Below are 51280 nucleotides of genomic sequence, written 5' to 3'. Positions count from 1 at the left end.
GTCGGGGACCACCATGGCACTGCCCACCAGTGCGGCACCGCAGGCGACGGTATCAAGCCCCGCCATGAACGTTTCCGGCCTGTCGGGGACCACCATGGCACTGCCAACCAGTGCGGCACCGCAGGCGACGGTATCAAGCCCCGCCATGAACGTTTCCGGCCTGTCGGGGACCACCATGGCACTGCCCACCAGTGCGGCACCGCAGGCGACGGTATCAAGCCCCGCCATGAACGTTTCCGGCCTGTCGGGGACCACCATGGCACTGCCAACCAGTGCGGCACCGCAGGCGACGGTATCAAGCCCCGCCATGAACTTTTCCGGCCTGTCGGGGACCACCATGGCACTGCCCATCAGTGCGGCACCGCTGGCGGCTACCCTGAATTCCGGCGCAATAGCCGGCATCGCCCTGGGGGCTGCAGCCTTTGTGGTGGCAGGTGTGGCAGGGGGGTACATCTATCGTCATTATCACCGCAGGTCAGCCCCCGTCGATGCGGATGACCTGCTGGAATTGGTGACAATCAATAATACTGCGGTACAGGAGGTGGTTGATAAACCGATGATAAAAGCCTTCAGGGGAGAGGCAAGAGGGGAACCTGCCGGTGAACAACGATCCAGAAGACCTCCTCCAGAGCCGCTCGGACTGAAGAAACCACTACTACCGGAAAAACCACCCATACGGACAAGGGACCCGTTCTATGGGGAGTTCCGGGAACAGGTGATTCCCTGGCATGAACACAAAAATGAAGATGTTGGCGAATATGAAGATGTTGACACTTGCAATCCCCGCAGAATGAGTACTGCTATATAGCCTGATGAGTAATGCAGTCAGGACAAGTGCGTTAACACAAGTGTTTGTAGCAACAAATCACTTTCTATTCCAGCAGCCCGTTTTTTCCGGGCTTTTTTGTCAGCGGGTGGACTCGTTCCCACGGTGACCCGTGGGAATGCATACCGAATCTCTCCACAAATCAGAACCCCCATTAAACTTTCATAATTCCGGGGAGAAACAGTTTGTTCCACATCCTGCAGGCTCCGGTATGCATTCCCGGAGCATGGGAACGAGGGGGAGTATGGATATTAGCGGGCTGATTGTGTCATGGATATCAGAGAACAATTACTGTAAATCCAATACTCGTTGGTGTACACCAGGAAGCCCGCCAACTGATTCATTACACAGTTCAGGATTATCTCCCGGGTTTTTCCTGTTTTATAAGATTTTTGCGCATTGTTCATTGCGCATAATTCAAACGGTTCCTTTCACCGCCTGAGTCTTGTCTATCCTTGCCTCGTTTTGCGAGGTAATCACTATGATATCCCAACCTGCTGTTCACTCCACAGGCGCACCCATGGCTTCTGGCTCCGTACCCGATCAGCCAACGGAAAATGACGGGCTATTTGCCGGGTTTTTAAAGGTCGTCGTCTGGGGCGGTCCGATCCTGTTTTTGCGGTCGCTTCATCCCGGTTATATTCCTCCCGGGACGGAGCCGTCGGCACAATCGGATGAAGGTCCGGCCTTCACTTTTGGCAGCCCCGATGGGCAGGACAGCAGCTTTTTCCAGGGGGTTGAGCTGGCGGCCCGGCTGGTGTCGCCTCATACAGTGCTGCCAGCGGAGATCCGCACGATGCTGGAGGGCATTGTCACCTTTTCCGCAGCGACCCGTTTCAGAGATCTTTTGGGCGCTTTTGGGGCGACTAAAGGTTCTCCTCCAACGGAAAGTCAGGCAGACATTTCGGTGGACAGCTCCCCAACAAACGACAAAGGCAGGAAAAAAAGGAAACCGCAGCAAACACGACAACGAACCAGTCCTCCAGCCAACGCCTCCATCGGCACTGTCCAGTTAACGAAAACCGCCGTGGCACTGGGTACCCTGTCCAGCCTGACCGCAGCGGCGGCTGCATCCCCGTCCAGCAGTAAAACAGAAGAGCCGATTGATGTACCGGATGCCGACACCCTGAACAAGATTGGTCGTGATCGGGCCCACCCACTGAATGGTACTTACCGGCAGACTGCGGATATTCATGTTACCGGCTCGTTCCGCTCCATCGGCGGTAAAACAGGTTCATTTACCGGTGATTACAATGGTGATAAATATGAAATTTCTGGTCTGAAACGCTGCCTTGTGCAAAATCTGGAGGGTAAAGTTCGTCGCCTGAACTTTAAAGATGCATATATATCGACAAAATATGAGACAGCTTCGACCGGGGTGGCCGCTTGTAAAATGTCAGGCAAAGCCGAGATCAGAAACATTAAGGTTAAAAGTTCTGTCCTTACTACCAGCGGTGATCAGGCAAGCGCAGGTATTGCCGTGGGCGAAGTAGATGGAGGAAAGGTTATAGGCACAACCGCAGAAAACTGCAACGTGACAACTTCCGGTTCATCTGCGTATGCCGGTATTGGCGCGGGATATGTGTATAAAAAAGATGGAGAGGTTAAAAACACGATTAGAAACACGATTGCAAAAAACTGCAATGTGACTACTAGCTCCAGTGATGCCGGTATCGGGGCGGGGCGTGTTAAAAAGGGAGACGTTTTCGAAACCACGGCAACGGACTGCAAGGTGGAAACGTCCGGAGGTAATGCCGGTATCGGGGCGGGGCGTGTTGATGTTAAGGAAAAAGTCGATCGGACCACTGCAGTCAAATGCAATGTGAAAAACTCCGGTTCTTCCGGTAATGCCGGTATCGGGGTGGGGTTTGGTAAAGCTACCGACACCAAAGCAATGAACTGCGGTATAACAACCACCGGTAATGAAAATAATGCCGGTATCGGGGTGGGGGATGGTGAAGCTACCAATACTCTGGCAATAGAATGCAAGGTGGAAAACAACGGTACCAATGGGAATATCGGCATTGGGGTGGGTAAAGGATACGCTAAAGACACCACAGCAATGAACTGTGAGGTGAAAAACTCCGGTCCCGGCCTTTCAACAGCCGGTATTGGAGCGGGGATGGGGGCTGCTGACAACACCATAGCGATAAACTGCACAGTGGAAACCTCCGGTGGTTCCGGTTTTAGCGGTATCGGGGCGGGGAGGGTTGCTTCTCATAAAACCCATTATTCAACCGTTGCTAACACCAAGTCATTCAACAGCACGGTTAAATCCAGTGCTTCTGGTTTTGCCGGTTTCGGGGTCGGACTTGGCAGTAGCCATGTTTTCAACACTATGGCGGTATACAGCACCGTCGAAGGTAAAAGACCACTTAATAATATCGGAGCAGGGTCTAACCCCACTTTCTGTTATGTCACCGTTAACCACAAACAGCCAGAAAACAAAAGAGCCAGATGGGCCAAGGATTGCCCTTGGCAGCTGGATAATTTCTGTGAAGATATTGAGCCCTCCTTTGTGAAGCCGAATTGCCAGCCCACACACTGTTATTCTTCGGCATTATCAAGTGACACTGTCTCCGGTGCCTTTATTGAGTATTGTCCTGAACCGAAAACTAACCCAACCACAACTTCTACACACATTCCAACTACCCGCCCAACGCCACCAACAGTAGTACCAGCCACGCCAGCACCGGTAGCGACGGCATCGAACACCACCATGAACTGTTCCGATCTGCCGGCGACCACCACGGCACTGACGCCAGCACCGGTAGCGACGGCATCGAACACCACCATAAACGTTTCCGGCCTGCCGGGGACCACCATGGCTCTGCCCACCAGTGCGGCACCGCTGGCGGCAACCCTGAGTACCGGCGCAATAGCCGGTATCGCCCTGGGGGCTTCGGCCTTAGTGGCGGCAGGGGTGTGCATCTATCGTCATTGTCAGCGCAGTTCATCTCCCGCCGCTGCTGATGATGATGGCCTGCTGGAGTTGGTGACAGTCGATACTGCGGGGCAGGCAGAGGAGTTGGGGGCTCAACCGACGATAAAAACCTACAGGAAAGAGGCAAGGGAGGAGCCTGTCGGAGAACAACGCTCCAGCATACAGTCGCCAAAGCCGCCCAGACTGAAACAACGGGCACTACCGGCAACACCCATATTGGCAGGGAAGCCGTTCCCTGAGAAACTCGGGGAGCAGGTGATTCCCCAGCATGAAAGCTTATATGGAAACGTGTATGAGGATATAGATACTTGCAATCCCCGCAGAATGAGAACGGCTGTAGAGCCTGATTATTAATGCAGCCAGGAGGCTGACCGAGAATAGACTGCCCTACACGGCAACTGCTCCTGCGTTACTCTAGCTCCTGCATCCATGCAGTCGTGCGGCGTTACAACTCCGGTCACATGGCTAAGGAATTGTCCTGAAATAATTTCCACATTTCCAATGTTGCCCGGTAAAGAGAAAAACCTTGCCACGGAGACACGGAGGCACGGAGAAAAGAAAAAATCTTTTCCTCTGTGACTCCGTGTCTCCGTGGCAAAAAGAGGAAGTTATTTCGCGACAAATCCTAAGGCTATGCTCCCTTCGTTGTGCCTTGCATAGTAACTGCCCACTTAGCCAGAAATATACGATTCCATTTGGCCAACTACTTAGCCTGATTATTAATGCAGCCAGGACAAATGCGATAACTCAAGCTGTTGTAGCAACAAATCACTTCCTACCCCGGCAACCCGATTTTTCCGGGCTTTTTTGTCTCAGCGGGTTATATTTGCATAACTGATTGTATGACCAATTGAAAATGACTGGGGCAGGCCTGCTTTGTCCGGATGATTTTCAAACGGAAAGTAGGCTTTTGGATAGTTATGGTTGAGTTATCAGGTAAAACCGTGTTAAGCGTTTAAGGGTTTCAGCCGTTACTGATTACCATGTAAATATGCAGGTTCGCATAGCTGGTTTGCAGACAAGAGAGATGGGTAAGTCAGGCAGCCTGATTTTGTTACAGGTGTTTGAATGCTGATTTGCCCGACGGAAATGTGGCCAGAATATTCAAGTCGGATAGTGGCTTTAAAGTGCTGGAAATAAGGCTCTGTACCGGATCATACAGGAAAATAACCCACTCCTTTACGGGAACGAGGTTGATGGTTTTCCTTGACCGATTATTGACTTCGCCTTATATATTGAAGCAATTTCTATCCCGGCTTTTCTTGTTCTGGAGAGTAGGCTCTATTTCAGCAGGTCTGATTATTGAGTATGATGGGCGATTTATCTGCTCACAGATCTGACCAGCCAGAACATTGGAACAGATGACAGGACGTGTAAGGCAGCATGGGTAAATCGCTAGTTATTGTGGAGTCGCCTGCCAAGGCGAAAACGATCAACAAATATTTGGGCAAAAACTTTGTTGTCAAATCCAGTGTGGGTCACATTCGGGATTTGCCAACAGCGGGTGGGCCGAAGAAAACCGTGGATGCCAAGGCCAGGGCCAGGGCAGCTGCCGAGACTAAAAAGCTCTCTCCTGAGGAGCGTGAGCGCCGCAAGAAAATCAAGGCCCGTGAGCAGCTGATCGATCGTATGGGGATCAACCCCGATAATGGCTGGGAAGCGCATTACCAGATTTTGCCGGGCAAGGAAAAAGTCGTTGACGAACTTGCCCGTCTGGCAGAAAACGCTGACACCATTTATCTGGCAACGGATTTGGACCGTGAGGGAGAAGCCATTGCCTGGCATTTGCAGCAGGCCATCGGCGGCAGCCCGGATCGATATCGCCGTGTTGTCTTTAACGAAATTACCAAAAAAGCCATCCAGTCTGCGTTCGAATCCCCCGGGCAGTTAAATCAGGATCGGGTTGACGCTCAACAGGCCCGCCGGTTTCTGGATCGGGTGGTTGGTTATATGGTTTCCCCGCTGCTTTGGGCAAAAATTGCCCGTGGGCTCTCTGCAGGGCGGGTGCAATCCGTTGCTGTCAAGCTGGTGGTTGAGCGTGAGCGGGAAATTCGCAGTTTTATTCCTGAAGAATACTGGGAAGTCTATGCTGATCTCCTGGCTGCCGGGAGTGATGCCGTCCGTTTTCAGGTGGTTAAAGAGAACGGGGTAAATTTCAGGCCGACAGGCAAGGCGGAAGCAGATAAAGCCCTGGCTCAGTTACAGCAGGGTCAATACGCCCTGACCAGTCGTGAAGATAAGCCAACCCAGAGCAAGCCTTCGGCACCTTTTATCACATCAACACTGCAGCAGTCGGCCAGCACGCGCCTGGGTTTCAGTGTCAAGAAAACCATGATGTTGGCGCAGCGCCTGTATGAGGCGGGTTACATCACCTACATGCGAACCGACTCCACCAATCTGAGCCAGGATGCGGTTGCCAGTGCCCGGTCATTTATTGCCAAACAGTATGGTGATCAATACTGTCCGGAGCAGCCAAATCTGTACAGCAGCAAGCAAGGCGCCCAGGAAGCTCACGAAGCGATTCGGCCATCCAGTGTTACGTTAAAGCCTGATGATCTGTCTGGCATGGAACGTGATGCGGAGCGTCTGTACGATTTGATCTGGCGTCAGTTCGTTGCCTGTCAGATGACGCCTGCCGAGTATCTCAGTACGTCTCTGGTCGTTGACGTTAACGGCTATCAACTCAAAGCCAGGGGACGGACATTGAAGTTTGATGGCTATACCCGGGTGCAAAAGCCTCTGGCCAGAAAAGGTGAAGATGTGATTCTGCCTGATCTGCAAAAAGGGGTAGAGCTGACCCTGGAAAAACTGGACCCTAAACAGCTGTTCACCCGCCCACCGGCCCGTTTCAGCGAAGCGGCACTGGTCAAGGAATTGGAGAAACAGGGTATTGGTCGGCCATCAACCTATGCGTCGATTATTTCCACCATTCAGGACCGTGGTTATGTTTCAGTGAAGAATCGCCGCTTTTATGCGGAAAAAATGGGCGATATTGTGACTGATCGTCTGAATGAGTCGTTTAATGAGCTCATGGACTTTCACTTCACGGCACGAATGGAAGAGAAGCTCGATGATATTGCTGAAGGTGAAAAAAACTGGAAGCAGGTTCTTGATGATTTTTATGCCGACTTTACCCTTCAGTTAACCCAGGCTGAACAGAGTGACGGAGGGATGCGCGCAAATGAACCCTCCCTGACCGATATTGAGTGTCCTACCTGCCATCGACCCATGATGATTCGCACTGCATCGACCGGGGTGTTTCTCGGTTGTTCCGGTTATTCACTGTCACCGAAGGAACGCTGTAAAACGACGATTAACCTGGTTCCCGGTGAGGAGGTGGAAGAAGCCGATGATGAATACGCCGAGGTTAACGCCCTGCGTGCCATGCGTCGTTGTCCCAAGTGCTCTACCGCGATGGAAAGCTATCTGATTGATGAGCAAAGAAAGTTACACGTCTGTGGCAATAACCCTGATTGTTCCGGCTTTGAGGTGGAGAAGGGGAGTTACAAATTAAAAGGTTATGATGGCCCCGTACTTGACTGCGATAAGTGCGGCAGTGAAATGCAGTTGAAAACCGGGCGCTTCGGCAAGTATTTTGGTTGTACTAACAGTGAATGCAAGAACACCAGAAAGTTGCTGAAAAGTGGTGAGCCTGCTCCACCCAAAATGGAGCCAGTGCCCATGCCTGAGTTAAAGTGCGTCAAAGTTGATGATCATTATGTGCTCAGGGATGGCGCGTCCGGATTGTTCCTTGCGGCCAGTCAATTTCCCAAGAACAGAGAGACCCGTGCTCCCCTGGTGGCGGAGCTATTGCCCCATCAGGCAATGATTGACCCCAAGTACGGTTATCTGATGGATGCTCCCCGTCAGGACCCTGATGGCAACCCGGCAATTATTCGATACAGCCGCAAGACCAAGCAGCAGTATGTTATGTCCGAGCTTGATGGTAAGGCAACGGGTTGGAGTGCAGTATTTGATGATGGTCGCTGGCATGAAAAGCAGACTAAAAAGCGCCAGTCCGGTTAGATTTATTTCAGCCTCCCGGGTTCATGAGACAGGGCTATTATGCCCTGTTGTATTATGGCAGTTAGTAACTTTTAGGAACTGTCCCGAGATAACTTCCACATTTCGGATATTATCCAGCAAAGAAAAAACTTGCCACAGAGACACGGAGGCACGGAGAAAAGAAAAAAATCTTTTCCTCTGTGACTCTGTGCCTCCGTGGCAAAATGAGGAAGTTTTTAAGCGACAACTCCTTAGCTCGACAAAACACGAGTTGTTCCCGAAAGATTGATGGAGTTGGTTATGACAAACAATTGGCAGGGATATACCAATAAAATGCTCTTTCACGCCCGTTTATTGCTGGATGCCTGGGAAGATGCAGATGATCTTGCCAAGCCGGCATTTCGTGAGGCCTGTCTGAATGCAATGGTTCAGGCTTACCGCTCGTTACTGGCGGAAATTATGACGAATTACCGTTTGCCGGTAAATCAACTACCCTCTCTTGATGAGGCAATGAACAGTGTTCATCATAAGGGAGAGGTGTCTACTGAGTTGCAGTACATTGAACGTCTTGAGCAACATGATTCATGGTTGTCGGCGTTATTAAAAAGTCATCAGGACTGTGCCATGCCTATACAGCGCAAAAGTGTTGAACTGAATGAAATTCCTCTGTTTAATGCCAATAGTGTGCGGTTTGATCAGTCAGAAGGCTTTCTTGCTGTGCTTGAGTCGCTGAAGGAGCTGGTCACTTACAGCCGGAACTTCAGCCTGGAATGGTAGGTTTCTGATGTTTTCAGGTTTGTTCATTGCCAGCCGTATTCAGCTATTGTTGATGGCTGATATCTTGAAAGCCTCTGCTGGCTAATGCACAATGCTTAACCGCTAACCCTAAAATCCCGGTGTCACTATTTATGTCAGCGTCGTTTCTTGAAATTGTTGAACTGCCTTCCGGCGAAATCGTTTTGCGTCGCAGTGATGAGGAGAACGCTGAGCCTCTGGTTACCATGTCATTCTCCCGGGAGTTGCTTGACTTTCTCCAGGGAGATCAGGTGGAGGTAGCCAAGGCTATGCTGGATGCCTGCATAGAAGAGGTCGGGCGTAAAACAGAAGCTGACGTTGGAGAATACATCCCTGAAAACCGGGTTCTTCATTAACCGTCATACAAACCCTCCAGTTATCCTCTGTTCCTGATTGCCAGTCCCTGACATCGACCTGAGCGAGCGGCGGTCTCGAGTTCAGAGAGTGTGATGCTATCGATCTGCTCGATCCAGCTGACCACGGTGTGGCTGGTGCCTGAGGCCAGTGCCTTGCGAGTGAGTTTCAGTGGGTCTGCCTCAGCAGATGGGTTGAGAACCTGAAGGCGCTGTCTGCTGATTCCCGATGACTTCAGCCAGTTTATGGTGCTTTTTGCCTGTTCACTGGACAGTATCAGGGTAAGCCAGCGTTGATCCTGGTCGTTAGCCAACTCATACAGAACAGTCTTCAGAAAGCGTCCTGATTGCCAGGGCGGGCCTGAGAGAATCAGTTCATCAATAAAGCTGACAGGTTCACTGTCAATGCAGGGAGCGTTGCTGTTCTGACTGGATGATGGTGTTAATGCTTGCATGTCAGGTCCTCTACATCAGAGATTTTCTCAGGGTCGGGGAGGCTGTCCGAGAATAGCCTCCTAGTTCCTGATAACCCCCACACTCAGTCCTTCGATAGCAAAGGTATCAACGCTGAGGTCTACTTCGATTGTCTTGAATTCTTTGTTTTCCGGGTGCAGGTAAATTCTGTTTTTAACCTGTTCAAAACGTTTGACCGTTACTTCGTCGTCAATTCTGGCAACGACAATCTGGCCATTGGCTGCCGTTGATGTTTTATGGACCGCCAGAAGATCCCCGTCAAGAATACCGATATCCTTCATGCTCATTCCTTTTACCCGAAGCATGAAGTCTGCTTTGGGGGAAAAGAAATCAGGGTTGATGGACAGGTGGTCCTCAATATGTTCCTGGGCAAGAATGGGGCTTCCTGCAGCAACCTGTCCTACAATAGGCAGGCCGGAAGATTCGGTGCCGGGGATTCGGATACCCCTTGAGGTGCCGGGGGTGATCTCGATAGCTCCCTTGCGGGCAAGGGCTCTGAGGTGTTCTTCTGCTGCATTGGGTGATCGGAAACCGAAGGTCTGTGCGATTTCTGCACGGGTGGGGGGGAAACCGGTCTCTTCTATATGAGATTTGATCAGTTCAAGGATCTCTGTCTGGCGCTTGGTCAATTTATACATGATTAAATCTGTTTTTTTATACAGTATATGTAATTATATACAGTATTTTGCTGTCTGCAACCACCCCTGCCTTATTAATCTAGCTTGATGTTTCAGTTGGCAAACGTTAGTTTTAAACAAATGTTTACATTGGAGGTTTTACAGGCATGTCACAGTCAGCGACAGTAGACAGGATTCTGGACGCTGCAGAGAAGTTATTTGCTGAGCATGGGTTCGCAGAGACCTCGCTGCGTTCAATTACCAGTCAGGCGGGTGTTAACCTGGCCGCTGTTAATTATCACTTCGGCTCCAAAAAATCCCTGATCCAGGCGGTCTTTTCCCGTTTCCTTGACCCTTTTGTCAGCAATCTTTCCGGGGCTCTTGTGCGATATCAGGATAATAATGACGTTATTGATCTGGAAGAAATACTTCATTTACTGGTGGATCAGATCATGGCGGTTAAACCCCGCAGCCCTGAAGATCTCTCTGTTTGTATGAAGATGATTGGCCTGGCCTACACACAGGGCCAGGGGCATCTGAAGAAATATTTGCGCGACGTCTATGGGGAAGTATTCCAGGCTTATCTGGAGTTGCTGGTAAAAGCGTGTCCTGAGTTGCCATTGAATGACCTGTTCTGGCGAGTCTATTTTATTCTGGGTTCCGCTGTGTTTACCCTTTCAGGAGCAGATGCGCTGAGGGCTATTGCGGAAAGCGATTATGGGGTCAGGACTGAACTGGAAGATATCATGAGAAAGATGGTGCCTTTCATGGCGGCAGGTCTCAGATCGCACACCTGACGGATCATTTAACCATACAGAGTTTGATTTACCGATGCATCTTACTGTTCATATTGCCAGTCAGGCGATGGTGCTGCACGAGAAGGACGGCAAGCGCCGTGTTTATTCTGTGTCTACTGCCAGCAAGGGAACCGGGCAGCAGGAAGGGAGCTGGCAAACACCTCTTGGGCAGCATGTTATCCGGGCGAAAATTGGTGCCGGTCTGCCGGCTAATTCAGTATTTGTCGGACGTCGCTTTACCGGTGAGATTTATTCCCCCGGGCTTTGTCAGCAGTACCCTGAAAGAAAGGACTGGATATTAACCAGAATTTTATGGCTCAGTGGCCTGGAGCCCGGATATAACCGGCTGGGTAATGTTGATACCATGCGTCGCTATATCTATATCCACGGTTCGCCGGATACGGCGGTGATGGGAGAACCCGGCTCGCGGGGATGTATCCGAATGCACGGGGAAGATATTATCGATCTGTTTGACCGTGTAGATACCGGTACCAGGATCGATATACTGCTTAGCTGATACCGTTTTTTTTAGAGGATATAGTTGTGCCAACAGGCCTGAACCGTGGTGTTCTTTTGATTGATCTTGAGGGAACGCAGCTGACCGCCGAAGAACACCAGCTGCTTTCCCTGCCCGGTGTTGCGGGTATTGTCCTTTTTTCCAGGAACTATCAGAGTCGGGAACAGTTAATTGCCCTGGTTCGTTCTGTCCGGAATGTTCGCGGGGATCTGTTAATTTGTGTGGATCAGGAAGGTGGGCGTGTGCAACGCTTCAAGGACGGGTTTACCCGTCTGCCCCCGGCGCAGGCTTATGGGGCATTTGACCCGGATCAACAGTATCAGATGGCTTATGAGTCAGGCTGGCTGATGGCCTCTGAGTTGCTGGCCTGTGGGATAGATCTTTGCCTGGGGCCGGTGTTGGATATTGATCATGGTAAAACGCCGATTGTGGGGGACCGGGCTTTTGGGCGTTCGATTGAGCAGGTGAATCACCTGGCCTCATTGTGGATTGATGGGGTTCATGAAGCGGGAATGTCCGTGGTTATCAAGCACTTTCCCGGCCATGGGAATGTAGATTCTGATTCCCATGTGAGCCTTCCCCTGGATGATCGTACTTTTGATGAGATCTGTCAGTCGGACCTGGAGCCTTTCCGGGTAATGATTCAAAAGGGGGTTGAGGCATTAATGCCGGCCCATATCCTGTTTCCCGCTATTGACCGGCATCCGGTGGGTTACTCTTCAGAGTGGCTGAAAGGGGTGTTACGCAACCAGCTGTTATTTGAGGGGCTGGTTATCAGCGATTGCCTGTCGATGGAGGGAGCGGCGAAAACCGGCAGTTATCCTGCCAGGGCCAGGGCAGCCCTGGATGCTGGTTGTGATCTCCTTATAATCTGTAACCGTCAGGGGGTTCGGGAGGTACTGGCTGAGATAGACGGCTCGGGTTTGCAGGGTGTCGGTCCGGATGGTTTGATGCCTGACTCATACACTGACCGGGAGTCTCTTGAACAGTCAGAGCGCTACAGGAAAGCGCGTAAAATGCTGACAGAGGCTTTTGGAACAGACTGATTTTAATGGTGCCATGGCCATCACTGTCCGGTAATTCAGGGTAACTTTCCTTCTAAGCTGTCGTACTGGTTTATAGTTATAAATCCGGTGCGACTATTACGCTTTCTCTTCAGTCCGTATTAATACCAATGCCACCTTCTAAATATCCGACTGGGCAAGTCATTTTGAACAGCTGGGTAAGGCGGAATTGGTATAACCTGGTTTGGTTAAGCATTGTGGTATAACCATGGACTTTTTATCCTCTACTTCAGCCAATATTCCTGATTGGCTGCCCCTGGCAGTGATAGCTACCTGTCTGACAGCTTTTACCCGATATCTTGTCGGCAAACTCTTCGGCAAGCTCACGACGAAAGTAAAAGCTACCCAGAATTTCTGGGATAACGCTCTGCTTGCGGCGAGCCAGAAGCCGGTTTATCTGTTTATCTGGGTTGCCGGGTTAAGCTGGACAGCAGAAGAAATATGGGAAGGAACCGGAAACACTCTGTTTCAGCGCCTTCTCAGTTTCCGGGATCTACTGGTTATTGTGCTTTTCTGCTGGGTTTTTGTCTCCTTTATCAACGCATTGGAACATCGCTACCTACAGGTTGAGCGCAAGAAGAAACTGGATCAGACCTCAGTTATTGCCCTGGGCCGCCTGATAAGAATTGCCATCATCATTACCGGGATTCTGGTTGCCATGCAGGCCTTGGGGTACAGCCTTTCCGGTATCCTTGCCTTTGGTGGGTTGGGTGGACTGGCTGTGGGTTTTGCCGCCAAAGACATGCTGGCTAATTTCTTTGGGGGCTGGATGATCTATGTGGATAAACCTTTTCGTGTGGGAGACTGGATTAGCTCTCCGGATAAAAAAATAGAAGGCACTGTAGAGTATATTGGCTGGAGACAGACTCGTATTATGACCTTTGCAAAACACCCTCTCTATGTTCCGAACTCTACATTTATGAATATTTCGGTCGAAAATCCCTCCCGGATGCAAAATCGACGTATCAAACAGGTCTTTGGATTAAGGTATCGTGACAGCGATAAAGTCAATGTGATTCTTGAGGATGTTCGCAGTTACCTGAGGCATCATGACGCTATTGATCAGGATAAGATTATCATTGTGAATTTTATTCGCTTCGGTGCATCAAGCCTTGATTGTCAGGTTTACTGTTTTACCAAAACCACTGACTGGGCGGCCTATCTGCAGATTCAGGAGAACGTGCTGCTTGAGATCATCAGCATTATACACAGTCATGAGGCGGATATTGCCTTCCCGACCCGTACGCTGGAATTATCTGATCAGGGAGTAAGTGATATTCAGCAGCGTGCCGGTTCACCGTCCCTTGAGGCTGTGAAAATTTAGTGGTTTCAAATGGTTGGTCAGAGGTGTTGCTGCGGTTTGTGAAGATTGTGGGAATGCTTGAAAGAGAGTAGTAAACAAACTGGCTACAATTTATAAAAATAACCAACTGAAATCCCTGAATGATCCCGATTATGAACCCCGAATTTATATCGTTCTATTCTCATTTGATTATTGCCTTTTTGCTGTCTGGTACCTCATTTTATGGCATAAAGTGGTTGGCCCATTGCGAGCAAAAGGGGCCGGAACGGGTATTCTGGGGCCTGGCTATCAACATATTGCACAGACCCTTGCTGACGCTGCCCTGGGTATTGTTCATTCTCTATTCGGCGCATTACTGGCCGGGGCTTGAGCGGTCGGGTGTCAATGAAACCCTGCCACTGATTCAAAAACTCATTCTGATCATCTATCCGGCCTGGTTCATCTGGGAAATCAGCCTGAATATGGCAGAGGTACTGGATTCCATGGGAGAGCGGTGGCGCGAGCGCTTATCGCCCTCAGTGATTGCCCGTTCAGTGCAGCTGATTATCGTTATCTCCACACTGTTGAGCCTTGCCCAGGCCTTCGGGTATAGCCTGTCAACCCTTCTGGCCTTTGGTGGTATTGGCGGTATTATTCTGGGTCTTGCTGCCAAGGACTGGCTGGCCAATTTTTTTGGTGGATTAATGCTGATGTTGGATCGTCCTTTTACCGAGGGTGACTGGATTCGCTCTCCGGACCGATCCATTGAAGGGCATATCGAAAAGGTTGGCTGGCGTCTGACCAAAATAAGAACCTTTGATAGACGGCCTATTTATGTTCCAAACTCACTCTTTACCGGCATAGTGGTGGAGAATGCCACTCGAATGAAAAACCGCCGGATGATTGAAAATTTTGCTCTTCGTTATGAGGATATTGAAAAAATACCCCGTATTCTCAGTCGCATAGATGATCTTGTTCAACAGGTTCCCGAGGTTGACAGTCGTGAGCCTCATTATGCCGTTTTCATCCGTTATGATGATTCTGCCCTTTTATGTCAGGTTCGGGTGCATATCACAAGAACGGATCGTGTTGGTTTTTTAAAGGCTCAGGAATCTATTTTGCTTCTGATTGCAGCCGTTGTTAACGAGGAAGGGGCGTTGTTCGCTTATCCGACCCGAAGGATTCTTTCCGATGGGTCGATAACACAGTAGTTATATTCAATACGATGAAAATTGATAACAAGGCTAATGGATATACTGATTGTTGAAGATGCCCGTGACCAGAGAATGATTCTGTCTGTGGTTCTGAAAAAGCAGGGGCATCGTGTTTTTGAGGCATCAGATGGCTATGAAGCACTGAATGTTCTGGAAAGCCATCCGGATATCCGGATTGTCATCAGCGACTGGATGATGCCCAATATGGATGGTATAGAGCTTTGTGAAGCGATCCGTAACAGTGATTTTGGGTACTATATCTATTTCATGCTGCTAACGGGTAACTCGGATCGTGAGGCCGTGGTGGAAGGGATTAACCGTGGTGCTGATGATTTTATCAATAAGCCAGTGGATTTTGATGAGCTTGGTGCGCGCCTTAATGCCGGCATTCGAATTATCGAATTAAAAGCGGCGCTTGAACATAAAATACATACCATAGAAAAAGACCTGGAGTCGGCGGCAGAAACACAGGCCCGTCTGCTATCTGAGCCTGCGAAAATTCAGAGTGTGGATTTTAACTGGTATTTCAAACCAAGCCGCATTCTTGGCGGCGATATGTTTGGTTATCAGGCGCTTGATGGAGAGACACTGGGCTTCTATCAACTGGATGTGGCCGGACATGGTATTCCTTCAGCACTGTTTTCTTTTTCATTGAACAATACCCTTCGTGAGGACGGGAGTGGATCACTGGTTAAGGAGTCATTCAGCGAGCCACCTTTTTATCGGATAAAAGAACCCAATGAAGTGCTGGTGAGTCTGAATGAGCAGTTTCAGGCAAAACCTGAGTCGATGCTCTACTTCACCATTGCCTATGGGATAATCAACAGTCGCACCGGTTCTGTTACGTTGTCGCAGGCTGGCCATCCATCATCACTGTGGCTGAAAAGCGGTTCAAAATCTGTCGAAAAAATTACCTGTGGTGGCGTACCGATAGGTATGATGCCAGGCATGACCTATAAAAATGTCACTATTCAGCTTCAACCTGGTGACCGACTTTTTCTCTACTCCGATGGGGTGACGGAGTGTGAAAACAATACTGGTGAGATGTTTGGTGAAGATCGGCTGGTGGCTTCTCTGGAAGATGTTTTTGATCACACCATTGAAGCCATGATCAGCCGGGTTGAGCAGGACATTACTAACTGGACCGGAGCTGATGTTTTTGAGGATGATGTAACTTATCTGGTATTGGAGTGGCAGCCGTAACCAGGCTTATGCTGCCTTATTAATTATGCAACGTTTATGACGCAAGGAGAGCGACATGCCATTTGACTCTAAAAATGATGCCGGGCATACCATCGTATCGATCGACGAAACCCGGCTTGATGCATCTCTATCAGAGCCTCTGAGGATTTATCTGTTTGACCAGATCGACAATGGCTCCGATAACCTGGTGATTGATTTATCCCAGGTGCGCTTTATGGACAGCAGTGGTTTGGGGGCATTGGTGGCAGGTCTGAAGAAAATGGGGGGAGCCGGTTCCATGAAGCTGGCCAGTGCCCAGCCTGCCGTTATGGATCTTTTCAGTCTTACCTCTATGGACAAGCTGTTTACCATTCTCCCTACAGTGACCGAGGCCATTAAGGAGAAGTAATCATGACCGACGAAAAGGGGCAGGCTGTCAGGCTTGAGATTGACAGTGAGCTGGCGAATACCACCCTGATTGCCATGGCTGTCCGGGGCCTTTGTGCCATGACAACACTGTCCCCGGTTGAGGTGAATCGTGTGGAGCTGTGTGTGGTTGAGATTGTGAATAATGCCATCGAGCACGCCTATGGTAATGAAAAGGGGCATAAGGTTGAGGTTGGGGTCAGTCTTTTGCAGGCTTGCTTAATGCTGACCATCAGCGATTGGGGTAAGCCAATGGAGCAGGGTAAACTGGGGAGCAGGGATATGTCAGTGGATCCTGACAATCCTGCGGCGTGGCTATGCAGCGGTAGAGGGTTGCCAATCGTCCAGAGTTTGATGGATAGCGTTGAGTATCAGACTGTTGGGGATAAAAACAGTTTTATCATGAGTAAGCAGATCAGGAGTTAGTCTGCTTACTCATTTTTACCAATATCAGCTGCTTTTTTCTGAAATGATCATTCCCGTTTCCACCAGCGCGTCAGGGCGGTCATAAGGCGTAAGTTTGAATAGGACGCCAATCTCCGGACTGTCTATGTATTGAAGTTCCTTTACATTCCGGACTCTTCTTCGCTGCTTTATTTGAAAGTTATCGGTTATGCGCAAAGGCGGAGAGCCATCATCCAGCCTCACCAGATTGTCAGATCCTATATCAGAAGCAGCAAGAACGTCGGATGTCTTTTGTTCGTAATTGTTCCCGGACAGTGTGGAGTACAGTGATTCCGGACTTAATTTATTCAGCCACAGATCAATATCAACATGCAGAAAGCGCTCCTCACTGACGCTGACTGTACCATTCAGCAACAGGTTGTTCTGCCCACTGACAGCAGCCCGGATTTCAATCGGTCGCTTACCTGATTCAGCGCTGACAGGCATTCGCCAGGCTTTATGGGTAATCACCTGATAGTTGCGATTTCTCTCAAGTGCAGTAACCTGGCTGTTCAGAATCCTTTCATTGGCTGGCAGATCAATGTAGGCATCACGCATAACATCAGGATGGATTTGCTTTACAGGCTCAATGATGTCAAACAGAGGACTGCTATCATCAGGGTCGGCAGAGTGAGTTTTCAGTTTGATTACATTGACAGGCGCTCGGTAACCGGCAACGGGAGGCCAGGCTTCGCCACTGTCATTTTTAAGGTAACGAAAAACCACAAGATCCACCTGATACCATGGGGTATCAGGTCCTCCATCACTCGCCTTCTGTGCAGCAGAAAGCGGTACATTAACAAGTAGTGCTATCGACAATGCGATAAGCTGAAGTTTTTTCATACAGAATTTCCTTGGATCACCCAATCCGGAATCAGGGGGGCTTTTTTGCAGCAGCTCCTGACTGTCTGAAAACCAGCCAGGTGTAGCTATTGGTAGAGATAAGCTGTTAACCAGCAAGCCTGCCCAGCAACGTTTCTGTTGCCTTAAATCTCTGTTCCGGAGTTTCCATTGCGTCAATGTACTTTAAGATGCTGCTGCCTTCCAGCCTGAACTGCTGAGGGCTCGACTGGATAAGGTTAATAATCAGCATAGGGTCGACACTGGGCTGCTCTTCAAACTCGACTCTTGCTTCTTTGCTGCTGGCATCCAGCTTCTTGATGCCCAGTTTCTGGGCACAGAGTTTTAACTTCATCTGACGGAACAGGTTTTTGGCCGGGTCGGGCAAGAGGCCAAACCGGTCGATCAGCTCAACCTGAAGGTTCTTTAACTTTTCCTCATTATCAGCGGCGGCAATTCTCTTATAGAGAATCAAGCGGCTATGGACATCGTGAATATAATCTTCAGGCAACAGGGCCGGAAGCCGTAAGTTTACTTCTGTGCCATGGTTCAAAGGCTGATCCGGATTGGGCGTTTCGCCGTTGCGGATGGCGTTAACGGCACGTTCAAGCATCTCGGTGTAGAGTGTAAAGCCAACACTCTGTATCTGGCCACTCTGACCTTCACCCAACAGTTCACCCGCGCCCCTGATCTCCAGGTCGTTCGAGGCCAGCATAAACCCGGCACCAAGGGTTTGTGCTTCCGATATGGCTTCAAGACGTTTCGCGGCATCAGCAGTCATCGATTTCGGGGCCGGTGTTAACAGATAAGCGTAGGCCTGGTGGTGTGAACGACCAACCCTGCCTCTAAGCTGATGCAGTTGGGCCAGACCAAACTTGTCTGCCCTGTTGATGATGATGGTATTGGCATTAGGGATATCGATACCGGTTTCAATAATGGTTGTGCATACCAGAACGTTGTAGCGCTTATGGTAAAAATCGGACATCACCTGTTCAAGCTGACGCTCACGCATCTGGCCATGACCGGTGATGACCCGTGCTTCAGGAATCAGTTCCTGAAGGTCGCTGGCTACTTTTTCGATGGATTCCACCTGATTGTGAAGATAGTACACCTGCCCGCCACGAAGCAGCTCCCTGAGGATCGCTTCTTTCACCAGGGGTTGATCATATTGCCGGACAAAGGTTTTAACCGAGAGTCTCCGTGCCGGTGGTGTCGCGATAATGGACAGGTCGCGAATACCCGACATGGCCATATTGAGTGTTCTGGGAATGGGCGTTGCGGTCAGGGTCAGGATATCAACCTCGGACCTCAATGACTTGAGCTTTTCCTTGTGGCGAACCCCAAAGCGGTGCTCTTCATCAATAATAAGCAGGCCAAGGTCTTTAAAGGTCAGGTCGCCCTGGAGAATCTTGTGGGTACCAATAATGATATCCAGTTTGCCCTCAGTGAGCCGCTCTTTTACCTGATCCACGGCTTTTTGCGACTTGAATCGTGAAATAACATCAATTTCTACGGGCCAGTCCGCAAATCGATCACGAAAACTTTCGTAGTGTTGTTGCGCCAGCAGCGTCGTGGGAACCAGAATGGCCACCTGTTTACCGCTATGGGCCGCAAGGAAAGCGGCACGCATGGCAACTTCTGTTTTACCAAAGCCCACATCACCACAGACCAGACGATCCATGGGTTTAGGTGCGCACATATCACCAATAACGGCGGCAATGGTCTGTTGCTGATCCGGCGTTTCTTCAAACGGAAAGGCTGCAGCAAAAGCCAGATAATTCTGCTCCGGCTCAGTGAAAGGAAACCCTTTTCGTGCTTCTCTGCGGGCATAAATATCCAGCAGTTCAACGGCCACGTCCCTGGCTTTTTCAGCGGCCTTACGCCGCACCTTGCTCCATTGTTCACTGCCCAGTCGGTGCAGCGGGGCAAGTTCATCATCGGCGCCGGTGTATCGGGAAATCAGGTGGAGAGAAGCGACAGGTACATAGAGTTTGGCTTCGTTGGCATATTCCAGGGTCAGAAACTCCGTGGTCTGGCCATCCACTGCCAGTGTTTCCAGCCCTCGGTATCTGCCAACTCCGTGGTCAATATGAACCACAGGGGCACCGATTCTTAACTCGGTCAGGTTGCGAATAACCTGGTCAGCACTTTGTTCGTCTTCCGTCTTCCGCCGTCTGGTCTGTTGTACTCTCTGGCCAAGCAAAAGTGCTTCCGGGATAACAGCGATTTGCTCTTCCGGTAGATACAGTCCGTTGTCCAGTAGCCCGGTACTGACAGCCAAAGCGGGCTTTTCTTTAAGAAATGCGGACCAGCCATCACACAGGTCAGGGGTTATATTATTCTGGCTCAGCAGCTCCAGCAGTACTTCCCGCCGCCCGGCACTTTCGGCGACCAGCAGAACATGATTTATGCCATTTATAAAGGTTTTGAGGTGTGCCAGTGGCTGCTCAAGCCGGGCATTAATGGTCAGTTCCGGCAATTCCTCACGGCTTAAATTAAATCGACCGGCTTTGGGTGCAACAGGCTGTTCAAACAGTGTGACTCTGGGGAAGTCGTTCAGTCTGCTGTAAAACTCCTCCGAGGGCATCAGAACCCGGGATGGCGGAAGTATTGGCCTTTGCGGATCAACACGGCGGTTGTCATAACGTGCATGAACATCTGAATAAAAATGATCTAACGATGAACCCACGGTGTCGTAGATCAATATTCGGGTGTTTTGTGGCATGTAGTCGAAAAGCGTTGACGTCTCCTCAAAGAAGAGAGGCAGATAGTATTCAATGCCCGGGCTGGCAATTCCTTTGTTGATATCCTGGTAAATTGGGCATTCACGATGGTTAACGTCAAAAGTTTCCTGAAAATTACTGCGAAATAACGCTATCCCTTGCTTATCCAGGGGGAACTCATGCCCTGGTAGCAGTTGTATCTCCTCAACCGTTTCAATGGAGCGTTGCGTTTCAGGATCAAACGTTCTCAGCGACTCTATCTCATCATCAAACAGATCAACCCGATAGGGTGTGTCAGCCCCCATGGGGAAAATATCAACAATAGAGCCACGGATAGCGAACTCGCCATGCTCCATCACTGAGTCAACACAGCGATATCCGGCCTGTTCAAACTGGCCTCGGCGTTCATCAATGATAAACCGGGTGCCCGGTTGCAAGGACAGGCAGCTGCCCAGCAGATAGTTCTTCGGACACAGGCGGTGTAACAGCGTAGTCACGGGCACAATCAGAATTTTTTTTCGGCCACGGTTGTCGGTCAGGGGAAGGTGATAGAGCGTTGACAGTCGCTGGGAAATAATATCCTGATGGGGTGAGAAGGTATCGTAGGGCAGTATTTCCCAGTCCGGCATTTGCTGAACATTGATGTTAGCTTCTTCAGCAAGGAAGAAGGCCAGCTCTTCTTCCAGCCGATTTGCTGATGAACTGTCCGGCGTAATAATCATCAGCGGCTGGTTGTCCGATACCGCAGCACAGGAAATGGTCAGGGCAGGCCCGGCTTTCGCGAGATTTCCCCACTGAAGCTTGTCGCCGGGGTGGGTTGGCAGAGGAATAGTGTGTTGAAACATGAAAATCCTGAAGGCTCTCCTGATTACCCCAAATACAGATATAAGTGGTGGATTGTAGCGTTTGTGATCCTGTTCTCCCAGTATTGCCAGCGGGAAATGGCGGAAATAAGGAGGAAAATCAAAGGCAGGAAGATCATCAATGTTAATGTTTGATAATCTTTGTTGCCTCAAACACCATCAACAAGGATAATACCTACGGAACATAAGTCCCAAATAAGGGATTGTATTTAAAACAGAAATAATAAACGGGAATTTATCGTGGTAGCAGACCGTTTTCAGGACTGGAAAGAGCGTGAAGCACTGGCTGAGTCAATGATCCCACTGATCGGCAAGCTGTATAGGAATCACCATGTTGTCACGTCTGTATTTGGGCATCCCGTCATTAACCGCTCTGTAATTAGCCTGTTAAAAGCGCACAAGTTTGTCCGTCAGATTGAGGACAATGGTCTTTCTGTCCGTGAGACTTACCCTGTGCTGGAAATTCTGACCGGTCTTGATCTGGGGCCATCCCGTATTGATATTGGCAAGCTGGCCGTTGGCTATCGGGCGGAAGCTGAAGACCGGTCTTTGAAAGAGTATGTGACCGGAAAAGTAGCGTCAGTGACTAATGGCCATAAACAGACTTTGGGCCCAGGTCAGGATGTCGTATTGTATGGCTTTGGACGGATTGGCCGTTTGATGGCCAGAATCCTGATTGAGCGTGCGGGCAGTGGCTCTGGTCTTAACCTGAGGGCCCTGGTTGTCAGACCCGGCGGTGCAGGTAATGATCTTCAGAAACGGGCAAGCCTTTTGCGTCGTGACTCGGTCCATGGCTCTTTCAAGGGCACTATTTCTGTTGATGAAGAGAATAAGGTTATCTACGCCAATGGTGTGGCTATTCAGGTTATTTATTCCAATAGCCCGGATTCCATCGATTACACCCGGTATGGCATTAACAATGCCGTGGTTGTCGACAACACCGGCAAATGGCGTGATAAAGAGGGACTCGGCCTTCATTTGCAATCAAAGGGAGTATCCAGGGTCTTGCTGACAGCACCGGGTAAAGGGGATATCAAGAATATTGTTTATGGGGTAAATCATAACGATATTGAGCCGGACGATCAGATTCTTTCCGCCGCCTCCTGTACCACTAACGCGATCACGCCGGTGCTGAAGGCCATTAATGATGAGTTTGGTGTTGAACACGGTCATGTTGAAACGGTTCACTCCTACACCAATGATCAGAATCTGATTGATAATTACCACAAAGGTGAGCGTCGGGGACGCAGTGCTGCCCTGAATATGGTCATTACCGAAACCGGAGCAGCGAAAGCCGTTGCCAAGGCGTTGCCTGAACTTGAGGGCAAATTGACGGGTAATGCTATTCGGGTGCCGACCCCTAATGTTTCACTGGCCATCCTTAACCTTTCCCTGGCCAAGGCAACCACCGTTGAAGAGCTTAATCGCTTTATCCGGGAGACCTCACTGTATTCCAGCCTTCAGAAACAGGTGGATTACGTCACCTCTGTTGAAGCGGTTTCCAGTGATTTTGTGGGTAGCCGTCGAGCTGGCGTTGTGGATGGGCAAGCCACTATCGTTGACGGAAAACGCTGTGTGCTTTATGTCTGGTATGACAATGAGTTCGGTTACAGCTGCCAGGTCAACCGGATACTTCAGTTTATGTCTGGTGCGATGTACCCGTCGGTTCCATAAAACGATCGCTTGTCAGTAACGATCACTTCAAAGAATGACTGATTGGTTATCCTGCTAATCAGTCGGTCTAAACCGCCTGTCTTTTCAATTCTTATCAATCTGATATCCGATTCACATTCATATACGTATAGCTGACTGGTATTGACCTAAGTCAATTATTGAGGTGGGTTATTGAATTTCTAAATTGTAACCATTCTCATTTGCGTATATATTCGTTTCAATTGAAATTTTGTCAGGCACCAGCGATTTCATACTAAAAACCCCACAAAAATCAGGCTTTTGTTCCTGGCATCTGATTTAAGTAAAAAATGTTTTGGTCGCTGTTTGAAAGTTTTCACCTGCTGTGAGGAACAGGAACTACCAGGACCGACTTATGATGTCTTTGGAGAGCAGTACATGAATGTGACATTGGGTGAACTGAAAACCGGCGAATGTGGCCGGGTAATAGCTTTTCTGGATGCTGGCAGTGCCTACCGGCGGAAATTGCTGGCAATGGGACTGACGCCCGGAACCCGGTTCACAGTTTGTCGTGTTGCTCCCCTGGGGGACCCAATCCAGTTGGAAGTCAGGGGCTTCCAATTATCTATCCGTAAGGATGAAGCCGCTGTTGTAGAGGTTTCCAGAACATGAAAAAACACGTTGTTGCAATTGTAGGGAACCCTAACTGTGGTAAGACAACGCTGTTCAATGCGTTAACCGGTGCCCGTCAGCGGGTTGGTAACTGGCCTGGCGTTACTGTGGAAAAACGCAGTGGTTTTTATACCTTTGCAGGTAACGCCATAGAAGTCGTTGATCTGCCCGGAACCTACTGTCTTGATGTCGTTGACAGCGATGTCTCTCTTGATGAAAAGGTGGCGCGGGATTATATCCTGAAGCGTGAAGCTGATTTAATTATCAATATTCTTGATGCTTCGAACATCGAAAGAAATTTGTACCTGACCACTCAATTGCTGGACATGGGGGCTCCGGTCATCGTTGTACTCAATATGATGGACGTTGCCAGAGAAAAGGGCATGGACATTGATATTGACAAGCTGGCTGAGGAACTCGGCTGCCCGGTGCTGCCCCTGGTTGCCAGCAAGGCAGGCAATATCAAAGCCTTTTTACAGGATATTAATGATTTTCTGAATAATGGTATTTCCGTAGCCCCACCATTGAACCTTGGTGAACAACTGGAACAGGCCATTGCTGTTATTGAATCGACCCTTGAAGCGTCCGTTCATCTTGATAGTCCGCTGTCCCGCCGCTGGTATGCATTGAAGTTACTGGAAGGTGACACTGTTCCTCTTCCGGAACTGACCTGGCACGTGGTTAATGAGGCTACCCGGCAGCGTCATATCATTGAGGCTGCCCTTGAGGAAGACCTGGATATTATTCTGGCCAGTCGACGTTACGATGTGGTTGGTCAGCTTATGGAGTCAGTGATTCGTGAGCGAGGCGTTGTCAGTCACCGGCTGACGGAATCCATTGATCGTGTCGTACTGAACCGGGTGCTTGGGTTCCCCATTTTTCTGGGTGTCATGTATCTGATGTTCATGTTCACCATTAACTTCGGCAGTGCCTTTATCGACTTTTTCGATATCTTTACCGGGACTCTGCTGGTGGACGGGCTGGGCCATTGGCTGAACTCGGTAGGTGCTCCCGCCTGGGCAGTGACGTTACTGGCGGATGGTGTGGGTGGTGGTATCCAGACAGTGTCGACATTTATCCCGGTGATTGCTTTCCTGTTTCTGTTTCTTTCCATCCTGGAAGATTCGGGATACATGGCCAGGGCTGCTTTTGTCATTGACCGGCTCATGCGCTTTCTGGGGCTTCCGGGCAAAGCCTTTGTTCCCATGCTGGTGGGCTTTGGCTGCAACGTACCTGCGATTATGGCAGCACGGACACTGGACAATGAAAAGGACCGGCTGTTGACCATCTCCATGGCTCCCTTTATGTCCTGCGGTGCCCGATTGCCGGTGTACGCACTGTTTGCCGCTGCCTTTTTCCCGGAGTCCGGCCAGAATGTGGTGTTTATTTTGTATCTGGTGGGTATCCTGGCGGCCATATTTACCGGGTTGATTCTCAAGCAGAGCATCCTTAGCGGCGACAGTTCGCCATTTATTATGGAGTTGCCCAATTACCATTTGCCATCGGTGACTCAGGTCATGTTACGCACCTGGGATCGTCTCAAGGCTTTTATCCTGCGTGCTGGCAAAGCGATTGTGATGGTGGTGGTCGTGCTGAACACACTGAATGCTATTGGTACCGATGGCTCTTTCGGTCATCAGAACACTCAGAACTCCATGCTCAGCAAGATTGGCCAAACCATTACCCCGGTATTTGCCCCCATGGGCATGACGGAAGAAAACTGGCCAGCGGCTGTGGGACTGTTTACAGGTATTCTGGCGAAAGAAGCCGTTGTGGGTACCCTTGACTCAATGTACGGTGCCATTGCCGCGTCTGAAAACGCTGACACCGAGGGTGAAACGTCGTTTGATCTGCTGGCAGGCTTGCAGGAAGCCATTGCCACTATTGGGGCCAATCTGAGTGGTTTAAGTGGCACACTGGCAGACCCTCTGGGCGTCGAAGTTGGCGATCTGACCGATCTGGATGCGGTTGCCGAAGAGCAGGCAGTCAAGGTCAGCACGTTCTCTGTTATGGCAGGCTTGTTCCCCAGTCATGCTGCGGTCATTGCCTACTTATTGATGATCCTTCTTTATACTCCCTGCGTAGCAGCATTGGGTGCTATTTACCGGGAAACCACCCTGGGCTGGACGCTGTTCATTTCCGGATGGACTTTCTTCCTTGGCTATGCGGTTGCCACTATTTATTACCAGCTGTCACTGATATCTGTGCAGCCTGGCGAAACGCTACTTTGGGTGGTATCGATAATGCTGATGATGTTTATTGTGGTTACCTTGATGAAACGCATGGGAGCCTCAGTACTGCAAGGGCGGATGGATGTCAGTCCGCAATGATATCGTAGACGCAAAGCGTGACCAAAAGCACTGTCAGTGCTTTTGGTCATCAACCGGAACCTGAAGTGACAGGCGCTGACCATGCTGATCAAAATCCGCGATTATTTGAAACAGCAGAAAGTTTGCTCTCTGGCTGACCTCAGTGTGAAATTCAACACCACACCTGAGGCCATGAGAGGGATGCTCTCACACTGGCTAAGGAAAGGTCAGTTGAGCTGTGAACAGCCGGGTTGCTTCGTGGCCTGCAAAAAGGGGTGTGTTTCCTGTGACCCTGCGGAGTTGGAGATCTATCGCTGGCAGGGGAAGTCTCAACATATTCCATTGAGTCTTATCGGCTGACTGACTTTCACAGCATATTTGCTGCATAAAAATCTCCGTACCCCTGAGATCCTTTACCATTACATCATCATGATATAGTTGGCGTTTTTTACACAACGCTTGCCTGCTTCTTCGCCATTTTAATAATCAAACAGATTTTTAATTATTATCACCCGGTAACATGATGGAACTTTCGAAACAAACGATAGTCCAAAAAATAAAACCCACAGATTTTTCAGTTCTCTGAAAAGTTTCTTATGGAGTAGGAGATAGACTATGAATATTGACGGTACTACAGGTATTACAGGTACTAAATACAAATTCCCCCTGTGTCATTTTGACGAGACGTCTGGGCGTGCATTTGGAATGAAAGTTGAAGAGCAGGATGGAGATGAGGATAAACTTGCTTCTGTTCTTTTTGGAGGAGATACATCTGATGCAGGTTTTGTTATGGTGATACCAAGACATGAGCTTCTGGGGCTGCAGGATAAATCCCCTGAAGTATTTACTGGATTATACAATGCCAGACCCGTTCCTGAACCATCAGAAAGTGTCTTTTCAAGAGTATGTACCCTTGTAACGGGTATTATTTCTGCCTATCTGAACACAGGCAAAGCTTAATTGATTAAGTCTCTGGCTTTTCAGGTTAAGCTGGCTGAACTTGATAAAGAAAAACAGGTGTCTGGTAAAGATCGTTGGCCCTAAGAGTCTTTACCGGCACTCTGTTTGATAAACTGAATGTGTGGGTAAGTAACCAGCAACCAGGTGGCAGTTGAGGAATCAATTCTCTTTCAACACGATCCATCGCTCCGGGATACAAATAGCAAACGATAAGGCCCGCGTTACCAGGGGCTGCCTTGAAGAAATCCGCTCTTATAACATCGATCCCATACCTTGCCTCGGTAAACAGGGCTGGAACCGGAGAACGTTCCCAGACCTCAATTTTTTTGTCAGGGTATTTTTCTCTTAATGTGGGAATCAGGTGTCCCCAGCCACAACCAAGCTCCATAACATGACCGGACACGTTATCTGGAAGGATATCTCTGATCGCCGCCCTGACTTTTCGGGAAGTGGGAGTGGGGCCAATGCCCAGGCGCAGGGTCCAGAAGAGAATAGAGCCGGTGATCAGACCAGCTGCCATCAGAAACGCGGTGGTAATTAATAATGAGTTCAAGGGGTTATGTATTACTCTTCAACACGTTCCCAGGTTTGCGAACGGCCAATCAGCGCGAACCCGATATAACCACGGACTTCCAGTTTACTGCCATTCTCCAGCACTTTCATGTTAGCGCTGTAGACTTTCCCGGATTCAGGATCGACGATTTTTCCATCGTCATATTTGCTGCCTTGCTTTTTCATGCCCCAGAGTATGGTCATGCCCTGAACTTTCTGATCTTTGAGGTCGCCCTGGCACTGGTCACAAATGCTGTCCTGTTTGGCAGGGTCAAGAATCTGTGTCACTTTGCCAGACAGTTTGCCATTCTCCTCGAAGATTGTGACATAACTTTTTGCTTTACCCGTGCTGTCATCAATGGTTTTCCATAGTCCCAGGGGCGAAGCCGCCAGGCTGAAAGAGGACAGGCAGAGGGACAATAATCCAGCGCCCAGGGCGGGTTTTCTCAGGAACATGTGAGGGAGTCTCCAAAACCCCGGAATTTTCCGGCGTTTATTGTAATCATTCCATTGTGGTGTCATTCAGGTAGAACAGTTTGCCCCGGACACTTCTGCGAAATTCAGAAGGCGTGAGCTGGTAGCGACGTTTGAACAATCTGGAAAAATAATCAGCGTCGGCAAATCCTACCTGCAGGGCAATTTCGGCAATGCCCAGGTTGGTATTCTTTAATAGATCGCTGGCCTGATCAAGCCTGATTTTGCGGACATACTCCATTGGCGGGGAACCGGTGGCCTGTTGAAAACGGCGATTCAGTGTCCGGGCATTCAAACCCGACAGTTTGCCAAGGGCAGCCAGAGAGATTTCACTGGCGAAATGATGGTGGATAAAGTCCTGTAGGGAGACGATCACTTCATCCTGGTGGGTTGTGGCATGGTCTTCAGCAAAATGGGTGTCTTTGAAGGGCTTTCTGATTTCATGGGAGAACTGCTGTTCAACCTTTTGGGCGATTGACTCGCCAAGGGCCACGCCAATCATGTGCACCATCAGGTCAGCGACCGAATTGACACTGCCAGCGCAATAAATACGACCTGCCCGGGTGATCAGGTGATTGGGTTTGAACTCAATATCCGGGAAAAAACGTTGCAGTTTTTCCATGTAAAACCAGTGGGTTGTGGCTGGTTTCTGATCCAGAAGCCCGGTTTCTGCCATAAACGCTACCCCGGTACCAGCTGCGGCAAATACGGCACCGGCATCGTGTTGGCGTTTTAACCATTCAATGATTTGGGGGTGTTTCCTGACCACCGGAATCGGGTTGCGCCAGAGCGCAGGCACCAGAATCAGATCACCATAGCCGCTCTGTTTAAAGGTTCTGTCCGGTGTCAGTCTCAGGCCACCAGTGGTGGTGATGGGGGCAGGCGTACTGGCACAGAAATGAACTTCAATACTTTTTTTATTGGCTGACAGTCGGGTATAGGTCATTGCCGCTTCCAGCATCTCAAGCGGCAATGTCACACTGGTACTGATCATATGTTCCACCATAGGGATCAGGACCCGGTTTAACTGGATTGGGGGGGATTGTAGGAACATTGATATAAAAAACTGCTCAGTGGTCTGTCTTTTTTGTCCGTATTTGTGTCTTTTTCATCCGGTTAAGTTTATCACGAAATCATTAAACTAGTGCCAACTTCATTTGATTCTTAATTTGCATTCATAACAACCTGATCGCTCCTCAGACTTTGAGTGGCTGATCATTCAGTTGTTATACAGGAGTGTGGTTTGTCCAGATTACCCGTTATTGTTGCTCAAGGTGGGGTCAGCCCAGCTGGAAGAACCTCTGGTTTTCATGGCTACCGTCGTTTGGTGCTGGAATGCCTGAGTGACCGGTCGCAGCAAGAAACTCTTGCTGCGCTTCGCACGCTGAGAAATCTGCCACAAGACAGCAGTCGGGAAGATATTCTGTCGGGAACATTGATTCGCCAGCTGGAAAACAACCTGTTTAATCCGCAAGCCGTTCCTTTTCATCAGGCCATTCAGGCTGAGTCCGGATCGGAAATTATTCTGAAGGGCCGTCGTTTACCCAATCCACTGCCCGATGGCTGGCAGTTAGAAAAACTGGAAGATGGCCAGATCAAGGTGAGAATCGAAGCCGGCCAGCCGTTAATGATTCCTTCAATCCGTGAATCACTGGTCAATGCTGCGGGTCAGCTGCCCAGCGGGTTTGCCCCGGAAAAGCTGTACCAGTCCCGGAACCACCCCAGGTCACTGACAATGACGGTGTTCGGTGCATCCGATGCGATTTATTCTTCCGGTATGGACTGGCATGCGGTCAAGCAGAAGCTAAGCCCTGAACAGGTTGCGGTCTATTCCGGCAGTGCCATGAGCCAACTGGATTTTAACGGCAATGGCGGTTTGCTTCAGTCCCGCCTGCTGGGTAAGCGGGTGACTTCCAAGCAGTGTCCACTGGGCTTTGCCGAGATGTCGGCGGATTTTATCAATGCCTATATCCTTGGTTCTCTGGGTGGCACGGGTACCAGTATGGGAGCCTGTGCCACCATGCTTTACAATCTGGAGCAGGCCGCTGCTGACATTCGCAGTGGCCGTCGTCGTCTGGTGATTGTGGGCAACAGTGAAGCGCCAATTACCCCGGAAGTCATGGAAGGTTATTCCACCATGGGGGCTTTGACCACGGATGCGGCACTGCGGAAACTGGATGGTTTATCGGATTCTGATAATCCGGACTGGCGCAGAGCCTGTCGCCCATTTGCGGATAATGCCGGATTCACCATTGCCGAATCCAGTCAGTTTCTGGTGTTGATGGATGATGAACTGGCCCTTGAGTGTGGTGCACAGATCCTGGGATCGGTGGCGGATGTCTTTATTAATGCGGATGGTTTCAAGAAGTCTATTTCTGCCCCGGGAGCCGGTAATCATTTGACCGTCGCCCGGGCTGCCGCCCTGGGCAGAGCCATTGCTGGCGAAGACGCCCTTCGTTACCGGAGTTTTGTTCAGGCCCATGGCACAGGAACGCCGCAGAACCGGGTGACCGAGTCTCAGATTCTCAGTGAAACCGCAAAAGTGTTTGGTATGGAGAGCTGGCCGGTGGCTGCGGTAAAAAGTTACGTTGGTCATTCCATTGGCGCAGCGGGTGGTGATCAGATTATGGCGACACTCGGCGTCTGGAAGCATGGATTTATTCCCGGTATCAGAACGATCAATGGCCTGGCTCAAGACGTCTACTCAGAAAAACTCAATATTCTGCTGAATCACCTGGAAACCGGGGCTGATCAGATGGATCTTGCCCTGATTAATGCCAAGGGTTTTGGTGGCAACAATGCCACAGCCCTGCTGCTCAGCCCGGAAATAACCCGAAAAATGCTGAAAGCCCGCCATGGCGATAAGGCCATGATGCAATGGCAACAGAAAAATGAGACAGTCACCCAACAGCAGGATGACTATGAACAGCGCTGCCAGAGCGGTGAAGCAAACCCCATTTATCAGTTTGGTGAAGGGGTGCTGGACGGTTCTGACCTGACGTTTACGGAAAAACAGGTAAATGTTCCGGGCTATGGCAAGGCGTTAGATCTGGAGATGGAAAACCCGTTCTGGCAGTTTAACCGATAACATCGTGGGGGCTGCCCTCGGTGATTCGCTCATTTCTGTGAAGGTGAGAGACAACGCAATCTATTCGTTTTAAAGTGCTTGCAAACCTATCAATTCAGCGGCGTACAGGTGAGCCATTATGTTTAAGCACTCATTACTGATTCTGCTAGTGTCCGGGTTTGTGATAACTCGGGCCTCAGGTGAATCGTTACCGGGCAAATTGAACGTTGAGCAACCACAGTCAACGGTAGTGACGCTCTACAGTGATAAAGCCCTGGTCAGCCAGAGGTTCAATGCCCAACCCGATGGACAGGGCAGCCTGAAGATTGCTGGTCTGCCGATCAATCGGCTTGATGGCAGTCTGAACCTTGAATACATCGATGGTGATACCGTTTACCGGCCTGAGGACGTCTTCTGGTACCAGGGCGGCCTGGATCGCGATAATTACTACCGTAATCTGGTGGGCAAAAACGTTGAACTGTTTGGTGGCGGTCTCAACGTTGCCATTCAGGGAAAACTGGTCAGCTACCAGCAGGGAGTCGGGCTGGTGGAAGGCAACAATGGCCGTCAGTATTTGATTGATTATCATGATCCCCAGGGGTTGAGGATACTGTCACAGGCCTCTTCAGAGACTCAGGGTGAAAATCTCAAATATGTGAGGGCGGATTTTGGCCAGCAGTCGGTGAGTGGTCCTCTGAAGCTCTCATATATTACGCCTCAATTAAGCTACGACAGCCACTATCGGTTAACGCTTTTATCCCACAACCAGGGACGTTTGGAATTAAAAACGCTGCTAACCAACAGTGCCAATATCAACTTCGATCAGGCAACCATTCGTCTTGTGGCCGGTGGTGAGGGAGGCGTTGACGAATTTTACCAACAGAGCCGGATGCTTAAAGCCTCGGCTATGGCAGATACTGCTGACTACGGGGAGCGTGTCGGTGAAGTATTGCTGACCACCTTACCAAAGGGCACAGTTCTTCCCGCCAATAGCAGGCAGCTGATGGATCTTTTCTCAGAACCACTGCACCTTGAGAAGCTGTATACCCTTGACGTATATGGCCGTTCCACCGGTGGCAGAACGGTCACGGCTGAGCGCCCCAGATTGACCTGGAAATTTGAGGCACCCCTGGACCTCCCGCCAGCACAGGTTCGTGTGTATGAGCAGGACCCGGATGGTGGCTATATCATCAGTGGTCACTCCTGGTTACCCAAAACCACCGCTGGAGATAACGCCTGGTTGACCATGGGAGAAGCGTTGGCCGTTCGTGTTGAGCGTAACCGTGTTGATGTTGAACAGAAGAGCAGTAAAGAGCTGGTGGTAAAATGGCAGGTAACGGTTTCTAATGATCAACAAGACAGTATTACGCTGTTGTTAAGAGAGCGTGACGCCAATCTGATAAAGCTCGACAGTGTCAGGGGAGCCACGCTGGAAAAGCCGGACCTGCTTCGTGTTGAGGTTGCTGCCGGTACCAGCAAGGCCATACATTATACAGCTAAATACCGTCGTTGATTACAGGAGATTGGTTTGCGCTATTCATCCATTGTTGTACTGACCGGTGCGGGTATCTCTGCCGAGTCCGGAATCAGAACATTCCGGGCCAGTGACGGGCTCTGGGAGAATCATCCTGTTGACGATGTGGCAACCCCTGAAGGCTACGCCCGAAACCCCGCACTGGTACAACGCTTTTACAACGACCGAAGGCGGCAGCTGAACTCAGTCAAACCAAACCGTGCTCACCAGGCACTTGCCGCGTTTGAACGTCATTTCTCCGGAAGTTTTCTTCTGGTGACGCAAAATGTTGATGATCTCCATGAGCGGGCAGGGAGCAACCGGCTGATTCATATGCATGGTGAGTTATTGAAAGTTCACTGCCAGGAGACAGGGCAGGTTTTTTATTGGGATCAGGATGTTACCGTCGACACTCAATGTGAATGCTGCGGTGTTGCCGGTAATCTTCGCCCACATATTGTCTGGTTTGGTGAGATGCCTTTACAGATGGATGAGATTTATCAGGCACTGTCCGTCTGTGATCTCTTTGTTTCCATTGGTACGTCGGGAAACGTCTATCCTGCTGCCGGGTTCTTTCAGGAGGCCGCTGCTGCAGGAGCAAAGACGGTTGAATTGAATCTTGAGCCGGGCAATCACGGTTCCTTGTTTGATGAACAGTATTACGGGGCGGCTACCGAAGTGGTTGATCGTTTCTTCAGTTCGCTGTTGTGATATGGGTTTGGGAAACTTAATGCAGAAAAATTGGTCTGATGCAGAAATATATTTCTGCTTGAGAACCAGAAAATGTTACCTGACAATGTTGTTAATCTCTCTCTTGCTGAACTATCAACATATCGTCATAGACAGGATCCCGGGCTTGTGCAAGAACAAGCCCGTAAGGCGCAAGAAGCGCTTGCCTTTTTTAAATATCAAAGAGTTCTGGAAGCTGAAGATTTAGATACCCTTAAAACTTATATAATCAATTCAGGTGAGTCTGAAATAACCGGAACTGAATCACTGCAAGAATTATCAGCAAGAGTAATCAGAAGGGCATTACTTGATGTGTCCATGATTTCAATCGGTGTCAAGAGCCTGGGACTCACCAAGTCATGTCATTGACAAATACAACCGGTTTTTTTGTCCGATCATCATGGCCAGTTAGTTGATAAAATATTAAAAAGCCTATTACATGTGTCCAGCACGTTTGATAAAAAATCACGCATAAATTTACCTTATATTGAATTCCTTTTTTATATTCGTTCGCTCAGTCGGGAAACCTATGAAGATGATCGTTTTGATAGATTTTTCAAAGAGGTTGTATTTATGGGCCATACGGAAGCCGCAAAATGGGCGTTGAAGGTAGGTGGGCCGAAGGTTGAGAAAATAATTCCGGATGTCCTTACTCAGGCTGTGCATTTTTTTGGGAATTTTGCGGCCGCGCAGACGCTGTTAAAGCTAGGTCTTATCACGTTTACTCAAGAGGAAAAAGATCACTGCCTAAGACAGGCCATGGATAAGTGTATGTGGACTTCTACTTTTTTTGCTGAGAATATCAAAGCCTGGATTAAGTTCGGTGGTCGAATAGATAACAATTTTCTGGATAAAAAGCTAAGAGTCGTTGCAGAACTTGAATGTATCGATGTTTCGGAAGAAGATAAAGTATTGGCGGGGTTTTATCCTCAGGAAAGACTTAACCAAAATTTAATGTCGGCAGTATCTGACGGGAATCTGACCCAGGCAAAACTGTGGCAGCTGTTGGGTGGGAAGGCAGCCACATCAGAAATTGAAGAGCGTATTGAACACCATTACAGGAACAATCCATCACGGATGCTGTCGTACTGGTGTTAATGGTTGTGGCACCTGTAAGTTGTATATCTGAGCTTGGCTGCACTCTTAGGGTAGACATTAAGTGCCTACTCCCAGCTTCGGGAAGTTGAAGACGGAACCACGAAGAACACAAAGAAGAGATTTTCTTTTCCTTCGTGCTCTTTGTGTACTTCGTGCTTCCATGTTTATTTATTAGGATATTTCGAACAGGTTATTAATGAATTCATTTGAGAACATACTTTCCCTAATACAATGGCGAATCAATGGGGTAATCGGTTCTAAATTATTACAGAATTTTCTTACGATGTCATAACCATCTTTACAATCATAAGCTGTACTTATTGTAGCTACTTCCATGAGAGGCAACACATCTTTGCAGGATTGAAGATTTTCCCCTTTTAAGGCATCCAGAAATGCAAGTGAAATTTTCGTTTGTATCTCATCTGATACAAAATAACCCTTAGGCGTATAAAGTCTTTCTTCCCAGAGATCCCATCTCCAATTATCGGGGTTATCAGGATTTTTTGGAGTGGTACTGATCATCGAGTCTTGCGGTGCTGACAATGAGTAATGCTTTATCAAATAATCACTCAATGGTTGGGCAACTTGTTCGGGTGTGCAACCGAATTCTAAAGCAGCACCTTTAATACCATAATCAGCTGTATTGATAATTTTTCTTACACATTTATTAAATTCCCCCTGATCTTCTTCACTTATTGCAGGAGCATAAGAGGTAAAATCTGGTGATTGTGGCGGGCGATAACTTCCTGATGGGTTCAGCATTGAAAGACCTTCCTCGCTAATTTGAAGTAGATGTTAACATTCGAATGGTGAAGAGTAATGAATAATTCAGAATCTCTTACTGATCTACTCTTACCTAATCGGACTGTTTGACACGAAAATCGTTCCCTCTTTAAAAAATTATTTATCCAGCAAGATAGCCCATTGCCTCTTCCAGGCCATTAATGGTCAGGGGGAACATCTTGCCTTCCATTTGCTCATCAATCAATCGTGTTGATGAGGTATATTGCCAGGCATGTTGCGGGGAGGGGTTCAGCCATGCGACCCGGTCAAAGTGGGCTTTCAGCCGTGACATCCAGACATGACCGGCCTCTTCATTGAAATGTTCGACACTGCCGCCGGGTGAGGTAATTTCATAGGGAGACATGGCGGCGTCGCCCACAAAAATCACCCGGTAATCCTTGCCGTAGCGGTGAATCACATCCCAGAGGCTGATGCGCTCCTGCTGACGACGACGGTTATCCTGCCAGACACTTTCATAGAGGTAGTTATGGAAGTAATAGAACTCAAGGTGTTTAAACTCAGTTCGGCAGCAGGCAAACAGCTCTTCACACAGGCGAACGTAATCGTCCATTGAGCCGCCAATATCCATGAACAGCAGCACTTTCACGGCATTATGGCGTTCAGGCACCATCTTGATATCCAGCATACCCTTGCTGGCCGTTGAGCGGACGGTATCATCAAGATCCAGCTGGTCTGCTGCCCCCTGGCGGGCAAAGCGGCGTAATCGGCGCAGTGCCATTTTCATATTGCGGCTGCCGAGTTGCTCGTTATCATCCAGGTTTTTAAACTCCCGCTTATCCCAGACTTTGGTGGCTTTACGGTGTCTGGATTGATCCTGACCAATCCGAATGCCGGAAGGATTATAGCCATAAGCGCCAAACGGTGAGGTTCCGCCAGTGCCAATCCATTTATTACCGCCCTGGTGACGACTTTTCTGTTCCTCCATTCTCTGTCGGAATGTATCGAGTAATTCCCGCAGGTTTTTCATGCCCTGGATGTTTGCCTTGTCATCATCGGACAGCTGTCGGATAAACGCCTGCCTTAACCATTCTTCAGGTATCAGTGCTTCCAGCATGTCATCCATGGAGTCAAGGCCGTTGAAAAAAGCCTGGCAGGCTTTATCAAACTTGTCGTAATGCCTTTCATCCTTGACCAGAATGGTTCTTGATAACTGGTAAAAGCCTTCCTGGTCGGCGTAGATCAGTTTTGCATCCAGTGCCGCCAGCAGGTCGAGATATTCCCGGGTGGTGGCAGGTACACCAAATGCCCGGACGGTTTCAAAAAAATTGGTCAGCATGGTGAGTCCTCAGGCCGGTTAACCGCGTCGACTCATAAAGGCCAGTCGTTCCAGCAGATGGACATCCTGCTCATTTTTTACCAGTGCACCATGAAGCGGGGGAATGGCACTTCTGGTATCACGGGTTTGAAGAATATCTGCCGGGATATCGTCGGAATTGAGCAGTTTCAGCCAGTCGATCAGCTCGGAAGTCGAGGGCTTCTTCTTGAGACCGGGGATCTCCCTGAGTTCAAAAAATACCTGTAGGGCCTCATCCACCAGTTTTTTCTGCAGGTCAGGAAAGTGTACCTGGACAATTTCCCGCATGGTTTCTGCATCAGGAAAGCTGATGTAATGAAAGAAGCAGCGTCGTAAAAACGCATCGGGCAGCTCTTTCTCGTTGTTACTGGTGATAATGACAATAGGGCGTTGTCGGGCTTTTATCTGTTGTTGGGTCTCGTAAACATTGAACTCCATCTTGTCCAGCTCTTGCAGCAGGTCATTGGGGAATTCAATATCTGCCTTGTCTATTTCATCGATCAGCAAAACCGACTGCTGGTCTGACTCAAAGGCTTCCCAGAGTTTGCCTTTGACAATGTAATTGCTGATATCGTGAACCCGCTCATCACCCAGTTGAGAGTCTCTAAGGCGGGATACCGCATCGTATTCGTAGAGCCCCTGCTGGGCCTTGGTGGTGGATTTGATATGCCATTGCAGCAGCTCTTTGCCCAGGGAACGGGCCACCTGTTCTGCCAGCATGGTCTTGCCGGTGCCGGGTTCTCCTTTAATAAGGAGAGGGCGTTGTAACGTTACGGCAGCATTGACGGCCATTTTCAGGTCATCGGTAGCGATATACTGGTCGGTACTTTCAAAGCTCATAAGGCAGTTATCTTCTTTTTATTCTGAAATACGCAATACAGCAGACGTGTTTCTATTATCTATCGTGCGTCAGGTTGTGGGTAAGGGTAACGCAAAAGGGAGGAGGATGGATAGTCATCGGCTGTTATCGGGGCTGTTCTTTTCAGTTGATGACTGCAAACAGTATAACTATCCCTGATGGCAGGTATTGAAAAGTTGGAAGCCCGCCTTCCCTGAAATGTGAAAACGGTTCTTGAGTCATGATGGAAGGGAAGAGGTTACTGGCCTTTTTTTTCTCTTCTTTTTTCTACTTTTTGGTTTACCTGTTTGCTTTACTGAATGTCCTTCGGTAGTTAAGTCACAGTGATCTTGCCATCCTTTATCGTCAGTAACATATGGCTCACCTGCCCCTCGCGTTTGAGTAAGTGATGCAGAGCCATGCCGCTGTGCCAGGATGTCTACCCTGATCTTTATTTGATCAATACATCGTTTTATTGAGTCCGGGCTCCCAAGCTGGGTAACCGGGATTTCAATGACCTCAAATCCTGCTTTTTGCAGCAGTGCGATTTTCAGCAGAGTCGAACCATTCCTGGTTTTGAAATCACCACCCACGTAATGAGACGGCCCCTGAACTTCAATTACAACGTTGTGATCTGGCAGAAGCAGGTCAACCGGAGGTAATGAGTTCAGACTCTTTTCTTCTTCAATCTTCAAAGATGGAATAGATGATTGGAGTCGATCGCGGAATTCGGCTTGGGTTTTTGAAATGGCTGTCTGGTAATGGCGAACGACCGGACTCGCTCTGCCAAGCCAACTGGCGGCCATGATCATGATGGATTGATCATCTTCATTATCTGGCGATGTATTTTCCAGGCGAGTCAACAGGTCATCCATGTGATTTTCAAACACGTTATTTTTATTAGCATTGGAGTCTAGAACCAACCTGGCACAGCATACCATGACTCCCCAGAGAGACATCGATATATCTTGTTGAGGGAATTGAGGGTTTTCACTGATTCTGTACACAAGAGATTCGAACGTAGAAGCAACCACGTTCAACTCAACGAGCTCACCCAGTTTCGCCATGGCCCACAGCAGGTTGGCGATATGCTGAGGAATAAATTGGTCTTTCTGTGCGTTCACGAGAGGCAACAGCGCGGCCACGGCCTCTTTGAACTCTGGTGTCTGCTCTTGCCCGTTGTCCACCAGTTTCGCCATGGCCCACAGCAGGTTGGCAATGGCCTGGGCATTAAGTTGGTTTTTCTGTGCGTTCACGAGGGGCAACAGGGCGGCCACGGCCTCGTTGAACGCCTGTGTCTGCTCCTGCCCGTGGTCCACCAGTTTCGCCATGGCCCACAGCAGGTTGGTGATATGCTGAGGAGTAAATTGGTCTTTCTGTGCGTTCACGAGGGGCAGCAGGGCGGCCACGGCCTCTTTGAGCCCGGGTGTCTGCTTCTGCTCGTTGTCCACCAGTTTCGCCATTGCCCACAGCAGGTTGGCAATGGCCTGGGCATTAAGTTGGTTTTTCTGTGCGTTCACGAGGGGCAACAGGGCGGCCACGGCCTCGTTGAACGCCTGTATCTGCTCCTGCCCGTGGTCCACCAGTTTCGCCATGGCCCACAGCAGGTTGGTGATATGCTGAGGAGTAAATTGGTCTTTCTGTGCGTTCACGAGGGGCAGCAGGGCGGCCACGGCCTCGTTGAGCCCGGGTGTCTGCTTCTGCTCGTTGTCCACCAGTTTCGCCATGGCCCACAGCAGGTTGGCAATGGCCTGGGCATTAAGTTGGTTTTTCTGTGCGTTCATGTGGGGCAGCAGGGCGGCCACGGCCTCGTTGAGTCCCTGTGTCCGCTCCAGCCCGTTGTCCACCAGTTTCGCCATGGCCCACAACAGGTTGGCGATTCCCTGGGCATTAAGTTGATTTTTCTGTGCGTTCACGAGGGGCAACAAAGCGGCCACGGCCGCTTTGAACTCTGGTGTCCACTCCTGCCTGTTGTCCACCAGTTTCGTAATGGCCCACAGCAGGTTGGCAATGGCCTGGGCATTAAGTTGGTTTTTCTGTGCGTTCACGAGGGGCAACAGGGCGACCACAGCCTCGTTGAGCCCCTGTGTCTGCGTCTGCCCGTGGTCCACCAGTTTCGCCATGGCCCACAGCAGGTTGGCGATATGCTGAGGAATAAATTGGTCTTTCTGTGCGTTCACGAGGGGCAACAGGGCGGCCACGGCCCCGTTGAGCCACAGTGTCTGCTCCAGCCCGTTGTCCACCAGTTTCGCCATGGCCCACAGCAGGTTGGCAATGGCCTGGGCATTAAGTTGGTTTTTCTGTGCGTTCACGAAGGGCAAAAGGGCGGCCACGGCCTCGTTGAGTTCTGGTGTCTGTTCCAGTCCGTTGTCCACCAGTTTCGCCATGGCCCACAGCAGGTTGGCAATGCCCTGGACCTCAAGCTGGTCTTTCTGTGCGTTCACGTGGGGCAACAGCGCGACAACGGCCTCGTTGAGCCCTGATGTCCGCTCCAGCCCGTTGTCCACCAGTTTCGCCATGGCCCACAGCAGGTTGGCAATGCCCAGGGCCTTAAATTGGTCTTTCTGTGCGTTCACGTGGGGCAACAGCGCGACAACGGCCTCGTTGAACTCTGATGTCCGCTCAAGCCCGTTGTCCACCAGTTTCGCCATGGCCCAAAGCAGGTTGGCGATACCCCGGGCATCAATATTCCTGGCTTCAGTTTTTTGGCTGCAGTTAAATATTATTGCATCAATTAGCGTTGACAATAAATGAGCTTGAGTAAGCTTAACACGCTCATCTATGGGTTTATGAAAGGCAAAAACACCCGCTGAAGTAAAAGAATGAAGTGTTGTCGTCAGGCTTCGCCAGTTCCAGCTCCGCTTTGCTGTGAAATTTTTCAGCAAACGTATTAGCTGGCTTTGTTCAGCTCGATTTAACGGTCTTTCAGCAGCTGACGTGTATTTTTTAATTAAACTGGCATATTGCCCGTGATTTCTCCCATCATAGCGGTGACCGAAATGATCCGATTTACTCACCAGATCATCCATTATTTCCTGTTTGATGAGGGCATTAAAATTCTGAGCAGGGTTTACTGAACGGTACTGTAGATGTTGAGAAGAGCGTGTGCCAGAAGAATGGTAACATTCATTGCGATCCGGTGCAGTGCGGGGGGGATTATCCCATGGTCTGACTGTGGCATGCCTATATCGTCCACGCCCTGAAGAAGGGGCATGGTTATTCGGTTGGTTGTAATTATTACCTGATTTTGTGTATTTACCACTGATACCAGCAGATCTTCTATCCATAATTATATTTCATTAATTCATGAGAATATAAAAAGCAGACTGCGGTTCTGTTCAGAAGTTCATTTTGCTGAACTGTCTATAAACGCAAGTGGTTGGAGGAGAGCATCTACTCTGAATTGTGACAACGGTTCTTGAGTCATCATGGCAGGGAAACGATTACTGTTTGTTTGTTCTCTTCTTTATTTGATCAATAAATGGTTTCATTAAATCCTGTTTACAAAGCCGGTTAACCGGGATTTCAATGACCTCAAATCCTGATTTTTGCAGCAGTGCGATTTTCAGCAGAGTCGAACCGTTCCTGGTGTTGAAATCACCACCCACGTAATGAGACGGTCCCTGAACTTCAATCACCATGTTGTGATCTGGCAGTAGCAGGTCAACCGGAGGCAATGAGTGCAAACTCTTTTCTTCTTCAATCTTCAAAGAGGGCATACATGATTGGAGTTGATTGCGGAAGTCGGATTGACGTTTTGAAACGATTGTCTGGTAATCGGGGTTGAACGGACACGCTCTGCCAAGCCAACTGGCGGCCATGGCAATGGTGGTTTGATCCTCTTCATTATCTGGGAATGTATTTTCCAGGCGAGTCAACAGGAAATCCATGTGCTTATCAAGCACGTTATTTTTATTGGCATTGGAGTCTAGAGACAACCTGGCACAGCATACCATTACGCCCCAGAGAGACATCGATATATCTTGTCTGGAGAGCTGAGGGGTTTCACTGATTCGGTAGACAAGCGATTCGAATGCAGAGGTAACCACATTCAGCTCAACGAGTTCACCCAGCTTCGCCATGGCCCACAGCAGGTTGGCGATACCCTGTGGTGTAAAGTTAGCTTTCCGTGCGCTCACGTGGGGTAACAGCGCCGCCACAGTCGCTTTGAACTCTGGTGTCCACTCCTGCCCGTTATCCACCAGTTTCGCCATGGCCCACAGCAGGTTAACGATGTGCTGAGGAATAAACTGGTCTTTCTGTATTTTCACGCGGGGCAACAGTGCGACCACGGCCTTGTTAAGCGCTGGTGTCTGCTCCTGCCCGTTGTCCACCAGTTTCGCCATGGCCCATAGCATGTTGGCGATCTCTTGTGGTTTAAAGGTAGCTCTCTGTGCATTCACGTGGGGCAACAGTGCGGTCACGGCCTCGTTGAGTTCTGGTGTCGACTCCTGCCCGTTGTCCACCAGTTTTGCCATGGCCCACAGCAGGTTGGCGATACCTTGTGGTTTAAAGGCAGCTCTCTGTGCACTCACGTGGGGCAACAGTGCGGTCACGGCGTCGTTGAGTTCTGATGTCGACTCCTGCCCGTTGTCCACCAGTTTCGCCATGGCCCACAGCAGATTGGCAATACCCTGTGGTGTAAAGTTGGCTTTCTGTGCGCTCACGTGGGGCAACAACGCGGCCATGGCCTCGTTGAGCGCTGGTGTCCGCTCCTGCCCGTTGTCCACCAGTTTCGCCATGGCCCACAGCAGGTTGGTGATTTCCTGTGGTTTAAAGTTAGCTTTCTGTGTGATCACTTGGGGCAATAGCTTGGCCACGACCTCGTTGAGTGCTGGTGTCCGCTCCTGCCCGTTGTCCACCAGTTTCGCCATGGCCCACAGCAGGTTGGCAATAAACTGGGCATGAAATTGGGTTTTCTGTGCGTTCACCCGGGGCAACAGCGCGACCAGGGCTTCGTTGAGCCCTGGTGTCTGCTCCTGACCATTGTCCACCAGTTTCGCCATGGCCCACAGCAGGTTGGCGATATGCTGAGGAATAAATTGGTCTTTCTGTGCGTTCACATTGGGCAACAGGGCAGCCACGGCCTCGTTGAACCCTGGTGTCCGCTCCTGGCCGTTGTCCACCAGTTTTGCCAGGGCCCACAGCAGGTTGGCGATACCCTGTGGTTTAAAGTTATCTTTTTGTACGTTCACGTGGGGTAGCAGCGTGGCTACGGCCTGGTTGAGTTCTGGTATCCGCTTTTGCCTGTTGTCCGACAGTTTCGCGATGGCCCACAGCAGGTTGGCAATATTCTGGGTATTAAGTTGATCTTTCTGTGTGCTCACATGGCGCAACAGCGCGGCTACGGCCTCGTTGAGCTCTGGTGTCCGCTTCTGCCCGTTGTCCGAAAGTTTCGCGATGGCCCACAGCAGGTTGACAATATTCTGGGTATTAAATTGATCTTTCTGTGCGATCACATGGGGGAACAGCGCGGCCACAGTTTCTTTGAGCTCCGGTGTCCACTCCCCGTTGTCCACCAGTTTCGTCATGGCCCACAGCAGGTTGGCGATACCCTGAGCATTGAATTGGTCTTTCTGTATGTTCACGTGGGTCAACAGGGCATCCATGGCCTCTTTGAACTCTGGTGTCTGCTCCAGCCCGTTGTCCACCAGTTTCGCCATGGCCCACAGCAGGTTGGCAATGCCCTGGGCCTTAAATTGGTCTTTCCTTGCGCTCACGTGGGGCAACAGCGCGACAACGGCCTCGTTGAACTCCGGTGTCTGCTTCTGCCCGTTGTCCACCAGTTTCGCCATGGCCCAAAGCAGGTTGGCGATACCCCGGGCATCAATATTCCTGGCTTGAGGTTTTTGGCTGCAGTTAAATATTATTGCACCAAGTAGCGTTGACAATAGGTGAGCTTGAGTAATCTTAACACGCTCATCCATGGGGTAATGAGGGGTAAAAACACCCGCTGAAGTTAATGAATGAAGTGTTGTCGTCAGGCTTCGCCAATTCCAACTCCGTGTTGGGGTAAAATTTTGCAGCATACGTATCAGCTGGCTTTGTTCCGCCCGGTTTAACGGTTTTTTAGCAGCTGACGTGTATTCTTTAATTGAACAGGCAAATTGACTGTGATTTTTTCCATTATAGCGATGACCGAAATGATCCGATTTACTCACCAGATCATCCATTATTTCCTGTCTAATGAGGGCATTAAAATCTTGAGCAGGGTTTACTGAACGGTACTGTAGATGTTGAGAAGAGCGTGTGCCAGAAGAATGGTAAAAATCATTGCGACCCAGTGTAGTGCTGGGGGGATTATCCCATGGTCTGACTGTGGCATGCCTATATCGTCCACGCCCTGAAGAAGAGGCATGGTTATTCGGTTGGTTGTAATTATTACCTGATCTTATGTATTTACCACTGATACCAGCAGATCTTCTATCCATAATTATATTTCATTAATTCATGAGAATATAAAAAGCAGACTGCTGTTCTGTTCAGAAGTTCATTTTGCTGAACGGTTTATAAACGCAAGTGGTTGGAGGAGAACAACTGCTCTGAATTGTGAAAACGGTTCCTGAGTCACGATGGCAGGGAGGCGATTAGTGGCTGTTTGTTCTCTTCTTTATTTGATCAATAAATGGTTTCATTAAATCCTGGTTACAAAGCCGGTTAACCGGGATTTCAATGACCTCAAATCCTGATTTTTGCAGAAGTGCGATTTTCAGCAGCGTCGAACCTTTCCTGGTGTTGAAATCACCACCCACGTAATGAGACGGTCCCTGAATTTCAATCACCATGTTGTGATCTGGCAGTAACAGGTCAACCGGAGGTAATGACTTCAAACTCTTTTCTTCTTCAATCTTCAAAGAGGGCATACATGATTGGAGTTGATTGCGGAAGTCGGCCTGGGTTTTTGAAATGGCTGTCTGGTAATGGCGGACGACCAGACACGCTCTGCCAAGCCAACTTGAGGCCATGATCATGTTGGATCGATCCTCTTCATTATCTGGTGAGGTATTTTCCAGGCGCGTCAACAGGTCAGCCATGTGCTTTTCAAGCACATTACTTTTATTGGTTTTGGAGACCAGAGCCAACCTGGCACAGCATACCATGACTCCCCAGAGAGACATCGATATCTCTTCCTGAGAAAACTGAAGGTTCTTACTGATTCGATAGACAAGCGATTCGCACGTAGAGGTGGCCACATTCAGCTCAATGAGTTCACCCAGTTTGGCCGTGGACCACAGCAGGTTGGCAATACCCTGGGCATTAAATTGGTCTTCCTGTGCGTTCACCCGGTGCAACAGCGCGGCCACGGCCTCGTAGAGCCCTGGTGTTTGCTCCTGCCCATTATCCACCAGTTTTGCCATGGCCCACAGCAGGTTGGCGATTTCCTGTGGGTTAAAGTTAGCTTTTTGTACGATCACGCAGGTCAACAGCGCAGCCACGGATTTGTTGAACTCTGGTGTCTGCTCGTACCTGTTGTCTACCAGTTTCGCCATGGCCCACAGCATGTTGGCGATATCCTGTTGTTTAAAGTTAGCTTTCTGTATTTTCACGTGGGGCAATAGCGTGGCCACGGCCTTGTTCAGCCCGGGTGTCTGCTGCTGCATATTTTCCACCAGTTTCGCCATGGCCCACAGCTGGTTGGAGATATCCCGGGCATTGAATTGGTCTTTTTTTGCGTTCACGCAGGGCAACAGTGCGGCTACGGCCTCGTTGAACTCTGGTGTCTGCTCCTGCCCATTGTCCACCAGTTTCGCCATGATCCACAGCAGGTTGGCAACATGCTGGGCAATAAATTGGTCTTTTTGTGCGTTCACATGGGGCAACAGAGCGGTCACGGCCTCGTTGAGTTCTGGTGTCCGCTCCTGCGTAATGTCCACCAGTTTCGCCATGGCCCACAACAGGTTGGCGATACCCTGTGGTTTAAAGTTAGCTTTCTGTACGTTCACTAGGGGTAACAGGGCGGCCACGGCCTCGTTGAGCCCTGGTGTCTGCTGCTGCGTATTTTCCACCAGTTTCACCATGGCCCACAGCAGGTTGGCGACAGCCTGAGGAATAAATTGATCTTTCTGTGCGTTCACGTGGGGCAACAGGGCGGCCACGGCCTTTTTGAACTCTGGTGTCTGCTCCTGCCCATTGTCCACCAGTTTCGCCATGGCCCACAGCATGTTGGCGATATGCTGAGGAATAAATTGGTCTTTCTGTGCGTTCACGAGAGGCAACAGTGCGGCCACGGCCCCGTTGAGCCCCGGTGTCTGCTCCTGCCCATTGTCCACCAGTTTCGCCACGGCCCACAGCAGGTTGGTGATAGCCTGGGGAATAAATTGGTCTTTATGTGCGTTCACGAGGGGCAACAGGGCGGCCACGGCCTCTTTGAACCCCAGTGTCTGCTCCAGCCCGTTGTCCACCAGTTTCGCCATGGCCCACAGCAGGTTGGCAATGCCCTGGGCATTAAGTCGGTTTTTCTGTGCGTCCAGGAGGGGCAGCAGGGCGGCCACGGCCTCTTTGAGCCCTGGTGTCGGCTCCAGTTCGTTGTCCACCAGTTTCGCCATGGCCCACAGCAGGTTGGCAATGCACTGGGCATTAAGTTGATTTCTTTGTGCGTTCACGAGGGGCAACAGGGCGGCTAAGGCCTCTTTGAGCCCCGGTGCCCGCTCCAGCCCGTTGTCCACCAGTTTCGCCATGGCCCACAGCAGGTTGGCAATGGCCTGGGCCCAAAATTGGTCTTTCTGTGCCTTCACGAGGGGCAACAGGGCAGCTAAGGCCTCTTTGAGCCCTGGTGTCGGCTCCAGCCCGTTGTCCACCAGCTTCGCCATGGCCCACAGCAGGTTGGCAATGCCCTGGGCCTGAAATTGGTCTTTCTGTGCGTTCACATGGGACAGCAGCGTGACAACGGCCTCGTTGAACTCTGGTGTCCGTTCCTGCCCGTTGTCCAACATTTTTGCCATTGCCCACAGCAGGTTGGCAATACCCTGGGCATCAATATCCCTGGCTTGAGGTGTTTGGTTGCAGTGAAATATTATTGCATCAAAGAGTGTTGACAATAAGTTAGCCTGAGTAAGTTTAACTCGCTCATCCATGGGTTTATGTAGGGTAAAAACACCCGCTGAAGTCAATGAGTGAAGTGTTGTCGTCAGGCTTCGCCAATTCCAGCTCCGTGTTGCGGTAAAATTTTGCAGCAAACGTATCAGCTGGCTTTGTTCCGCTCGATTTAACGGTCTTTCAGCAGCTGACGTGTATTTTTTAATTAAACTGGCATATTGCCCGTGATTTCTCCCATCATAGCGATGACCGAAATGATTCGATTTACTCACCAGATCATCCATTATTTCCTGTTTAATGAGGGCATTAAAATCTTGTGCAGGGTTTACTGAACGGCACTGTAGATTTTGAGAAGAGCGTGTGCCAGAAGAGTGGTAAAATTCATTGCGCCCCGGGGCATTGCGGGGGGGAATATCCCATGGTCTGACTGTGGCATGTCTATATCGTCCACGCCCTGAAGAAGGGGCATGGTTATTCAGTTTGTTGTAATCATTACTTGATCTGGTGTAATTACTACTGATACCAGCAGATCTTCCATCCATAATTATATTTCATTAATTCATGAGAATATAAAAAGCAGACTGCGGTTCTGTTCAGAAGTTCATTTTTCTGAACGGTTTATAAACGCAAATGGCTGGAGAAGAACATCTACTCTGAATTGTGAAAACGGTTCTTGAGTCATGATGGCAGGGAGACGATTACTGGCTGTTTGTTCTCTTCTTTATTTGATCAATAAATGGTTTCATTACATCCTGGTGCCAAAGCCGGTTAACCGGGATTTCAATGACCTCAAATCCTGATTTTTTTAGCAGTGCGATTTTCAGCAGAGTCGAACCTTTCCTGGTTTTGAAATCACCTCCCACGTAATGAGACGGTCCCTGAACTTCAATCACCATGTTGTGATCTGGCAATAACAGGTCAACCGGAGGCAATGAGTTCAAACTCTTTTCTTCTTCAATCTTCAAAGAGGGCATACAGGATTGGAGTTGATTGCGGAAGTCGGCCTGGGTTTTTGAAATGGCTGTCTGGTACTGGCGGACGACCGGACACGCTCTGCCAAGCCAACTTGAGGCCATGATCATGGTGGATTGATCCTCTTCATCATGCGGCGAGTTATTTTTCAGGCGAGTCAACAGGTCATCCATGTGCTTTTCAAGTACGTTATTTTTATTGGCATTGGAGTCTAGAGCCAGCCTGGCACAGCATACCATGACTCCCCAGAGAGACATCGATATCTCTTCCCTGGAAAACTCAAGGTTCTCACTGATTCGATAGACAAGCGATTCGCACGCAGAGGTAGCCAGGTTCAGCTCAATGAGTTCACCCAGTTTGGCCGTGGCCCACAGCAGGTTGGCAACATGCTGGGCAATAAATTGGTCTTCCTGTGCGTTCACCCGGTGTAACAGCTCAGCTACGGCCCCGTAGAGCCCTGGTGTTTGCTCCTGCCCGTTATCCCCCAGTTTTGCCATGGCCCAAAGCAGGTTGGCGATTTCCTGTGGGTTAAAGTTAGCTTTTTGTATGATCACGCAGGTCAACAGCGTAGTCACGGTTTCGTTGAACTCTGGTGTCTGCTTGAACCTGTTGTCTACCAGTTTTGCCATGGCCCACAACAGGTTGGAGATATCCTGTGGTTTAAAGTTAGCTTTCTGTACTTTCACGTGGGGCAGTAGCGTGGCCACGGCCTCGTTGAGCCCGGGTGTCGGCTTCTGCTCGTTGTCCACCAGTTTTGCCATGGCCCACAGCAGGTTGGCGATATCCCGGACATTAAATTGGTCTTTCTGTGTGTTCACCTGGGGCAACAGTGCGACCAGTGCTTCGTTGAGCCCGGGTGTCTGCTCCAGCCCATTGTCCACCAGTTTCGCCATGACCCACAGAAGGTTGGCAACATGCTGGGCATTAAATTGGTCTTTTTGTGCGTTCACGTAGGGCAAAAGTGCAGCCACGGCCTCGTTGAGCTCTGGTGTTTGCTCCTGCCCGATGTCCACCAGTTTCGCCATGGCCCACAACAGTTTGGCGATTCCCACGGCATTAAGTTGGTTTTTCTGTGCGTTCACGAGGGGCAACAGGGCGGCCACGGCCGCATTGAACTCTGGTGTCCACTCCTGCCCGTTGTTCACCAGTTTCGTAATGGCCCACAGCAGGTTGGCAATGCCCTGGGCATTAAGTTGGTTTTTCTGTGCGTGCACGAGGGGCAACAGGGCGGCCAAGGCCTCGTTGAGCTCTGGTGTCTGCTCCAGCCCGTTGTCCACCAGTTTCGCCATGGCCCACAACAGGTTGGCGATATGTTGAGGAATAAAATGGTCTCTCTGTGCGTTCACGAGAGGCAACAGGGCGGCCGTGGCCTCGTTGAGCCCTGGTGTCTGTTGCTGCGTATTTTCCACCAGTTTCGCCATGGCCCACAGCAGGTTGGCGATACCCTGAGGAATAAATTGGTTTTTCTGTGCGTTCACGTGGGGCAACAAGGCGGCCACGGCCTCTTTGAACCCTGGTGTCTGCTCCAGCCCGTTGTCCACCAGTTTCGCCATGGCCCACAGCAGGTTGGCAATGCCCTGGGCCTTAAATTGGTCTTTCATTGCGCTCACGTGGGGCAACAGCGCGACAACGGCCTTGTTAAACTCCGGTGTCTGCTTCTGCCCTTTGTCCACCAGTTTCGCCATGGCCCAAAGCAGGTTGGCAATGCCCTGGGCCTTAAATTGGTCTTTCATTGCGCTCACGTGGGGCAACAGCGCGACAACGGCCTTGTTAAACTCCGGTGTCTGCCTCTGCCCTTTGTCCACCAGTTTCGCCATGGCCCAAAGCAGGTTGGCGATACCCCGGGCATCAATATTCCTGGCTTGAGGTTTTTGGCTGCAGTTAAATATTATTGCATCCAGTAGCGTTGACAATAAGTGAGCTTGAGTAAGCTTGACACGCTCATCCATGGGGAAATGAGGGGTAAAAACACCCGCTGAAGTCAATGAATGAAGTGTTGTCGTCAGGCTTCGCCAATTCCAGCTACGTGTTGGGATAAAGTTTTGCAACATACGCATCAGCTGGCTTTGTTCCGCCCGGTTTAACGGTCTTTTAGCAGCTGACGTGTATTCTTTAATTGAATTGGCAAATTGACTGTGATTTTTTCCATTATAGCGATGACCGAAATGATCCGATTTACTCAACAGATCATCCATTATTTCCTGTGTGATGAGGGCATTAAAATCTTGAGCAGGGTTTACTGAACGGCACTGTAGATGTTGAGAAGAGCGTGTGCCAGAAGAATGGTAAAATTCATTGCGATCCGGCACAGTTCGGGGGGGATGATCCCATGGTCTGACTGTGGCATGCCTATATCGTCCACGCCCTGAAGAAGGGGCATGGTTATTCGGTTGGTTGTAATCATTACCTGATCTTGTGTATCGGCCACTGATACCAGAAGATCTTCTATCCATAATTATATTTCATTAATTCATGAGAATATAAAAAGCAGACTGCGGTTCTGTTCAGAAGTTCATTTTGCTGAACGGTTTATAAACGCAAGTGGCTGGAGAAGAACATCTACTCTGAATTGTAAAAACGGTTCCTGAGTCATGATGACAGGGAGACGATTACTGGCTGTTTGTTCTCTTCTTTACTTGATCAATAAATGGTTTCATTAAATCCTGGTTACAAAGCTGGTTAACCGGGATTTCAATGACTTCAAACCCTGCTTTTTGCAACAGTGCGGTTTTCAGCAGAGTCGCACCTTTCCTGGTTTGGAAATCACCATTCACGTAATGAAACGGCCCCTGAACTTCAATAATAATGTTGTGATCTGGCAGTAACAGGTCAACCGGAGGTAATGAGTTCAAACTCTTTTCTTCTTCAATCTTCAAAGAGGGCATACAGGATTGGAGTTGATTGCGGAAGTCGGATTGACGTTTTGAAACGATTGTCTGGTAATGGGGGGTGAACGGACACGCTCTGCCAAGCCAACTGGCGGCCATGGCAATGGTGGTTTGATCCTCTTCATTATCTGGGAATGTATTTTCCAGGCGAGTCAACAGGATATCCATGTGCGTTTCAAGCACACTATTTTTATTGGCATTGCAGTCCAGATACAACCTGCCACAGCATACCATTACTCCCCAGAGAGATATCAATATCGCTTGCTGAGAGAGCTGAGGGTTTTCACTGATTCGGTAGACAAACGATTCGAACGTGGATGTAACCACGTTCAGCTCAACGAGCTCACCCAGTTTCGCCGTGGCCCACAACAGGTTGGCGATACCCTGGGCTTTAAATTGGTCTTTCTGTGCGTTCACGTGGGGCAACAGCGCGGCCACGGCCTCGTTGAGCCCTGGTGTCCGCTCCTGCCCGTTGTCCACCAGTTTTGCCATAGCCCACAGCAGGTTGGCGGTAGCCTGGGCATTAAATTGGTCTTTCTGTGCGTTTACGTGGGTTAACAGCGCGGCCACGGCCTCGTTAAGCCCTGGTGTCCGCTCCTGCCCGTTGTCCACCAGTTTCGCCATAGCCCACAGCAGGTTGGCGATAGCCTGGGCATTAAATTGGTCTTTCTGTGCGTTCACGTGGGGCAACAGTGCGGCTACGGTCTCTTTAAGCTCTGGCGTCTGCTCCTGCCCGTTGTCCACCAGTTTCGCCATGGCCCACAGCAGGTTGCCGATATCCTGGGCATTAAATTGGTCTTTCCATGTGTTCACGTGGGGCAATAACGCGGCCACGGCCTCTTTGAGCTCTGGTGTCTGTTCGTGCCCGTGGTTCACCAGTTTCGCCATGGCCCACAGCAGGTTAGCGATACCCTGAGGAATAAATTGATCTTTTTGTGCGTTCACTTGGAGCAACAGCGCGGTCACGGCCTCTTTGAGCTCTGGTGTCCACTCCTGCAAGTTGTCCACCAGTTTCGCCATGGCCCACAGCAGGTTGGCGATACACTGGGCATTAAATTGGTCTTTCTGTGCGTTCA

General features: G+C 49.8%; 39 protein-coding genes (1 of these 39 running past the window's edge). 23 read left to right on the top strand and 16 right to left on the bottom strand.

Annotation, left to right across the window (positions count from 1 at the left end):
* Nucleotides 1-351: hypothetical protein (locus tag J7439_RS08700; protein ID WP_209201437.1), on the bottom strand; the 351-nt coding region annotated here is incomplete at its 3' end.
* Between J7439_RS08700 and J7439_RS08695 the strand changes: the two genes are divergently transcribed.
* The 5 genes from J7439_RS08695 to J7439_RS08675 all read left to right on the top strand — a co-directional run bounded on the left by J7439_RS08695 (nucleotide 338) and on the right by J7439_RS08675 (nucleotide 8926).
* A complete protein-coding gene (locus tag J7439_RS08695) occupies nucleotides 338-808 on the top strand; it encodes a hypothetical protein (RefSeq protein ID WP_209201436.1) in 471 nt (156 codons plus the stop codon). The two genes, J7439_RS08700 and J7439_RS08695, sit on opposite strands and share 14 nt — an antisense overlap.
* A 538-nt stretch (nucleotides 809-1346) precedes the next feature.
* Entirely contained in the window at nucleotides 1347-4124 is a 2778-nt protein-coding gene (locus J7439_RS08690) for a M26 family metallopeptidase (protein ID WP_209201435.1), read from the top strand.
* A 1029-nt stretch (nucleotides 4125-5153) separates the two neighbouring features.
* Nucleotides 5154-7796 carry a type I DNA topoisomerase gene (gene topA, locus J7439_RS08685; protein ID WP_209201434.1) on the top strand — a complete coding sequence of 881 codons (2643 nt, stop codon included), beginning with the start codon at nucleotides 5154-5156 and terminating at the stop codon, nucleotides 7794-7796.
* 279 nt (nucleotides 7797-8075) lie between these two features.
* Nucleotides 8076-8552 (top strand): DUF6586 family protein, encoded by a 477-nt coding sequence (locus J7439_RS08680; protein WP_209201433.1) that lies wholly within the window; start codon nucleotides 8076-8078, stop codon nucleotides 8550-8552.
* A 131-nt stretch (nucleotides 8553-8683) separates the two neighbouring features.
* Complete coding sequence (locus J7439_RS08675; RefSeq protein WP_209201432.1) at nucleotides 8684-8926, top strand: hypothetical protein; 243 nt, start codon at nucleotides 8684-8686, stop codon at nucleotides 8924-8926.
* 20 nt (nucleotides 8927-8946) lie between these two features.
* On the opposite strand, the gene J7439_RS08670 is transcribed toward J7439_RS08675, so the two are convergent.
* A complete protein-coding gene (locus J7439_RS08670) occupies nucleotides 8947-9378 on the bottom strand; it encodes a SulA-like leucine-rich domain-containing protein (protein ID WP_209201431.1) in 432 nt (143 codons plus the stop codon).
* A gap of 60 nt (nucleotides 9379-9438) precedes the next feature.
* Nucleotides 9439-10035, bottom strand: coding sequence for a transcriptional repressor LexA (gene lexA / locus J7439_RS08665; protein WP_209201430.1), 597 nt, complete (start codon nucleotides 10033-10035; stop codon nucleotides 9439-9441).
* A gap of 146 nt (nucleotides 10036-10181) precedes the next feature.
* Here lexA and J7439_RS08660 point away from each other — a divergent pair, with 146 nt between their 5' ends.
* From J7439_RS08660 to J7439_RS08625, 8 genes are all read left to right on the top strand, one after another.
* Nucleotides 10182-10811, top strand: a complete 630-nt coding sequence (locus J7439_RS08660; protein WP_209201429.1) for a TetR/AcrR family transcriptional regulator — start codon at nucleotides 10182-10184, stop codon at nucleotides 10809-10811.
* 34 nt (nucleotides 10812-10845) lie between these two features.
* The gene (locus tag J7439_RS08655) at nucleotides 10846-11328 is read left to right on the top strand and encodes a L,D-transpeptidase (RefSeq protein WP_209201428.1); all 483 of its coding nucleotides are present in this window, start codon (nucleotides 10846-10848) and stop codon (nucleotides 11326-11328) included.
* 26 nt (nucleotides 11329-11354) lie between these two features.
* Nucleotides 11355-12374, top strand: coding sequence for a beta-N-acetylhexosaminidase (nagZ, locus tag J7439_RS08650; protein ID WP_209201427.1), 1020 nt, complete (start codon nucleotides 11355-11357; stop codon nucleotides 12372-12374).
* Nucleotides 12375-12600: 226 nt separating this feature from the next.
* Entirely contained in the window at nucleotides 12601-13716 is a 1116-nt protein-coding gene (locus J7439_RS08645) for a mechanosensitive ion channel family protein (RefSeq protein WP_209201426.1), read from the top strand.
* A gap of 119 nt (nucleotides 13717-13835) precedes the next feature.
* Nucleotides 13836-14885 (top strand): mechanosensitive ion channel family protein, encoded by a 1050-nt coding sequence (locus J7439_RS08640; RefSeq protein ID WP_209201425.1) that lies wholly within the window; start codon nucleotides 13836-13838, stop codon nucleotides 14883-14885.
* Nucleotides 14886-14921: 36 nt separating this feature from the next.
* Nucleotides 14922-16091 (top strand): PP2C family protein-serine/threonine phosphatase, encoded by a 1170-nt coding sequence (locus tag J7439_RS08635; RefSeq protein ID WP_209201424.1) that lies wholly within the window; start codon nucleotides 14922-14924, stop codon nucleotides 16089-16091.
* 55 nt (nucleotides 16092-16146) lie between these two features.
* Nucleotides 16147-16479: an STAS domain-containing protein gene (locus J7439_RS08630; protein WP_101747520.1), complete on the top strand. Its 333-nt coding sequence runs from the start codon at nucleotides 16147-16149 to the stop codon at nucleotides 16477-16479.
* Between the two features lie 2 nt (nucleotides 16480-16481).
* Nucleotides 16482-16922 (top strand): ATP-binding protein, encoded by a 441-nt coding sequence (locus tag J7439_RS08625; protein ID WP_209201423.1) that lies wholly within the window; start codon nucleotides 16482-16484, stop codon nucleotides 16920-16922.
* A gap of 24 nt (nucleotides 16923-16946) precedes the next feature.
* On the opposite strand, the gene J7439_RS08620 is transcribed toward J7439_RS08625, so the two are convergent.
* On the bottom strand, nucleotides 16947-17783 hold the full coding sequence (locus tag J7439_RS08620; RefSeq protein ID WP_209201422.1) for a CsiV family protein: 837 nt from the start codon (nucleotides 17781-17783) through the stop codon (nucleotides 16947-16949).
* A 106-nt stretch (nucleotides 17784-17889) separates the two neighbouring features.
* Nucleotides 17890-21348, bottom strand: coding sequence for a transcription-repair coupling factor (gene mfd, locus J7439_RS08615; protein WP_209201421.1), 3459 nt, complete (start codon nucleotides 21346-21348; stop codon nucleotides 17890-17892).
* A 258-nt stretch (nucleotides 21349-21606) separates the two neighbouring features.
* Between mfd and J7439_RS08610 the strand changes: the two genes are divergently transcribed.
* The 5 genes from J7439_RS08610 to J7439_RS08590 all read left to right on the top strand — a co-directional run bounded on the left by J7439_RS08610 (nucleotide 21607) and on the right by J7439_RS08590 (nucleotide 26939).
* Nucleotides 21607-23040, top strand: a complete 1434-nt coding sequence (locus J7439_RS08610) for a glyceraldehyde-3-phosphate dehydrogenase (protein WP_353623024.1) — start codon at nucleotides 21607-21609, stop codon at nucleotides 23038-23040.
* 396 nt (nucleotides 23041-23436) lie between these two features.
* Nucleotides 23437-23670 (top strand): FeoA family protein, encoded by a 234-nt coding sequence (locus J7439_RS08605; RefSeq protein WP_286198258.1) that lies wholly within the window; start codon nucleotides 23437-23439, stop codon nucleotides 23668-23670.
* Nucleotides 23667-26000: a Fe(2+) transporter permease subunit FeoB gene (gene feoB, locus J7439_RS08600; protein WP_209201420.1), complete on the top strand. Its 2334-nt coding sequence runs from the start codon at nucleotides 23667-23669 to the stop codon at nucleotides 25998-26000. The genes J7439_RS08605 and feoB overlap by 4 nt, the downstream gene beginning before the upstream one ends.
* An 81-nt stretch (nucleotides 26001-26081) precedes the next feature.
* Nucleotides 26082-26339 carry a FeoC-like transcriptional regulator gene (locus J7439_RS08595; protein ID WP_101747513.1) on the top strand — a complete coding sequence of 86 codons (258 nt, stop codon included), beginning with the start codon at nucleotides 26082-26084 and terminating at the stop codon, nucleotides 26337-26339.
* A 255-nt stretch (nucleotides 26340-26594) separates the two neighbouring features.
* Nucleotides 26595-26939, top strand: a complete 345-nt coding sequence (locus J7439_RS08590) for a hypothetical protein (RefSeq protein WP_209201419.1) — start codon at nucleotides 26595-26597, stop codon at nucleotides 26937-26939.
* 25 nt (nucleotides 26940-26964) lie between these two features.
* Here the strand turns inward: J7439_RS08590 and J7439_RS08585 are convergent, their stop codons facing one another.
* Genes J7439_RS08585 through J7439_RS08575 form a run of 3 tightly spaced genes read right to left on the bottom strand, consistent with a single transcriptional unit; the run spans nucleotide 26965 to nucleotide 29019 of the window.
* Entirely contained in the window at nucleotides 26965-27459 is a 495-nt protein-coding gene (locus J7439_RS08585; RefSeq protein WP_209201418.1) for a class I SAM-dependent methyltransferase, read from the bottom strand.
* Nucleotides 27460-27503: 44 nt separating this feature from the next.
* Nucleotides 27504-27947, bottom strand: coding sequence for a DUF2147 domain-containing protein (locus J7439_RS08580; protein WP_502950415.1), 444 nt, complete (start codon nucleotides 27945-27947; stop codon nucleotides 27504-27506).
* A gap of 46 nt (nucleotides 27948-27993) precedes the next feature.
* Entirely contained in the window at nucleotides 27994-29019 is a 1026-nt protein-coding gene (locus J7439_RS08575; RefSeq protein WP_286198257.1) for a GlxA family transcriptional regulator, read from the bottom strand.
* A 189-nt stretch (nucleotides 29020-29208) separates the two neighbouring features.
* Between J7439_RS08575 and J7439_RS08570 the strand changes: the two genes are divergently transcribed.
* The 5 genes from J7439_RS08570 (at nucleotide 29209) to J7439_RS08550 (ending at nucleotide 34372) form a co-directional block, all read left to right on the top strand.
* Nucleotides 29209-31053 carry a beta-ketoacyl synthase gene (locus tag J7439_RS08570; RefSeq protein ID WP_209201415.1) on the top strand — a complete coding sequence of 615 codons (1845 nt, stop codon included), beginning with the start codon at nucleotides 29209-29211 and terminating at the stop codon, nucleotides 31051-31053.
* A 118-nt stretch (nucleotides 31054-31171) separates the two neighbouring features.
* Nucleotides 31172-32545 carry a hypothetical protein gene (locus tag J7439_RS08565; RefSeq protein WP_209201414.1) on the top strand — a complete coding sequence of 458 codons (1374 nt, stop codon included), beginning with the start codon at nucleotides 31172-31174 and terminating at the stop codon, nucleotides 32543-32545.
* A 15-nt stretch (nucleotides 32546-32560) separates the two neighbouring features.
* Nucleotides 32561-33256, top strand: a complete 696-nt coding sequence (gene cobB / locus J7439_RS08560; RefSeq protein ID WP_209277708.1) for a Sir2 family NAD+-dependent deacetylase — start codon at nucleotides 32561-32563, stop codon at nucleotides 33254-33256.
* Between the two features lie 72 nt (nucleotides 33257-33328).
* A complete protein-coding gene (locus J7439_RS08555; protein WP_209201413.1) occupies nucleotides 33329-33643 on the top strand; it encodes a hypothetical protein in 315 nt (104 codons plus the stop codon).
* Nucleotides 33644-33715: 72 nt separating this feature from the next.
* On the top strand, nucleotides 33716-34372 hold the full coding sequence (locus J7439_RS08550; protein ID WP_209201412.1) for a hypothetical protein: 657 nt from the start codon (nucleotides 33716-33718) through the stop codon (nucleotides 34370-34372).
* 171 nt (nucleotides 34373-34543) lie between these two features.
* Here J7439_RS08550 and J7439_RS08545 read toward each other — a convergent pair whose 3' ends face one another.
* From J7439_RS08545 to J7439_RS08510, 8 genes are all read right to left on the bottom strand, one after another.
* Nucleotides 34544-35134, bottom strand: coding sequence for a hypothetical protein (locus tag J7439_RS08545; RefSeq protein WP_209201411.1), 591 nt, complete (start codon nucleotides 35132-35134; stop codon nucleotides 34544-34546).
* 142 nt (nucleotides 35135-35276) lie between these two features.
* Nucleotides 35277-36452, bottom strand: coding sequence for a vWA domain-containing protein (locus tag J7439_RS08540; RefSeq protein ID WP_209201410.1), 1176 nt, complete (start codon nucleotides 36450-36452; stop codon nucleotides 35277-35279).
* Nucleotides 36453-36470: 18 nt separating this feature from the next.
* Nucleotides 36471-37310: an AAA family ATPase gene (locus J7439_RS08535; RefSeq protein ID WP_209201409.1), complete on the bottom strand. Its 840-nt coding sequence runs from the start codon at nucleotides 37308-37310 to the stop codon at nucleotides 36471-36473.
* Nucleotides 37311-37547: 237 nt separating this feature from the next.
* Nucleotides 37548-40595, bottom strand: coding sequence for an RAP domain-containing protein (locus J7439_RS08530; RefSeq protein ID WP_209201408.1), 3048 nt, complete (start codon nucleotides 40593-40595; stop codon nucleotides 37548-37550).
* 156 nt (nucleotides 40596-40751) lie between these two features.
* A complete protein-coding gene (locus tag J7439_RS08525; RefSeq protein WP_209201407.1) occupies nucleotides 40752-43739 on the bottom strand; it encodes a DUF1601 domain-containing protein in 2988 nt (995 codons plus the stop codon).
* A 156-nt stretch (nucleotides 43740-43895) separates the two neighbouring features.
* A complete protein-coding gene (locus J7439_RS08520; protein WP_209201406.1) occupies nucleotides 43896-46886 on the bottom strand; it encodes an RAP domain-containing protein in 2991 nt (996 codons plus the stop codon).
* 156 nt (nucleotides 46887-47042) lie between these two features.
* Nucleotides 47043-49769: an RAP domain-containing protein gene (locus J7439_RS08515; RefSeq protein WP_209201405.1), complete on the bottom strand. Its 2727-nt coding sequence runs from the start codon at nucleotides 49767-49769 to the stop codon at nucleotides 47043-47045.
* A gap of 156 nt (nucleotides 49770-49925) precedes the next feature.
* Nucleotides 49926-51280, bottom strand: the end of a protein-coding gene (locus J7439_RS08510) for a DUF1601 domain-containing protein (protein WP_209201404.1). Its footprint extends 1372 nt past the window's final position; 1355 of the gene's 2727 nt are visible here — the last part of the coding sequence; its start codon lies off the right edge, out of view; the stop codon is at nucleotides 49926-49928.

Source organism: Salinisphaera sp. G21_0, from assembly GCF_017744115.1.
In the GTDB taxonomy this organism is placed as follows: Bacteria; Pseudomonadota; Gammaproteobacteria; order Pseudomonadales; family Endozoicomonadaceae; genus Endozoicomonas.
Note: the sequence above shows the minus strand (reverse complement) of the source record. Positions and strands in the feature narration are given on the sequence as shown.

Excerpts from the sequence above, each read along its gene's own strand:
- J7439_RS08690 (WP_209201435.1), top strand. The coding sequence starts at position 1,347 with ATGGCTTCTGGCTCCGTACCCGATCAGCCAACGGAAAATGACGGGCTA.
- J7439_RS08620 (WP_209201422.1), bottom strand. The coding sequence starts at position 17,783 with ATGAAAAAACTTCAGCTTATCGCATTGTCGATAGCACTACTTGTTAAT.
- topA (WP_209201434.1), top strand. The coding sequence starts at position 5,154 with ATGGGTAAATCGCTAGTTATTGTGGAGTCGCCTGCCAAGGCGAAAACG.
- J7439_RS08640 (WP_209201425.1), top strand. The coding sequence starts at position 13,836 with ATGATCCCGATTATGAACCCCGAATTTATATCGTTCTATTCTCATTTG.
- J7439_RS08520 (WP_209201406.1), bottom strand. The coding sequence starts at position 46,886 with ATGGATGGAAGATCTGCTGGTATCAGTAGTAATTACACCAGATCAAGT.
- J7439_RS08670 (WP_209201431.1), bottom strand. The coding sequence starts at position 9,378 with ATGCAAGCATTAACACCATCATCCAGTCAGAACAGCAACGCTCCCTGC.
- J7439_RS08535 (WP_209201409.1), bottom strand. The coding sequence starts at position 37,310 with ATGAGCTTTGAAAGTACCGACCAGTATATCGCTACCGATGACCTGAAA.
- J7439_RS08675 (WP_209201432.1), top strand. The coding sequence starts at position 8,684 with ATGTCAGCGTCGTTTCTTGAAATTGTTGAACTGCCTTCCGGCGAAATC.
- J7439_RS08635 (WP_209201424.1), top strand. The coding sequence starts at position 14,922 with ATGGATATACTGATTGTTGAAGATGCCCGTGACCAGAGAATGATTCTG.
- J7439_RS08585 (WP_209201418.1), bottom strand. The coding sequence starts at position 27,459 with ATGGCAGCTGGTCTGATCACCGGCTCTATTCTCTTCTGGACCCTGCGC.
- J7439_RS08645 (WP_209201426.1), top strand. The coding sequence starts at position 12,601 with ATGGACTTTTTATCCTCTACTTCAGCCAATATTCCTGATTGGCTGCCC.
- J7439_RS08555 (WP_209201413.1), top strand. The coding sequence starts at position 33,329 with ATGTTACCTGACAATGTTGTTAATCTCTCTCTTGCTGAACTATCAACA.
- J7439_RS08605 (WP_286198258.1), top strand. The coding sequence starts at position 23,437 with ATGAATGTGACATTGGGTGAACTGAAAACCGGCGAATGTGGCCGGGTA.
- J7439_RS08540 (WP_209201410.1), bottom strand. The coding sequence starts at position 36,452 with ATGCTGACCAATTTTTTTGAAACCGTCCGGGCATTTGGTGTACCTGCC.
- feoB (WP_209201420.1), top strand. The coding sequence starts at position 23,667 with ATGAAAAAACACGTTGTTGCAATTGTAGGGAACCCTAACTGTGGTAAG.
- J7439_RS08695 (WP_209201436.1), top strand. The coding sequence starts at position 338 with ATGGCACTGCCCATCAGTGCGGCACCGCTGGCGGCTACCCTGAATTCC.
- J7439_RS08625 (WP_209201423.1), top strand. The coding sequence starts at position 16,482 with ATGACCGACGAAAAGGGGCAGGCTGTCAGGCTTGAGATTGACAGTGAG.
- J7439_RS08595 (WP_101747513.1), top strand. The coding sequence starts at position 26,082 with ATGCTGATCAAAATCCGCGATTATTTGAAACAGCAGAAAGTTTGCTCT.
- J7439_RS08660 (WP_209201429.1), top strand. The coding sequence starts at position 10,182 with ATGTCACAGTCAGCGACAGTAGACAGGATTCTGGACGCTGCAGAGAAG.
- lexA (WP_209201430.1), bottom strand. The coding sequence starts at position 10,035 with ATGTATAAATTGACCAAGCGCCAGACAGAGATCCTTGAACTGATCAAA.
- J7439_RS08565 (WP_209201414.1), top strand. The coding sequence starts at position 31,172 with ATGTTTAAGCACTCATTACTGATTCTGCTAGTGTCCGGGTTTGTGATA.
- J7439_RS08530 (WP_209201408.1), bottom strand. The coding sequence starts at position 40,595 with ATGGATAGAAGATCTGCTGGTATCAGTGGTAAATACACAAAATCAGGT.
- J7439_RS08515 (WP_209201405.1), bottom strand. The coding sequence starts at position 49,769 with ATGGATAGAAGATCTTCTGGTATCAGTGGCCGATACACAAGATCAGGT.
- J7439_RS08580 (WP_502950415.1), bottom strand. The coding sequence starts at position 27,947 with ATGTTCCTGAGAAAACCCGCCCTGGGCGCTGGATTATTGTCCCTCTGC.
- mfd (WP_209201421.1), bottom strand. The coding sequence starts at position 21,348 with ATGTTTCAACACACTATTCCTCTGCCAACCCACCCCGGCGACAAGCTT.
- J7439_RS08545 (WP_209201411.1), bottom strand. The coding sequence starts at position 35,134 with ATGCTGAACCCATCAGGAAGTTATCGCCCGCCACAATCACCAGATTTT.
- J7439_RS08525 (WP_209201407.1), bottom strand. The coding sequence starts at position 43,739 with ATGGATAGAAGATCTGCTGGTATCAGTGGTAAATACATAAGATCAGGT.
- J7439_RS08680 (WP_209201433.1), top strand. The coding sequence starts at position 8,076 with ATGACAAACAATTGGCAGGGATATACCAATAAAATGCTCTTTCACGCC.
- J7439_RS08630 (WP_101747520.1), top strand. The coding sequence starts at position 16,147 with ATGCCATTTGACTCTAAAAATGATGCCGGGCATACCATCGTATCGATC.
- J7439_RS08575 (WP_286198257.1), bottom strand. The coding sequence starts at position 29,019 with ATGTTCCTACAATCCCCCCCAATCCAGTTAAACCGGGTCCTGATCCCT.
- J7439_RS08590 (WP_209201419.1), top strand. The coding sequence starts at position 26,595 with ATGAATATTGACGGTACTACAGGTATTACAGGTACTAAATACAAATTC.
- J7439_RS08655 (WP_209201428.1), top strand. The coding sequence starts at position 10,846 with ATGCATCTTACTGTTCATATTGCCAGTCAGGCGATGGTGCTGCACGAG.